Annotated in this window: 62 protein-coding genes and 1 tRNA gene (2 of these 63 running past the window's edge); 39 read left to right on the top strand and 24 right to left on the bottom strand. The window is 52.4% G+C overall.

The window, feature by feature from the left end:
* Positions 1-662: the start of an aldehyde dehydrogenase gene (gene adh, locus C0081_RS02510; protein ID WP_101532203.1), read on the bottom strand. The gene continues 886 nt to the left of window position 1, outside the view; 662 of the gene's 1,548 nt are visible here — the first part of the coding sequence; its start codon is at positions 660-662; its stop codon lies beyond the left edge, outside the window.
* A gap of 284 nt (positions 663-946) precedes the next feature.
* Between adh and C0081_RS02505 the strand changes: the two genes are divergently transcribed.
* On the top strand, positions 947-2,923 hold the full coding sequence (locus tag C0081_RS02505; RefSeq protein ID WP_180966726.1) for a sigma-54-dependent Fis family transcriptional regulator: 1,977 nt from the start codon (positions 947-949) through the stop codon (positions 2,921-2,923).
* 363 nt (positions 2,924-3,286) lie between these two features.
* Here the strand turns inward: C0081_RS02505 and C0081_RS02500 are convergent, their stop codons facing one another.
* The 3 genes from C0081_RS02500 to C0081_RS02490 form a co-directional block, all read right to left on the bottom strand.
* A complete protein-coding gene (locus C0081_RS02500; RefSeq protein WP_210200370.1) occupies positions 3,287-4,189 on the bottom strand; it encodes a LysR family transcriptional regulator in 903 nt (300 codons plus the stop codon).
* A 179-nt stretch (positions 4,190-4,368) separates the two neighbouring features.
* Positions 4,369-5,313, bottom strand: a complete 945-nt coding sequence (trxB, locus tag C0081_RS02495; RefSeq protein ID WP_101532200.1) for a thioredoxin-disulfide reductase — start codon at positions 5,311-5,313, stop codon at positions 4,369-4,371.
* 75 nt (positions 5,314-5,388) lie between these two features.
* On the bottom strand, positions 5,389-6,348 hold the full coding sequence (locus C0081_RS02490) for a mitochondrial fission ELM1 family protein (RefSeq protein ID WP_180966725.1): 960 nt from the start codon (positions 6,346-6,348) through the stop codon (positions 5,389-5,391).
* A gap of 202 nt (positions 6,349-6,550) precedes the next feature.
* On the opposite strand from C0081_RS02490, the gene C0081_RS02485 reads away from it, so the two are divergent.
* Positions 6,551-7,027, top strand: a complete 477-nt coding sequence (locus C0081_RS02485) for an Lrp/AsnC family transcriptional regulator (RefSeq protein ID WP_101532198.1) — start codon at positions 6,551-6,553, stop codon at positions 7,025-7,027.
* Positions 7,028-7,156: 129 nt separating this feature from the next.
* Here C0081_RS02485 and greA read toward each other — a convergent pair whose 3' ends face one another.
* From greA to C0081_RS02470, 3 genes are all read right to left on the bottom strand, one after another.
* The gene (gene greA / locus C0081_RS02480; protein ID WP_101532197.1) at positions 7,157-7,630 is read right to left on the bottom strand and encodes a transcription elongation factor GreA; all 474 of its coding nucleotides are present in this window, start codon (positions 7,628-7,630) and stop codon (positions 7,157-7,159) included.
* Positions 7,631-7,754: 124 nt separating this feature from the next.
* Positions 7,755-11,063 carry a carbamoyl-phosphate synthase large subunit gene (gene carB / locus C0081_RS02475; protein ID WP_101532196.1) on the bottom strand — a complete coding sequence of 1,103 codons (3,309 nt, stop codon included), beginning with the start codon at positions 11,061-11,063 and terminating at the stop codon, positions 7,755-7,757.
* 335 nt (positions 11,064-11,398) lie between these two features.
* Positions 11,399-11,692 carry a helix-turn-helix domain-containing protein gene (locus C0081_RS02470; RefSeq protein WP_245417843.1) on the bottom strand — a complete coding sequence of 98 codons (294 nt, stop codon included), beginning with the start codon at positions 11,690-11,692 and terminating at the stop codon, positions 11,399-11,401.
* 596 nt (positions 11,693-12,288) lie between these two features.
* Here C0081_RS02470 and ypfJ point away from each other — a divergent pair.
* Positions 12,289-13,197 (top strand): KPN_02809 family neutral zinc metallopeptidase, encoded by a 909-nt coding sequence (ypfJ, locus tag C0081_RS02465; protein ID WP_101532195.1) that lies wholly within the window; start codon positions 12,289-12,291, stop codon positions 13,195-13,197.
* Between the two features lie 114 nt (positions 13,198-13,311).
* Here ypfJ and carA read toward each other — a convergent pair whose 3' ends face one another.
* Entirely contained in the window at positions 13,312-14,532 is a 1,221-nt protein-coding gene (carA, locus tag C0081_RS02460; RefSeq protein ID WP_101532194.1) for a glutamine-hydrolyzing carbamoyl-phosphate synthase small subunit, read from the bottom strand.
* Positions 14,533-15,229: 697 nt separating this feature from the next.
* On the opposite strand from carA, the gene C0081_RS02450 reads away from it, so the two are divergent.
* From C0081_RS02450 to rpoD, 3 genes are all read left to right on the top strand, one after another.
* Positions 15,230-15,679, top strand: a complete 450-nt coding sequence (locus C0081_RS02450) for a GatB/YqeY domain-containing protein (RefSeq protein WP_101532192.1) — start codon at positions 15,230-15,232, stop codon at positions 15,677-15,679.
* A gap of 200 nt (positions 15,680-15,879) precedes the next feature.
* The gene (gene dnaG / locus C0081_RS02445; protein ID WP_101532191.1) at positions 15,880-17,889 is read left to right on the top strand and encodes a DNA primase; all 2,010 of its coding nucleotides are present in this window, start codon (positions 15,880-15,882) and stop codon (positions 17,887-17,889) included.
* A 480-nt stretch (positions 17,890-18,369) separates the two neighbouring features.
* The gene (gene rpoD / locus C0081_RS02440; protein WP_101532190.1) at positions 18,370-20,457 is read left to right on the top strand and encodes an RNA polymerase sigma factor RpoD; all 2,088 of its coding nucleotides are present in this window, start codon (positions 18,370-18,372) and stop codon (positions 20,455-20,457) included.
* A gap of 116 nt (positions 20,458-20,573) precedes the next feature.
* Here rpoD and C0081_RS02435 read toward each other — a convergent pair whose 3' ends face one another.
* Together C0081_RS02435 and C0081_RS02430 are read right to left on the bottom strand one after the other, a co-directional pair.
* Positions 20,574-21,383, bottom strand: a complete 810-nt coding sequence (locus tag C0081_RS02435) for an SIMPL domain-containing protein (protein ID WP_101532189.1) — start codon at positions 21,381-21,383, stop codon at positions 20,574-20,576.
* A 62-nt stretch (positions 21,384-21,445) separates the two neighbouring features.
* Positions 21,446-22,150, bottom strand: coding sequence for an SIMPL domain-containing protein (locus C0081_RS02430; protein WP_180966724.1), 705 nt, complete (start codon positions 22,148-22,150; stop codon positions 21,446-21,448).
* Between the two features lie 279 nt (positions 22,151-22,429).
* Here C0081_RS02430 and C0081_RS02425 point away from each other — a divergent pair.
* Positions 22,430-22,506, top strand: a tRNA-Ile gene (locus C0081_RS02425).
* Positions 22,507-22,582: 76 nt separating this feature from the next.
* On the opposite strand, the gene C0081_RS02420 is transcribed toward C0081_RS02425, so the two are convergent.
* From C0081_RS02420 to C0081_RS02360, 13 genes are all read right to left on the bottom strand, one after another.
* Entirely contained in the window at positions 22,583-23,653 is a 1,071-nt protein-coding gene (locus tag C0081_RS02420; protein WP_101532187.1) for a site-specific integrase, read from the bottom strand.
* A gap of 6 nt (positions 23,654-23,659) precedes the next feature.
* The gene (locus C0081_RS02415) at positions 23,660-23,872 is read right to left on the bottom strand and encodes a hypothetical protein (RefSeq protein WP_101532186.1); all 213 of its coding nucleotides are present in this window, start codon (positions 23,870-23,872) and stop codon (positions 23,660-23,662) included.
* Positions 23,869-24,342, bottom strand: coding sequence for a hypothetical protein (locus tag C0081_RS02410; protein ID WP_180966723.1), 474 nt, complete (start codon positions 24,340-24,342; stop codon positions 23,869-23,871). The genes C0081_RS02415 and C0081_RS02410 overlap by 4 nt, the downstream gene beginning before the upstream one ends.
* A complete protein-coding gene (locus tag C0081_RS02405) occupies positions 24,339-24,626 on the bottom strand; it encodes a hypothetical protein (protein ID WP_101532185.1) in 288 nt (95 codons plus the stop codon). Before C0081_RS02405 ends, C0081_RS02410 begins: the two co-directional genes overlap by 4 nt.
* Positions 24,619-25,095, bottom strand: coding sequence for a hypothetical protein (locus C0081_RS02400; RefSeq protein WP_101532184.1), 477 nt, complete (start codon positions 25,093-25,095; stop codon positions 24,619-24,621). Before C0081_RS02400 ends, C0081_RS02405 begins: the two co-directional genes overlap by 8 nt.
* Before the next feature lie 10 nt (positions 25,096-25,105).
* Complete coding sequence (locus tag C0081_RS02395; protein WP_101532183.1) at positions 25,106-25,645, bottom strand: hypothetical protein; 540 nt, start codon at positions 25,643-25,645, stop codon at positions 25,106-25,108.
* Positions 25,642-25,866 (bottom strand): hypothetical protein, encoded by a 225-nt coding sequence (locus C0081_RS02390; RefSeq protein ID WP_101532182.1) that lies wholly within the window; start codon positions 25,864-25,866, stop codon positions 25,642-25,644. Before C0081_RS02390 ends, C0081_RS02395 begins: the two co-directional genes overlap by 4 nt.
* Positions 25,867-25,952: 86 nt before the next feature.
* Entirely contained in the window at positions 25,953-26,672 is a 720-nt protein-coding gene (locus C0081_RS02385) for a hypothetical protein (protein WP_101532181.1), read from the bottom strand.
* Between the two features lie 105 nt (positions 26,673-26,777).
* A complete protein-coding gene (locus C0081_RS23160; RefSeq protein WP_180966742.1) occupies positions 26,778-27,230 on the bottom strand; it encodes a hypothetical protein in 453 nt (150 codons plus the stop codon).
* 164 nt (positions 27,231-27,394) lie between these two features.
* Positions 27,395-28,426 (bottom strand): DUF2303 family protein, encoded by a 1,032-nt coding sequence (locus C0081_RS02375; protein ID WP_101532180.1) that lies wholly within the window; start codon positions 28,424-28,426, stop codon positions 27,395-27,397.
* Positions 28,427-28,490: 64 nt separating this feature from the next.
* A complete protein-coding gene (locus tag C0081_RS02370) occupies positions 28,491-28,853 on the bottom strand; it encodes a hypothetical protein (protein WP_101532179.1) in 363 nt (120 codons plus the stop codon).
* Positions 28,854-28,958: 105 nt separating this feature from the next.
* Complete coding sequence (locus tag C0081_RS02365) at positions 28,959-29,237, bottom strand: hypothetical protein (protein WP_101532178.1); 279 nt, start codon at positions 29,235-29,237, stop codon at positions 28,959-28,961.
* Between the two features lie 214 nt (positions 29,238-29,451).
* Complete coding sequence (locus C0081_RS02360) at positions 29,452-29,709, bottom strand: hypothetical protein (RefSeq protein ID WP_146006392.1); 258 nt, start codon at positions 29,707-29,709, stop codon at positions 29,452-29,454.
* Between the two features lie 241 nt (positions 29,710-29,950).
* Here C0081_RS02360 and C0081_RS02355 point away from each other — a divergent pair, with 241 nt between their 5' ends.
* Positions 29,951-30,721, top strand: coding sequence for a hypothetical protein (locus C0081_RS02355; RefSeq protein ID WP_146006391.1), 771 nt, complete (start codon positions 29,951-29,953; stop codon positions 30,719-30,721).
* Positions 30,722-30,773: 52 nt separating this feature from the next.
* Here C0081_RS02355 and C0081_RS02350 read toward each other — a convergent pair whose 3' ends face one another.
* Complete coding sequence (locus tag C0081_RS02350; RefSeq protein WP_180966721.1) at positions 30,774-31,565, bottom strand: S24 family peptidase; 792 nt, start codon at positions 31,563-31,565, stop codon at positions 30,774-30,776.
* Between the two features lie 134 nt (positions 31,566-31,699).
* Here C0081_RS02350 and C0081_RS23805 point away from each other — a divergent pair, with 134 nt between their 5' ends.
* From C0081_RS23805 to C0081_RS02200, 31 genes are all read left to right on the top strand, one after another.
* Complete coding sequence (locus C0081_RS23805; RefSeq protein WP_146006390.1) at positions 31,700-31,924, top strand: helix-turn-helix domain-containing protein; 225 nt, start codon at positions 31,700-31,702, stop codon at positions 31,922-31,924.
* A gap of 4 nt (positions 31,925-31,928) precedes the next feature.
* Positions 31,929-32,177, top strand: a complete 249-nt coding sequence (locus C0081_RS23040; RefSeq protein WP_146006389.1) for a hypothetical protein — start codon at positions 31,929-31,931, stop codon at positions 32,175-32,177.
* The gene (locus C0081_RS02340; RefSeq protein ID WP_146006388.1) at positions 32,174-32,659 is read left to right on the top strand and encodes a phage regulatory CII family protein; all 486 of its coding nucleotides are present in this window, start codon (positions 32,174-32,176) and stop codon (positions 32,657-32,659) included. The genes C0081_RS23040 and C0081_RS02340 overlap by 4 nt, the downstream gene beginning before the upstream one ends.
* Positions 32,656-33,495 carry a hypothetical protein gene (locus tag C0081_RS02335; protein ID WP_101532172.1) on the top strand — a complete coding sequence of 280 codons (840 nt, stop codon included), beginning with the start codon at positions 32,656-32,658 and terminating at the stop codon, positions 33,493-33,495. Before C0081_RS02340 ends, C0081_RS02335 begins: the two co-directional genes overlap by 4 nt.
* Positions 33,488-33,706, top strand: a complete 219-nt coding sequence (locus C0081_RS02330) for a hypothetical protein (RefSeq protein ID WP_101532171.1) — start codon at positions 33,488-33,490, stop codon at positions 33,704-33,706. The genes C0081_RS02335 and C0081_RS02330 overlap by 8 nt, the downstream gene beginning before the upstream one ends.
* Positions 33,706-33,957: a hypothetical protein gene (locus tag C0081_RS02325; RefSeq protein WP_101532170.1), complete on the top strand. Its 252-nt coding sequence runs from the start codon at positions 33,706-33,708 to the stop codon at positions 33,955-33,957. Before C0081_RS02330 ends, C0081_RS02325 begins: the two co-directional genes overlap by 1 nt.
* A complete protein-coding gene (locus C0081_RS02320; RefSeq protein ID WP_101532169.1) occupies positions 33,954-34,589 on the top strand; it encodes an HNH endonuclease in 636 nt (211 codons plus the stop codon). Before C0081_RS02325 ends, C0081_RS02320 begins: the two co-directional genes overlap by 4 nt.
* A gap of 86 nt (positions 34,590-34,675) precedes the next feature.
* Entirely contained in the window at positions 34,676-34,936 is a 261-nt protein-coding gene (locus tag C0081_RS02315; RefSeq protein WP_101532168.1) for a hypothetical protein, read from the top strand.
* Positions 34,933-35,757 carry an adenine nucleotide alpha hydrolase family protein gene (locus tag C0081_RS02310; RefSeq protein WP_101532167.1) on the top strand — a complete coding sequence of 275 codons (825 nt, stop codon included), beginning with the start codon at positions 34,933-34,935 and terminating at the stop codon, positions 35,755-35,757. Before C0081_RS02315 ends, C0081_RS02310 begins: the two co-directional genes overlap by 4 nt.
* The gene (locus tag C0081_RS02305; RefSeq protein ID WP_101532166.1) at positions 35,757-36,446 is read left to right on the top strand and encodes a DNA-methyltransferase; all 690 of its coding nucleotides are present in this window, start codon (positions 35,757-35,759) and stop codon (positions 36,444-36,446) included. Before C0081_RS02310 ends, C0081_RS02305 begins: the two co-directional genes overlap by 1 nt.
* Positions 36,443-36,730 carry a hypothetical protein gene (locus tag C0081_RS23155; RefSeq protein WP_180966720.1) on the top strand — a complete coding sequence of 96 codons (288 nt, stop codon included), beginning with the start codon at positions 36,443-36,445 and terminating at the stop codon, positions 36,728-36,730. Before C0081_RS02305 ends, C0081_RS23155 begins: the two co-directional genes overlap by 4 nt.
* Positions 36,730-37,998 carry a DUF7146 domain-containing protein gene (locus tag C0081_RS02295; RefSeq protein WP_101532165.1) on the top strand — a complete coding sequence of 423 codons (1,269 nt, stop codon included), beginning with the start codon at positions 36,730-36,732 and terminating at the stop codon, positions 37,996-37,998. The genes C0081_RS23155 and C0081_RS02295 overlap by 1 nt, the downstream gene beginning before the upstream one ends.
* On the top strand, positions 37,991-39,655 hold the full coding sequence (locus C0081_RS02290) for a DNA primase family protein (RefSeq protein WP_101532164.1): 1,665 nt from the start codon (positions 37,991-37,993) through the stop codon (positions 39,653-39,655). The genes C0081_RS02295 and C0081_RS02290 overlap by 8 nt, the downstream gene beginning before the upstream one ends.
* Before the next feature lie 402 nt (positions 39,656-40,057).
* Positions 40,058-40,798, top strand: a complete 741-nt coding sequence (locus C0081_RS02285) for a hypothetical protein (RefSeq protein ID WP_101532163.1) — start codon at positions 40,058-40,060, stop codon at positions 40,796-40,798.
* 219 nt (positions 40,799-41,017) lie between these two features.
* Complete coding sequence (locus C0081_RS02280; protein WP_101532162.1) at positions 41,018-41,629, top strand: terminase small subunit; 612 nt, start codon at positions 41,018-41,020, stop codon at positions 41,627-41,629.
* The gene (locus tag C0081_RS02275) at positions 41,595-43,751 is read left to right on the top strand and encodes a phage terminase large subunit family protein (RefSeq protein ID WP_180966719.1); all 2,157 of its coding nucleotides are present in this window, start codon (positions 41,595-41,597) and stop codon (positions 43,749-43,751) included. The genes C0081_RS02280 and C0081_RS02275 overlap by 35 nt, the downstream gene beginning before the upstream one ends.
* 40 nt (positions 43,752-43,791) lie before the next feature.
* Positions 43,792-43,998, top strand: a complete 207-nt coding sequence (locus C0081_RS02270; protein ID WP_101532160.1) for a phage head-tail joining protein — start codon at positions 43,792-43,794, stop codon at positions 43,996-43,998.
* A gap of 3 nt (positions 43,999-44,001) precedes the next feature.
* Complete coding sequence (locus tag C0081_RS02265; RefSeq protein ID WP_101532159.1) at positions 44,002-45,513, top strand: phage portal protein; 1,512 nt, start codon at positions 44,002-44,004, stop codon at positions 45,511-45,513.
* Between the two features lie 2 nt (positions 45,514-45,515).
* A complete protein-coding gene (locus tag C0081_RS02260) occupies positions 45,516-47,555 on the top strand; it encodes a prohead protease/major capsid protein fusion protein (protein WP_101532158.1) in 2,040 nt (679 codons plus the stop codon).
* Between the two features lie 80 nt (positions 47,556-47,635).
* On the top strand, positions 47,636-47,977 hold the full coding sequence (locus C0081_RS02255; RefSeq protein WP_101532157.1) for a DUF2190 family protein: 342 nt from the start codon (positions 47,636-47,638) through the stop codon (positions 47,975-47,977).
* A gap of 44 nt (positions 47,978-48,021) precedes the next feature.
* Positions 48,022-48,321, top strand: coding sequence for a head-tail joining protein (locus tag C0081_RS02250; RefSeq protein ID WP_101532156.1), 300 nt, complete (start codon positions 48,022-48,024; stop codon positions 48,319-48,321).
* Positions 48,318-49,010, top strand: coding sequence for a DUF6441 family protein (locus C0081_RS02245; RefSeq protein WP_101532155.1), 693 nt, complete (start codon positions 48,318-48,320; stop codon positions 49,008-49,010). Before C0081_RS02250 ends, C0081_RS02245 begins: the two co-directional genes overlap by 4 nt.
* Positions 49,000-49,476: a hypothetical protein gene (locus C0081_RS02240; RefSeq protein WP_146006387.1), complete on the top strand. Its 477-nt coding sequence runs from the start codon at positions 49,000-49,002 to the stop codon at positions 49,474-49,476. The genes C0081_RS02245 and C0081_RS02240 overlap by 11 nt, the downstream gene beginning before the upstream one ends.
* A gap of 38 nt (positions 49,477-49,514) precedes the next feature.
* Positions 49,515-50,489, top strand: a complete 975-nt coding sequence (locus C0081_RS02235) for a phage tail tube protein (RefSeq protein WP_101532153.1) — start codon at positions 49,515-49,517, stop codon at positions 50,487-50,489.
* Complete coding sequence (locus C0081_RS02230) at positions 50,486-50,923, top strand: hypothetical protein (RefSeq protein ID WP_101532152.1); 438 nt, start codon at positions 50,486-50,488, stop codon at positions 50,921-50,923. The genes C0081_RS02235 and C0081_RS02230 overlap by 4 nt, the downstream gene beginning before the upstream one ends.
* Positions 50,924-51,242: 319 nt before the next feature.
* Positions 51,243-53,630: a phage tail tape measure C-terminal domain-containing protein gene (locus C0081_RS02225; RefSeq protein ID WP_101532151.1), complete on the top strand. Its 2,388-nt coding sequence runs from the start codon at positions 51,243-51,245 to the stop codon at positions 53,628-53,630.
* 13 nt (positions 53,631-53,643) lie between these two features.
* Entirely contained in the window at positions 53,644-54,144 is a 501-nt protein-coding gene (locus C0081_RS02220) for a hypothetical protein (RefSeq protein WP_101532150.1), read from the top strand.
* Between the two features lie 12 nt (positions 54,145-54,156).
* On the top strand, positions 54,157-54,813 hold the full coding sequence (locus C0081_RS02215) for a hypothetical protein (RefSeq protein WP_101532149.1): 657 nt from the start codon (positions 54,157-54,159) through the stop codon (positions 54,811-54,813).
* A 9-nt stretch (positions 54,814-54,822) separates the two neighbouring features.
* Positions 54,823-55,431 carry a DUF1833 family protein gene (locus C0081_RS02210; protein ID WP_101532148.1) on the top strand — a complete coding sequence of 203 codons (609 nt, stop codon included), beginning with the start codon at positions 54,823-54,825 and terminating at the stop codon, positions 55,429-55,431.
* 18 nt (positions 55,432-55,449) lie between these two features.
* Complete coding sequence (locus C0081_RS02205; RefSeq protein ID WP_101532147.1) at positions 55,450-55,854, top strand: NlpC/P60 family protein; 405 nt, start codon at positions 55,450-55,452, stop codon at positions 55,852-55,854.
* Positions 55,851-55,942 carry the 5' end (the start) of a host specificity factor TipJ family phage tail protein gene (locus C0081_RS02200; RefSeq protein ID WP_101532146.1) on the top strand. 2,245 nt of this gene lie beyond the right edge of the window, so the window shows 92 of its 2,337 coding nt (coding positions 1-92); it begins with the start codon at positions 55,851-55,853; the stop codon falls past the right edge of the window. Before C0081_RS02205 ends, C0081_RS02200 begins: the two co-directional genes overlap by 4 nt.

Below are 55,942 nucleotides of genomic sequence, written 5' to 3'. Positions count from 1 at the left end.
ACACCCGGTGGCAGCATGTCGCCGATCAGTTCCATTAGCACCATGATGGAGGCAGGGGTTTGTTCCGCAGGTTTGAGGACAACACAGTTACCGGCTGCCAGTGCGGGCGCAATTTTCCAGATCGCCATCAGAAGCGGGAAGTTCCATGGGATGATCTGGCCAACCACCCCCAGAGGCTCCTTGATGTGATAGGCAAATGTTTTGGAATCAATTTCACTAATCGACCCTTCTTCAGCGCGTAGCACGCCGCCAAAATAACGGACATGGTCAATGGCCAATGCCACATCTGCAGCAATGGACTCGCGGATCGGTTTGCCATTGTCCATGGTTTCAGCCACTGCTAAAAGCTTGGAATTGGCTTCCATGACATCAGCGATTTTCAGCAACATGTTCGAACGCTCGGTGAGCGATGTGTGCCCCCAAGCAGGAAATGCTGCATGCGCAGCATCTAACGCGGCTTCGATGTCGTCGGCGTTGGAGCGTGCGATCTCGCATAGGATCTCGCCCGAAATAGGTGTTGGATTGGCAAAATACTGGCCCGATTTTGGCTCTACAAATTGTCCATTGATGAAGTTGCCATAACGGCTTTTGAAGGGGAATGGAACATCCAGATGCGATGTGTCCAGTGCAGCGCTGCGGGTATTTGAATTGACTATGTTCATATGTATCCTCCCAGATCGAACATTATGTGGATAGTGTTATGCTCTCTACATAGGAAGTTTCGTGCCAACTCATTAAGTGATTGAAATATATAAATTGATACGACTTTGGTGTGTCACGAAAACGGGACAGTTTGTGCTGCGCTTGGTAGGGCAAGTGACAATTTGTCGCAGTTTGCGTGATCTCTCTGCACTGCGACATTTGTGCATGAAGGTTGGCCATGTTAGGCTTTTGGGGTTCGGAAAATCCGCTCAATAAGCATGGATGCCGGGCATGGGAGGAAAATTTGGCAAGCAATCAATTGAACCGCGCAGGGGTGACCGTGCGCGATCAAAAAACCATTTCTGCATCTTGGGATCGCTGTCGCGATGATTATGGTCTGGATCAGTGGCGCAAGCGTTCTGAAACGGTGGTTCGACGCGAGCAGGTTCGGGACTCAATTGAAACTCTGGGACCTCTGTTCTCGGCCTGCCGCTCTCAAGTGGAGCATATCTTTCAGAATATTGTTGGTTCAGGTCATGCGGTTATCCTGACCGACCGCAGCGGCACCATCATCGAATTTGCGGTGCAATCGGCATTGGAAGATCTGTTTCGGCAATCAGGCTTGCGGCGGGGTGCCGATTGGAGCGAGGCTTGCGAGGGTACCAATGGGATCGGGACTGCCATCCGTGAAAAAACGTCTTTGACCATTTATCGTGATCAGCATTTTCATAACGATCACGCCAGCCTGACCTGCACGGGGGCACCCGTGTTTGATGTCGAAGGAGATGTCTTGGCTTTGTTTGACGTCTCCAGCATTGGCCGAACCGACGATCTGGAGATTTTGGCACATACACGTGCGCTGCTAGAGATGTCTGCACGCTTGATCACGCGCCGTAATTTTCAAGACCATTTTGCCGACCAGTGGATCTTGCGGTTCCATCGCGATGTGGAGCGGGTCGGATTGCTAGAAGAGGGGCTTTTAGCACTGGATCAGAATGGGCGTATTATTGGTGCTGATGAACAGGCCATCAAGCATTTGTCCGCGCCTGATCGGTCAGGGGTCGTCGGGGCTGACATTGGGCATCTGTTCGAGGTGGAACCGGGCCAATTGGCGGACCGCTTGGCCGAGGAGGGGCATGCACCCACCCGCCTGCAAGTGCATACTGACTATGCCAGTAACCATCGCAATATCCACGCCAGCCTGATTGGCCCCAGGGCAGGGCGGGTTAAAGTGGGTAGCTTTGTTTCTCGCCCCAATCGTAAAGGCAAGGGTCCTCGCTCCAAATCGCACACCAAACCTCATAGCAGCGACGCTCTGGAGCGTTTGGTGGGGCAGGACAGTCAATTGCTGTCTTTGGCCAAGAAGGCTGGTAAATTATTAGAGCATGATGTGCCTTTGTTGATTGTTGGAGAGACTGGGGTGGGGAAAGACAGTTTTGCCCGCGCCCTGCACCAATCAAGCGGTCGCGCTGATGCTCCTTTCATTGCGGTTAATTGTGGTGCATTGCCTGAAAATCTCATCGAAGGTGAACTGTTTGGTTACAAGGCGGGGGCGTTTACGGGGGCGCAAGCCAGCGGGTTTAAGGGCCAAGTTCTGGCGGCCAACGGTGGAACGCTGTTGCTTGATGAAATCGGTGATATGCCTTTGTCTGCGCAAACCCGTTTATTGCAGGTGCTGGAACGCCGTCAGGTTACGCCTCTTGGCAGTTCGGTGGGTGTGGACCTTGATATCAGGCTGTTGGCTGCGACCCATCAGCCGTTGGAAAAGCTTTGTAAAGAAGGGCTGTTCAGAGAAGATCTCTATTATCGTATTTGTGGGTTTACGGTAAGCCTGCCGCCTCTACGTGACCGGAGCGACTTGGCCTATTTGATTGGCCGCTTGCTTCCGGAAATGGATTTTGCCAATCAGGCCCATTTCTCGATCGCGGCGCAAGCGATGATCCGCTCTTATGACTGGCCCGGCAATATTCGACAGTTGAAACATGTTCTGAAGACGGCTTCCATTTTGGCCGATGGAGAACCTGTCGCGCCGGAGCATTTGCAGATGATTGAGAAGGACGAAACATGTCCTACGGCTGGTCAAGCTGATCATTCTGAGGCTCAGCCTGTGTTGGACAGTAGATCTTCGGCCTTGGACTTTTCCAATTATGAAAAATACGCGATTGAGCAGGCTTTATCGCAATCCAAATGGAATGTCAGTCTGTGCGCTTCCGCTTTGGGGCTGTCGCGCAATACGCTTTATAGAAAAATGAAACAGCATAATATTCGGCGAAAAAATTGATCAGAAATTAGACAGAAAAATTAGTGCATAATTTTTAATCATTCAAGGGAAGGTGCTGGGTCAGGATTCAAAGCAAAAAAAAAGCCGGACATTAGTCCGGCTTTGAAGTAAATCCGCGCAATTTGCACGGAGCAATCACCTTCCAGAGGGGAACAGCTGGCTACAAATATCGTCGCTGGGAGGAGTTAGCAACGATGATTGCCTTCAGCTGATGCGTATATGCCTATTATTTAGTCTATATGCAACATTTTATGGCGCAAGTCTGCTATGCGTCGAGATCATAGCTTTACGTGCAAATGCGTACTGTACGTGCAAAAAAATTCTGCAACGCGAGAATTCATCTAAAAATGCGATAGAAACGAATTAATAGTGCCAGCTGGCTGCTTTTGAGAGCAAAAAGTCGCGAACGGCATTGATGCGCATTGAGTTCCTAAGTTCGGCTGCGTAGACAAAATAGGTCTCAAAACTTGGCATTTCCACACTTGGGAGCAACTGAACCAGATTGTCCCGTGGGTGCACGACGTAATCGGGAAGAATTGCTATCCCTGCTCCGCGCATCACTGCGCTGCGAATCCCAAGAATATTATTGACCTTTAAGGCCATCGTGCGCCGCTGCCCGGGAGGCAGCCCTGCGGTTTCCAGCCAGTTCATGTCCTTGAGGTAACCTGGGTGGCTATCCCCAAAGCTAATCAGGCGATGATCATTGAGATCATTCATGGACTTTGGTTGACTGAATTTCTTGAGATATTCCGGTGATGCGTACATATGGAAATGCACGGTGAAGAGTTTGCGCTGAATAAGATCGGGTTGGGTGGGTTGATGCAGCCTGATTGCGACGTCAGCCTCACGCATGCCCAGATCGAGATCTTCGTTTTCCAAGCGCAAGTTCAAAGAAATGCCGGGATACAGTTCGAGAAATTCCGGCAAATGCTGCGTTACCCATGCCGACCCAAGTCCAACAGTCGTTGTTAGACGCAATTCTCCTGTTGGCTTCTCTTTGGAGTCTGAAAGATGGGTTCTCACGGTTTCCAGCTTCATGAGAACCTCATGAGCTGTACGATAGAGCAATTCACCCTGTTCTGTCAGGATGAGACCGCGTGCGTGTCGATGGAACAGAGTGACGCCTAGATCCGCTTCAAGAGCGCTCACCTGTCGAGAGATAGCGGATTGGCTCATATGGAGCTTGTCGCCAGCATGCGTAAAGCTGCCTGCGTCGGCTGCCGCGTGAAAAATCCGCAGTTTGTCCCAATCCATCTCACCCTCCAAAGGGATTGCCCAGCGGGCAACCTTCAAGATTTATCACTTTAGAATCCATAACGCGTGCTATGCGTTTGGGCTACTCCAGATATGCAGTTTCTGGCGTAGCCCTTAGTCTAATAAGTTTGTTTGGCAAATCAAAGGGCAAAGGAGAGCTTACACGCTGATTTGTTGGGCAAAATCCGTTATTATTCAGAGTCTTCCAGCTCTGCGAGGTAACGTTCGGCTTCCAAAGCCGCCATACAGCCCATACCGGCGGCGGTTACGGCCTGGCGATACTTATCGTCTGTGACGTCACCTGCGGCATAAACCCCGGGTATGGAGGTGGCTGTCGAATCAGCCGCGGTCCAAACGTAGCCATTGTCTTTCATCTGCAATTGCTCTTTGAACAGATCAACAGCGGGCGCATGGCCGATTGCGACGAAGATGCCGTCTGTGGTCTTTTCTGTCACTTCACCGGTTTTTACATTGCGCAATTTTGCCCCTGTGACACTGGGAGGGAAGCCCTCTTTACCGACAAACTCTTCCACGACGGTATCCCAGATCACATCAATTTTGGGGTTTTTCTCCAGCCGGTTGATCAGAATTTTTTCGGCACGGAATTCGTCTCGGCGGTGGATCACCGTCACCTTGTCGGCGTGGTGGGTCAGATATAGCGCCTCTTCCACTGCAGTATTGCCACCGCCAATGACCAACACTTCTTTGCCGCGATAAAAGAAACCATCGCAGGTGGCACAGGCCGAAATACCAAAGCCTTGGAATTTCGTCTCTGACTCCAACCCCAGCCAACGTGCCTGAGCACCCGTTGCGATGATGATGCTGTCTGCGGTGTATTGGGTACCGGAGTCACCATTGGCCTTGAAGGGGCGCGATGACAGGTCAACGTCGGTGATGATGTCTGATACGAGCTTGGTGCCGACATGGGCAGCCTGTGCTTTCATCTGTTCCATCAACCAAGGGCCCTGTATTTCCTCTGCAAAGCCGGGATAATTTTCGATCTCGGTGGTGATAGTCAACTGACCGCCTTCCTGCATTCCTGCAACAAGGGTTGGTTCCAGCATGGCGCGTGCGGCGTAAATCGCGGCTGTGTATCCTGCTGGACCGGAGCCAATGATCAAGACTTTGCTGTGCATCGGTGTTTCTTTCTCTATCGGAATGTTTGTGATCGGTCGATGTCTGGGTGTTTTCCAATTAGCGGCTAGGATAGGTCAAGTGTCTTTTAGCAGATGCCGAATTTCGTCTGCAATCAATTCTGTTGCATCAATAGGCGCACGGTCTCCGGTTTCTAGCGGACCGTCAAGGCGTTGCACCCAAGGCTGCTGAACAAGTTGATCAATTGTTCGTTTGAGTTTTTCTGGATAGGCATCTGGTTCAAAAATATAGACTGGCACTGACGTGGCAAGCACGTCTGACAACATGGAGTGCGAATCTGCGGTGACGATAATCGCGTCCGCAAGTGCCATCATTGTAAAGTAGGGGTTTTCTCCTTCTCCGTCCCAAATCCAGTGCGGTCGTCCTTGCAAGGCTTGCCGAACGGCCGCCATCAGGTGATCCGGCGTGCGACGGGATGGGGTGACCATAACCGAGAAATGGGATGGTAGAACGTCCGACAAATAGCGCGCCAATCGACGTGATGCGGCTTTGCCGAACTGTTCTTTTGCTGTGTCACCACCCAGAATGAGGCTCACACTTGGCCCTGGTAAATGATGCAAAGCTTGTGGACCGGTCGTGCGTGCGTGGCGCAAAACTTCCGTCGTCACTCTGTGTGGTCCGGTGAGTGTCGCCATGACATTTTTGCCGCGCCTAGCATCATGAAAGGGTACCCAAATGAGGTCGGCATTGAGTGAGTTCGTGCGCGGATCTTTGAGAAAGACAGTGAGTGTTTGAGGGCTGGCTTTTTTCAGAGTCCGCAAATAGGAAACTGCGCGCCTGCCTGACGCGATCGCAACATCGGGGAAGTGCCCGTGCAACGGCGATGTTTCACGGTCTGGATGATCGGCAAATGGGATGGGTCCCCACGGCATGGCCATAGCCCAGAATTTACTCGGATTTACATGGCGGATTTCGATGTCGCCACCCAAGCGTTCAGCCACACCAAGGCACTGGTTTTCATCACCTGCTTTGCCGTCGCTCAATAGCCAGATCTTACGCTCGCCGTCAGCCGTCACGCTGTTCTCCTTCAGGTTGTATTATTCCGAATCATTCACAAAAATGTTGATCTATGTCAGAAATGAGAACAAAAATGTGTCAAAACTTCCCATCTTGGTCCGTTTATGTCTATGATAAGAAACCATAGAGCGTTATACCAATTGCCACTGCCTGTGATATTCCCCCCCTTCTGGGTTCACCAAAAATAAGAGACCTATTGCATTGAAAGCAAGACTAGACCCAATTGACTGGAAAATCCTGAAAGAGTTGCAGGATGATGGTCGTATTACCAATGTGGAGCTAGCGCGCCGTGTTGGTATATCGGCACCGCCGTGCCTGCGCCGGGTGCGTGCTTTGGAAGAAGCTGGCATCATCAAAGGCTACCGGGCCATTGTTGACGAAAAGCAAATTGGCTTTGACGTCACTGCCATTGCCATGGTCGGTTTGCACAGCCAGTCCGAGGCTGATCTGGTGGCGTTTGAAAAGCTTGTCGGGTCTTGGACGCAGGTGCGCGAATGCTACATGTTATCGGGCGATATTGATTTTGTGTTGCGCTGTGTGGCTCCCGATCTGCAGGCCTTTCAGTCCTTTGTCATCAACGAACTGACGTCAGCACCCAATGTTGACAGCGTGCGGACATCTTTGACTATTCGTCAGAGCAAAAACGATCCCAATGTGCCCATCGATTTGGGTGATTGATTTCGTAAAATGGACGGCGTTGCAGTCGTGGTGTTTCGCCCCTGAGCGATAGCAGACTAAAAAGCGCGTTGATTTATTAACGCGCTTTTTATTTGTCAGGTACCTGCTGAATTTCTCATGAAATGACGATCAAATGTATTTGACCGAGAGAATTTCGTAAGAGCGCGCACCACCAGGAGCGGCCACTTCAACAGAATCTTCCACTTGTTTACCGATCAGGGCCCTAGCAATGGGGGAGGAGAGCGAGATTTTTCCTTGTGTCAGATCTGCTTCCACGTCTCCGACAATCTGGTAGGTCTTCTCTTCATCCGTATCTTCGTCAACGATTGTGACCGTGGCGCCAAATTTAATGGTGTCGCCGCTCATTTTTGAGACGTCGATAATGTCGGCAAGCGAAAGATTGGCTTCCAGTTCGGCAATGCGGCCCTCGTTATGGCTCTGTTGTTCCTTGGCTGCGTGATATTCCGCATTTTCGGACAAATCGCCATGTGCGCGTGCTTCCGAGATCGCTGCGATGATGCTAGGGCGATCATGACTGCTGCGTTGTTTAAGTTCTTTTTCTAGCGCCTGATAGCCCGCAGGCGTCATAGGGATTTTTTCCATGTTATTCGGAAAGCCTCCTAAAATTTGGGGCGGTTCCCCACAAAAAAGTTTAGCGCTCCGAGGGTTTTTGCCCTCGAAACGCACATGAATCAGCTCTTATAGGCGTTTCTTCAACGCCTCGATATTAGGAGAAGTAGTCCTGCAAAGGCCGAACTTCAAGCTTCCCTGTTTTATAAGCTTCAATACCCTGTGCTGCAGCAAGCGCTCCAGCGACAGTGGTGTAGTAAGGTACCTTATGCAAAAGTGCAGCTCTGCGCAAATCCCTACTGTCGGAAAGCGCTTTTGCTCCCTCGGTTGTGTTGAAGACCAGTTGCACTTCGCTGTTTTTGATGGCGTCAACAATATGAGGGCGTCCCTCTAGCATTTTGTTGATCTTCTCGCACTCGATGCCATTTTCAGACAAATAGCGCTGGGTGCCTCCGGTGGCGATGATTCGGAAACCAGCGCTTTTGAGGCGTCTTACCGCAGCAAGAATGCGTGGCTTGTCGTCTTTCTTTACGGAGATGAAGGCTGTTCCTTCGGTTGGAACCAGTACACCAGCACCCAGTTGAGATTTTGCAAAGGCAATGGCAAAGTCTTTGTCCAGCCCCATAACCTCACCGGTCGAACGCATTTCGGGGCCGAGCAGTGTGTCGACATTCTGGAACCGTGCAAAGGGGAATACCGCTTCTTTGACAGCAATATGTTCGACATTTTGCGGTTTTAAGTCGAAGGCTGAAAGTTTTTCGCCAGTCATGATGCGCGAGGCCACTTTTGCCACCGGTTTGCCAATCGCTTTGGCGACGAAAGGCACTGTGCGTGAGGCGCGTGGATTGACCTCGATGACATAGATGTCTTTGTCTTTGACGGCGAACTGCACATTCATCAGGCCGACAACATTGAGCGCAATCGCCATGGCTTTGGTCTGGCGTGCCAACTCTTTCTGAATGTCTTCGGACAGCGAATAAGGCGGCAGAGAGCAAGCCGAGTCACCGGAGTGAATGCCCGCTTCTTCAATATGTTCCATGATGCCGCAGATGACGACATCGTCACCGTCACACAAACAGTCCACATCCACCTCGATGGCGCTGGACAGGTAGCTGTCAAACAACAGGGCATTCTGCGCCAGAACTGCGTTGATCTGGCCCGTCTTGTCGTTTGGATATTTCATCCGGACGTCCGGTGGCACCAATTCTGCCAAAGTCATCTGGATGTATTTTTCAAAGGCGTCTGGTGTGCGGACAATTTCCATGGCGCGCCCACCCAACACATAGGATGGACGAACAACAACAGGAAAGCCGATCTGCTCGGCAACGATGCGCGCCTGTTCAATGGAATAGGCGATGCCATTGCGCGGCTGTTTCAACTCAAGGCGATGCAGGAGTTTTTGGAACCGGTCACGGTCTTCTGCCAGATCAATGGCGTCAGGCGACGTGCCAAGGATCGGGATGTGCGCATCCTGCAGGGCTTGTGCCAGTTTCAGCGGGGTTTGACCACCAAACTGAACGATCACGCCTTCCAGCGTTCCGTTTTCCTGTTCTTTACGCAGAATCTCGATTACGTCTTCTTCGGTCAGCGGTTCGAAATACAGCCGGTCTGAGGTGTCATAGTCCGTAGAAACGGTTTCCGGGTTGCAGTTGATCATGATGGTTTCATAACCGGCTTCACCCATGGCAAAGCAGGCGTGGCAACAACAATAATCAAACTCGATACCTTGACCTATCCGGTTTGGCCCACCGCCGAGAATGGCGACTTTTTTGCGGTCAGATGGCCGTGCCTCGCAAACCATTTCGCCATTGAACGGGACTTCATAGGTCGAATACATATAAGCGGTTGGTGAGGCAAATTCAGCGGCACAGGTGTCAATGCGCTTATAGACCGGATGCACATTGAGGCTGTTGCGTAGAGCCAACACGTCTTTGGCAGAGATGCCCGCCAATTCAGCGATTCGTTGATCGCTGAAGCCCATGCTTTTGAGCTTCCGCAGATTCTGCTCATCCTGCGGTACGCCGTGGCTGCGCACGCGTTCTTCCATGTCGACGATGCCCTGAAGCTGATCAATGAACCAAGGATCAAATTTACAGGTCTCAAAGATCTGTTCATGGCTGACACCCAGACGAATGGCTTGGGCAACTTTGAGCAGGCGGTCCGGTGTGGCTTTGGCCAAGGCGGCACGGATGGCGTTTTTGTCGTCATCCTGTCCAAGACCTTCGATTTCCACTTCGTTGACGCCGGTCAGGCCGGTCTCTAGGCCGCGCAAGGCTTTTTGCAGCGATTCCTGGAAAGTGCGGCCAATGGCCATGACCTCGCCTACGGATTTCATGGCCGTGGACAGGATCGGCTCAGCACCGGGGAATTTCTCGAAGGCAAACCGAGGGATTTTGGTGACGACATAGTCGATGGAGGGCTCGAACGAAGCCGGCGTTGCTCCACCGGTAATGTCATTTGCCAATTCATCGAGAGTGTAACCGACAGCCAATTTCGCGGCGACCTTGGCAATCGGGAAGCCCGTTGCCTTGGATGCCAGAGCGGAGGAACGCGATACACGCGGGTTCATCTCGATGACGATCAGGCGGCCGGTTTCCGGATTGACCGAGAACTGGACGTTCGATCCACCGGTTTCAACGCCGATTTCGCGCAGAACTGCCAGTGAAGCGTCGCGCATGACCTGATATTCTTTGTCGGTCAGGGTGAGGGCAGGGGCAACTGTGATGGAGTCGCCTGTGTGCACACCCATTGGATCGAGGTTTTCGATCGAACAAATAATGATGCAGTTGTCGTTTTTGTCCCGAACGACTTCCATCTCATATTCTTTCCAACCAATGATGCTGACTTCCACCAGCACTTCTGTGGTTGGCGAGGCATCGAGGCCTCGTTCGATGATCTCGAGATATTCTTCGCGGTTGTAGGCTACGCCACCGCCGGTGCCACCCATGGTGAAGGACGGGCGAATGATAGCGGGCAATCCTACGGCTTCCAGAGCTTCCAGCGCTTCTGGAATGTTGTGGGCCAAGCGCGATGTTGGTGTGTCCAGACCGATCTTGTTCATTGCTTCGCGGAACAGCTCGCGGTCTTCGGCTTTGTCGATGGCCTCAGCGGTCGCACCGATCATTTCGACATTGTATTTTTCCAACACACCCATTTTGCGCAGCGATAGCGCGCAGTTGAGTGCCGTCTGGCCGCCCATGGTCGGCAAAAGCGCATCGGGACGCTCTTTCTCGATGATTTTTGCGACGATTTCCGGTGTGATCGGTTCAACATAGGTTGCGTCCGCCATGTCGGGATCGGTCATGATGGTCGCTGGATTGGAGTTGACCAGAATGATCCGGTAACCTTCTTCCCTCAAGGCCTTGCAGGCTTGAGTTCCGGAATAGTCAAACTCGCATGCCTGACCAATAATGATTGGTCCTGCTCCGATGATGAGGATGGATTTAATGTCGGTCCGCTTTGGCATAGTGTTTCGCGCTCACGTCAGGGCACCACTCTCCCATTTTATGGGAGACCTGGCCGTTGCAGGTTGGTGTATGCAGATGAGATTTGGATCGCTATAGCGAAATATCGACCGCATTGCCAGTGGGGGGTGCCGTTTTTTTACCTAAAAGGCGAAGTTTTTCGGGTGATTGTCTGGTTTTGGGGGGCAAAGCCAAAAACAGTGGATGAACCGGGCCGAGAAACGAAAAATACGAATTTCGTTTCAAACAAGTCCAATGGCTAAATCCTTTGCCTTTGGTTTGCTTGGCTATTGCCGATTTGGATGCAATCGGCTTGTTAGAAAAGGGCAACTTAAACTTATTCGTCTTCAGTTAAACCGGTTAAATCCAGCTTGCTCGAGTGTTCACCATCATAATCGCCGACACCCGTTTTGAGTGCGTAACAGGCCAGGCGAACCGATTTTGGAATGGTTACGCTCTTTCCGTCACGCGCCCCTTTTTCATAATATTGGATCATGCGTTTTTTTAAGCCCAACAAGTCTGCAGCATCTTTTTGCTTCAGGCCCATAGCGCGTCGCCAATCCCGAAACCGGGTAGCTGACATGGGATCTTTGCTGTTTTTATCTTCTGATTTTGACACGATTTTTATCATCCAGCGCAAAAAGTGCGCTTTTCTATTGACTTGTGTGCACAGTGTGCGCATATTCACTGACATAAGCGCACTTTGTGCAGGTGGCTCGCCCTATTTAAAGCTCAGGCTTGGATGTAGGTCAATGGGTTTTACCGGCAAATTTGGTGCGATGTGAACGGGATCGTTAAAATCCCTTAAAAACTGGAGAAACCCAATGTTGGCCAATCTTGTAGCTAGCCGCGAAACTTTGGGCGTCAATCGTCGGTGTGATGTGCATGAAGTTGCTGTTTTTCGTTGCCTCGTTGCTCGCGTCTGGCGTAGCCTTGTTGCGTAAGCACGCCCAATAAGCCTGCGGACTTTGTCCGCAGCTAATAAAATATTGTATCCCTAAGAAAAGGTCTGCGCCAAGTGCGGGCCTTTTCTTGTTTGTAGACGGGTTTCCATGAGCCAGTCATTCGCTGTTTGGTAGGATGGCGTCAGTATTATCCCCGTATGGCTGCCCTTCTCCCAATTTAGCATTTGCAATCGCATCTTGCCTTCGTCCATTCTGTCGGTGACTGATGGGCGGGGGCGTTCCCCGGTCAAAGACTGACAATTTTAAATAGGCAGGGTCAAACATGCGTTGGCGTGGACGTAGAGAAAGCAGCAATGTCGAGGATCGTCGTGGTCAGTCATCGGGAGGCCTTTCCCGAGGTGGCTTGAAGTTGCCGATTGGGCGTGGTGGCGGCAAACCCAGCCTGATCATGCTGGTTGTTATTGGTGGTGTGCTTTGGATGTTGGGTGTGAGCCCTAGCACCATTATCTCAATGCTGATGGGCGGTGGTGGTTCAATCGTGCCGCAAACCCAGAGCCAACAACAAACGACCCCACAGCAATCGGCTGCCAATGATGAAATGGCGTCCTTTGTCAAAGTGGTGCTGGCCGAAACCGAAGATGTATGGGGTACGATTTTCCAACAAGCCGGACAAAAATATCCAGAACCCAATTTGGTCTTGTTTTCAAATCGTGTCAGTTCCGCATGTGGTGCGGCATCCTCGGCGACAGGGCCTTTCTATTGCCCCGGAGACAAGAAAGTTTATATCGATCTTGGATTCTATCGTGAGCTTAAAACCAAGTTCGAGGCACCGGGCGATTTTGCGCAAGCCTATGTGGTGGCCCATGAAGTTGGCCATCATATCCAAAATATTACCGGCGTTTTACCCAAATTTAATCAGATGCGCCGCTCGATGAGCAAGCTGGAAGCCAATCAGATGTCGATTCGAGTCGAGCTACAGGCCGATTGTTATGCGGGTGTTTGGGCGCACTTTACCAACCAGAAGGGTCTGTTGGAACGAGGCGATCTGGAAGAAGCCTTGAATGCAGCGACGCAGATCGGCGATGATGCGCTGCAGAAACGCACGCAGGGTTATGTGGTGCCAGATAGCTTCAATCATGGCACCTCGGTGCAGCGCAAACGCTGGTTCACTCGGGGATTTGAAAGCGGGAAAGTCAGTTCCTGCGACACTTTCCAAGTGGCTAATCCATAAATTGGGGTAGGCATTTCAGCTGCCCTGAAATACCAACCCTGCATTCAGTATTTTATAAAAAAGCCGCCGGAAACTTGGTTTCCGACGGCTTTTTGTATGAGTCGTTTGCCTGCCTTATTCGGCAATCTGTTCCATGCCTTTTTTCGCGCGGATCAGATTGGTAAAGCGGGTGAACAGATAGTGGCTGTCCTGTGGGCCGGGGGAGGCTTCTGGATGGTATTGAACCGAGAAGATCGGCTTGCTATCCACCGCCAGACCGCAGTTGGATCCATCGAACAAAGAAACATGAGTCTCTGTCACACCTTCGGGCAGGGTGTCTCCATCAACGGCAAACCCGTGATTCATGGAGGTGATCTCCACTTTGTTGGTGGTTTTGTCTTGTACCGGATGGTTGGCACCGTGGTGGCCCTGATGCATCTTGGTGGTTTTAGCTCCGAGCGCCAAGGCCAGCATTTGGTGTCCAAGGCAAATGCCGAACAGCGGAACACCAGACGCAATCACTGTCTTGATCGCACCAACTGCATAGTCACCGGTTGCCGCAGGATCACCGGGACCATTGGACAGGAATACACCATCTGGATTGAGCGCCAGAATTTCTTCGCCTGTCGCGGTTGCTGGCAGAACGGTTAGTTTGCAGCCTTGAGCGGCTAACAGGCGCAGAATATTGCGCTTGATGCCAAAATCAATGGCAACCACATGGAAATCGGGGTTGGCCTGTTTGCCAAAGCCTTCGGGCCAGCTCCAAGGGGTTTCATCCCACTCGAAGGACTTTTCTGTGGTGACATCTTTGGCAAGATCTGCCCCAACCAGACCATTCCAACCTGCGGCTTCTCTCTTGAGGGCCTCAATGTCAAAATTGCCGTCCGGCGTATGGGCGATGACTGCGTTTGCCAGCCCTTTTTCACGAATGTGGGCAGTTAAGGCGCGGGTGTCGATGCCTGCGATGCCAATGATGCCGCGTGCCTTCAACCAAGCGTCGAAATGGCGTGACGACCGGTAATTGGAGGGCTCGGTGATGTCGGTTTTGATCACCGCGCCACGAACGCCGGATGCTTTCTCCAGATCGATTGTTTCGACATCTTGATCGTTGGTGCCGATGTTGCCGATGTGGGGGAAAGTGAAAGTCACGATCTGGCCCGCATAAGAAGGATCGGTGAGGATCTCTTGATAGCCGGTGATCGCAGTGTTGAAGCAAACTTCCGCTACGGCAGTACCGGTGGTGCCGATGCCCTGTCCCTTGATGACAGTGCCGTCAGCCAAAACCAGAAGTGCGGTCGGTTTGAAGTCTTCCCATGGGGCCGGAGTGGGGGCCAGGGTGGAATCGGGTTGAGCCATGCCGAATGCGTCCTGAAAATATGTGTGCTCGTTTGCCGTGGTCGTCGCTTGAACGTCTGGGTGGTAAGGAACCCAAGCAAACAAGGAAACGGGATGAATACGGGAAACGCCTGTTCTCAGAGGTGATGAATTAAGTCAAAAGCATGCCAGCGTCAATGTATCGAGCGTCATTGAACGAGAAATAGTTTCAAGTTGGTTCAGCCTGATGCAATTTTGCGCCGTGTTTGACGGCTTTTGTCAGTGAAAAAGGCTTTGGTTTTGGATGGTAACCAAATAGCCAGCAAATGCGATCCTTGGGTTGTTCTCTTGATTTGACCGATTCTGTTGAGATTTGGTGGGTGATTTTATGGAGCTGAGTGCGTATATATCGGCGCTGTCCAATCTCATATAGTTCAATTATGATTTCGATTTTCACGGGTATGCACGGTTTTGTGGCTTGTCAAAATGAAGATCAATAAGCTGTGAGAGGCCCTGTTGAGATTGGACTTTTGGTCTTCTTTTGGTTTGAAAGCTTGCTTTGTGGTTAGTCTTAAGTAGAATGTTGGCTTGCCTCTTCTGTGCGTTGGCTGTATCTAGCCTAAAGTTTTTGTGAAGGCAGACGGGCTTTCATCGATTGAAGTTGTGACCATATCTATATTTATCGGGCCCGCTATAGCACCCGAATTTGGCCCACTATAAAGCTTGATAAGAGGCAAATATGCGTGAACAGATTACGGAAAACTTGACGCAGGCGATCAAGGCTCAGGACAAACGTCGTATGGCGACTCTTCGGCTGGTGAGTGCTGCTATCAAGGACCGCGATGTTGAAGCACGTGGGAACGGCAAAGAACGTGTGTCTGATGACGAGTTGCTGGAAATTCTGGCAAAAATGGTCAAGCAGCGCAATGAGTCGATAAAGGTCTATGAGGAAGCTGGGCGCCTGGAGCTTGCTGAGCAAGAACGCGAAGAAAAGGCAATTATCAATGAGTTTTTGCCACAGCAAATGGCCGAAGATGAGGTGAGTGCGACCTGCGCCAAGGCCATCGCTGAGCTTGAAGCGGAAGGCTTGAGGGATATGGGTAAAGTGATGTCGCATCTCAAGTCTACCTATCCGGGCCAGATGGACTTTGGCAAAGCCAGTTGTGTTGTGAAGAGTCTGTTACTCTAACTCCCTTCTGAATTGGTTGTTCCCCATTCTTTCTGGCTTGATGTCCGAAACTGCATTTTCTATTTGGGTGACAGACACTTTGAGCTTATCTATATAGCATCTAATCGTGTGTGACCGCGAACCGGCGAGGGGGCAGATCGTTCCTCTTCGGTGGTATCGTTGTTTTTGTCAGTCCCAGTGGTGGTATTCGAGTTTCATTGATGAAGTTTCCGCAAAACCTCTTGGAAGAGATCCGGGAACGGATACCGGTTTCCGATGTGGTTGGTCGCAAAGTGAAATTGCGGCGACAGGGGCGGGAATATGCCGGGTTGTCGCCTTTTAACAAGGAAAAGACACCCAGTTTCTTCGTCAATGACCAAAAGCAGTTTTATCATTGTTTTTCGTCTGGCAAACACGGTGATATTTTTAAATTTCTCATGGAAACCGAGGGGCTTAGCTTTCCCGAGGCCGTGGAAGCGCTGGCCCAACAGGCTGGCGTTGTTATGCCTTCGCCTGACCCGCAAATGCAAAAGCGGGAGCGGGAGCGGGCAAGCCTTTATGATGTTATGGAAATGGCTGCAAAATATTTCCAGCTTCAGTTCAGCGCTGATTTGGGGCGCGAAGCTCGACGATATGTGCAGGGGCGTGGCTTAACGGCGGAAACGCTGAAAACCTTCCGGTTTGGTTATTCGGTCAACAGTCGTGATCACCTCAAGAGCTATTTGCTCGAGCGAGGCATCAGCGAACAGGACATGCTGGAGACAGGGTTGATCATCAAACCGGATGAGGGCCGCAGCACTTATGATCGGTTCCGCAATCGTTTGATGATCCCCATCGAAGATGAAAAAGGTCGGGTTGTGGCTTTTGGTGGCCGCTCCCTTGACCCTGATGGCAAACCGAAATATCTCAATTCGCCGGAAACCAAGCTGTTTTTCAAAGGCACAATGGTTTTCAATGCTCATCGGGCGCGGCAGGCAGCCTATGAGGCTGGGGCGGCCATTGTAGTGGAAGGGTACATGGATGCCATTGCCCTGCATCAGGCCGGTATCCGTCATGTCGTGGCATCGCTCGGTACGGCCTTTACCGAGCAGCAAATTGCCCGCATGTGGCGCTTTTCGAATGAGCCTTATATTTGCTTTGATGGCGATAGGGCAGGTCGTCAAGCCGCACATCGTTCGATTGAACGCATTTTGCCCAGCCTGAAAGCCGGTTATTCTTTTCAGTTTGTTTTCCTGCCCAATGGCAAAGATCCTGATGATCTGGTTCGCGAGGGCGGCACAGATGCATTTCGCACGGTGCTTGGCAAGGCGCGGCCACTGTCTGACGTGATCTGGGAACGGGAGCTTGAGGCGCAGCCGGTTGATACACCCGAACGCAAGGCAGCACTGGAAAAGCGCATCGAGGAATTGCTCAAGACCATCAAGGATGAGCGGGTCCAAAGACAATATCAAATGAGTTTCAAGTCCGCCCTGTCCAACCTGTTCTGGCAACAAGAGCGCCAAAAGCGCGACACGAACCGAGAGCGACGCTATACTGGCGGAGGGGGTAAAGCGGGGCAAGGGGCTGGGCCATCGTCGGCGTTGCAGGCCTCAGCCAATATCTCGCGTGCGCCTGAGGATGGGCGATCAACCGAATATGAAAACTGTCTCATCGGTTTGGCTATTCATATGCCCTATCTGTTTGAGCAATTTGCCGAACAAATTCTCAACTTGCCGTTTCAGAAAAGCAGTCTGGAAGCGTTTAAATTTGTGCTTTCCCATATTATTTTTGACAAAAAGGCCACAACCTACGCCGATATCTATGCGCTATGCCCCAATGACCTGAAAGGGTTGCTGGATGATATGCATGGCATGGAAGTGCGCAACGAGGACGGCACGCTCGTGCGGCCATGGGGCTGGCGTTTGGCTGGCCGGCAGCGGGTTCATCAATTGGCCTATGGTCCCAGTCGTCTGTTTCTGGAGCGTCTGTTCCAGTCCTATTTGAATGTGCTGGAAGTGCGAGAAGTTGAAAATGACCTGCAAAGGGAAATGAGTCAGTTGCAAGGTGCGGTGGATGAAGGGCTGTTTGCGCGAATCCAAAGCCTCACCAACGAGCTGCATCGCCGAAGAGAAGAAAATCTGCGTGAAGAGCAGGAACTTTCTGAACTCTATAATCAAATGAAATCCGCCGGAATCGGCATGACGCTGGAAGATGTGCTGGCCCAATTGGCTTTGCCGCCAGCTTCCTCTTAACGTCTGTTCAAGCGTATTATCATTGCGATTGCTTTGATTTTGGTCCGTTCGGGGCGCTCGAATCAATTAAAGCGTTGAAAATGATTCGAAAAATTGAATTATTTGTCGCTTTTGCCTCTGGTAGGGGTTGCCGAATCGAATCGCTGCGCTAAATATCAGTGTTCGGCAGCCATATGCGCCAATGTCAAGCTGGCGAAGGAATGATTGTTTGCTGCACTACTTCAACGAGATTGGAAACCGGAGACTTTATGGTCTAACCGGCCCGTTTTTATGTGGATATGGTTTGCTTTTTGTATGGCCACGACATTTGATTGGTTTCGGTTAAGAGGCGTTTAACGCCCGCAGCGGTATGAAGGTCATTAGAATCCTGAAAATTCATGTTTTCTTTTGTCTAGAACAAAGCAAATGCATGAAACGGCGTCCGTGTGAATGGATGTAAACTCAGGCACATGTCTGAACGGAGCATCCTTGGAGACAGGAATGGCAACAAAGGCAACACCTAAAGACGATAAATCAAACGCTGAAGGTGCGAGCTCAGACGCGCCTCTTTTGGACATGACTGCATCTGCTGTTAAGTTGATGATCAAGACTGCCAAAAAGCGCGGCTATGTAACCTATGACGAGCTGAATCAGGTTTTACCGTCAGAAGAAGTTTCCTCTGAACAGATCGAAGACACCATGTCCATGCTTTCGGATATGGGTATCAATGTAATCGAGGCTGAAGAAGCCGAAGACAACGAAGCGGCTCCTAACACGACCGAACTGGTTGAGGCCAAGGGATCAACCGCCGTTGCCAAAACGACCACTGGCAAAGAACCCACGGATCGGACCGACGATCCTGTGCGCATGTATTTGCGCGAAATGGGATCGGTCGAACTGTTGTCGCGTGAGGGCGAAATCGCCATCGCGAAACGCATCGAGGCTGGCCGTGAGGCTATGATCGCCGGATTGTGTGAGAGTCCTCTGACCTTTCAGGCAATTATCATTTGGCGCGACGAACTGGTTGAAGGCAACATCCTGCTGCGTGATATTATTGACCTTGAAGCGACCTATGCTGGTCCTGGCAACGAGGAAGATGAAAACGCCGATACAGATGGTGCTGCAGAAGATGGCTCCACAGAAGACGGTGCCGCAAAAGGTGGTGAGGGCGGCGCATCTGCTGTTGCTGCTGTCTCTGGTGCTGCCGGGGCTGCGCCTGTGGCTGGCTCCGCGCCTGCTGCTGGTGCAACAACGGCTGAAGGTGGCGCTGAAACGTCAGAAAATCCGGATGATGATGACGACGATGACGACATGGAAAACAACATGTCTCTTGCCGCCATGGAAGCCGAGCTGAAGCCAAAAGTTCTGGTGATTTTTGACCAGATTGCTGATGATTACAAAAAATTGCGCCGCTTGCAGGACCAGCTGGTTGAAAACCGGATGGCCAACAAGACCCTGTCACCCAGTCAGGAGCGTCGCCATAACAAACTCAAAGATGACATCATCATTGAGGTTAAAAGCCTGTCTTTGAACCAGAATCGTATTGATGCTCTGGTTTCCCAGCTTTATGACATCAACAAGCAGTTGGTTGGCCGTGAAGGCCGTCTATTGCGCTTGGCCGAGGCCTATGGTGTTAACCGGTCTGAATTTTTGAACCAGTATCAAAGTCATGAGCTGGACCCCAACTGGATCCGTCGCGTTGCCAATCTGACCTCGCGCGGCTGGAAAGATTTTATCCAGCACGAAAAAGACCGGATCAAAGAACTGCGTGAAGACATCCAGATGCTGGCGACTGAAACCGGTTTGGAAATTGGTGAATTCCGCCGCATTGTTTCCTCTGTGCAGAAAGGCGAGCGTGAAGCCCGTCAGGCCAAGAAGGAAATGGTGGAAGCCAACCTGCGTCTGGTTATCTCGATTGCGAAAAAATACACCAACCGCGGATTGCAATTCCTCGATCTCATTCAGGAAGGCAACATCGGCCTGATGAAGGCCGTTGATAAATTTGAATATCGCCGTGGTTACAAATTCTCGACCTATGCCACTTGGTGGATTCGTCAGGCCATCACCCGCTCGATTGCGGATCAGGCGCGGACCATCCGTATTCCGGTGCATATGATCGAGACGATCAACAAGATCGTGCGGACATCACGCCAGATGCTGCATGAGATTGGTCGCGAACCAACACCGGAAGAGCTGTCTGAAAAGCTGCAGATGCCGCTTGAAAAGGTGCGTAAAGTTCTCAAGATCGCCAAAGAGCCGATCTCCCTTGAAACCCCGATCGGGGATGAGGAAGATTCACACTTGGGTGATTTCATCGAGGATAAAAACGCCATCCTGCCAATCGATGCAGCCATTCAGGCCAACTTGCGCGAAACAACGACCCGCGTTTTGGCTTCGCTCACCCCGCGTGAAGAGCGCGTGTTGCGCATGCGCTTTGGTATCGGTATGAACACCGACCATACGCTGGAAGAAGTGGGACAGCAGTTCTCTGTGACCCGCGAGCGTATTCGTCAGATTGAAGCCAAAGCCTTGCGTAAGCTCAAGCATCCAAGCCGCTCGCGCAAACTGCGCAGCTTCCTTGATAGCTAGAGTCTATTTGATCTCATCGTGAATCAAAAAGGCCGGACAAGCAATTGTCCGGCCTTTGTTTTTTGGGAGTGTAATTTCCCAGTTTAGATAAGCTTTCGAGTGTAGGTTTGTTGCTTTTAAAAGGAGTGGTTTTCTGTGATGACTATGTCGTTGGTCGTTGTGCCAAAGGCATTGTAGTCAAACTTGTAAGCGATTGATGGTGATTTAAAGTTTTTCAATTCCCAAATTACGCCTACTGACTGAGAGACTGTGACTATGGCACTATCGTTGACCGCCTCAGCAATGGGCATATCAGCAACACCATCATTCTCATCGTAAACTTTGAATGAAACGCGATGATCAACGCTATAGTCTGCACCTTCATTGATCTTTATGACGTTCCCAAGTTTTAGGCCTGCTTTTGCCGCAAACAGTTGTGCCTTTTTGTAAGCATTGTCGAACGCGTTTTCTCTTGCCTGATTTCCCAGAGTGTTCTTTTCGAGACCAAAACTCAGATTGGAGACATCATTAGCTCCAGCTTCGACCAACGACGTCATGATCTGTCCGATTTTCCCAATTGCCCGTATTTTGATTCTGATTCTATTTTTTGCTACAAAACCGGGTTTGCGTTTTTCACCATCCGAGACCCAAAGACTTTCAGAGTCCAGTTTAACAGTATCGGTTACAAAGTCTTTTGGATTGACGCCAGCTTTTATCACAGCATCAAAGATGGATCTCGATTTGCGTGCATTCTCTACAAAAGCCTCTTTGGCACTTGGTGATTTTGTCGTCACGCCTGCCGTTAGGGACGCATAGTCGGCTGGCTTCTCAGCGTAACCAGATCCGTTGACGGCGATGGTTCTATATTGCGTGTCTGCCGCAATTGCGATGGAGCTATGTGTCCATATCAGCAACGGTATCGCGGCAAAAAGATTCCGAAGTTTCATATCACCGTCCAGATTGATGTAGTTTAAGAGCTTTTAAAACTAGCTTCATTCGAGATACGGGCCTAATTTGCCAATTCCCAGCTGGTGTTGACCGAGATAGAGATTTGCATGGAGCCTTCTGCGACGGGGACATCGGCAGACATCATTTCCATTTTGGCGGCCCGCATCATCATTGGCTGAGGGCGATATCCCCCCGATTCAGATAGGCTGGTCAGGCGTTTTATTTTCACACCCAGCTCTGTGGCATACAGCTGGGCTTTTTGGCGGGCGTCTGCAATGGCAGCTTTGCGGGCCTGCGCCAGCAATTCGGTTTTGTTGGAAACATCAAACTGCAGGCCGGACATGTTGTTAGAGCCTGCATCCACCAAAGCAGTGAGAACTGAACCGACATTTTCAAGCTTGCGGATATTCACCGAAACCTGATTGTTGACGATATAGCCAACGATCTGGGGCGCTTGTTTATTGGTTTTTGGATAGACAATTTCTGGATTGATGTTGAAATTGGCGGTCTGAATGTCTTTTTTCTCAATGCCTGCCTTTTCCAGCTCATCGAACAGGGCCTTCATGCTGGCGTTGTTAGCCGCCAGAGCGGCCTGTGCTGTCTCTGATCGGGATTGTACGCCAGCGGACACGATAGCCATGTCAGGGGCCATCTCTACGATCCCCATGCCAACAACCGAAATGCTCCCGCCTTTGGTTTCGTCTGCCATCGCGGGCGTCATTATCATTGGGACGAGGGCGGCAAGTATCAGCAGATGTTTTCTCATAAAATGGATCTCCGGATTTGTCGGTGTATTCTGTTTCAAAAAAAGAGGCGCCATATTGGGCAGAGTTGATCGCTCGCGGCTTTGCCGTTGGAATGGGGGTGGAATAGGTCAAGTCGCGGCAACTGTCTTAGGACTTTATGGCCGGATTAGGGAGGTGTGCTGAAAAGTCGGGGACAATTGTTGAAATGGGCAGGCCAAACGGTGGGTCGCTATCCACTATAGGCTCGCTGGGGCTTGCCTGTTGGTGCAATTCAGTATAGACGGGTTACACCTTTTTAAAGGCCTGTAGCTCAACTGGTTAGAGCCGACCGCTCATAACGGTCTGGTTGGGGGTTCAAGTCCCTCCGGGCCTACCATAATAAAGAAATAAGCCTTTTAAACCAGCGGCTTATAGTAAATGTGGACCAGATATAATATAAGTCTGGTCCACATTTACCATTTCATGCCCTCAAGCTTGCTCAGAGCACTCATTGCCAGGCGGCGTCGTTCTGCGCCTTTTGTGTAAACTTCGGACGTCTTTGATTCGCTGTGGCCAAGGATCGCCATCACCTCATATGTGGTGCAGCCTTCATGTACCAGAAGCTCACCTGCTGCCTTGCGCACCCCGTGACTTGACAAATGATGCAATCCTGCTTGCTCACACCATTTGCGCATCCGGTTGCCGAGGGCTTTTTCAGACCGGAACGATTGGCCGTGTTCTGTCAGGATATAGGACATCCCCAATATCTTTGCTGCGCGTGTGGCTTTGAGCAGAGGGGGGAGCATCGGGACTTCGACATAGGGAGAGTTTTTCTTTTTGGGCTGCCACCCAAGCCATTTCTGGCCCTCATGGTCAAACTCTTGCTGCCGCCCAAGCCATGTGGCGTCGCTGATGCGGCAGGCTGTAAACATGAGTAGCGTGAGATATAGATGGGCAGTGGTGCCAGCTTGGTGCGTGGCGCGGAAGGTTTTGAGGTCGTCAACCGTCCATGGTTTTGCCCCGCCCTTTGAATTCTTGTTGATTTTTGCAACGCCGATCGCTGGATTGTCGGTGCAATGCCCGGTCTCAATTCCCCAATTGTACATCGTGCGGATTGTCTTGACCATGTTGTCCGCAGCGCCTGGGGTTTTCATCATGCCGTCGCGGATTTTGATCACCTGAGACTTTGGCATTTCCATCACATAATCGGGGTAAGCTGTTCTAAGCCGAATGAGAAATGATCTTTGTTGAACCAGCGTATATTGGGATTTAAGGCCTGCTTCGACTTGTTTTTCGATATGGTCTAGATAGAGATAGGTAAGCCATGCAAGGGATCCGCGTGTGGCGCGTTCCTCTGCCGGTGTTGTTGTTTTTAACTGAATGCCTCTGCGAGCCGCATGATAAAGCTCTGAGAATTCCTTATGGTCTGGCCCTGCAAGCAGTGTGATTTTTCGATTGGCATCGCCTTGCACCCGCACGCGATGGCGTATTTCGCCAGTTGGCAAATTTTCTCTGGTCAGACCGGGGTATTTGAGCTTTATCATAGCGACCTAGTCCCAGCTTTTAAGCGGTGGTGTTGCTGTTTCCTGTTGGTTTGAAACATCATGTGCCTGCCCGCCGGTAAAAACAAGCCGGACTTTTTTATGCTCGATCAGCATTTCTGAAATGTCGAGTCCTCGGCACTGGGCAGCTTTAATTGCCCTTTCGATCTGAGGCTGGGTGACTGATCCTGTTTTTGGAGAGTTTGATGCCTTCATGTTCATACCCTCTCGCCTTCTTGCTGGTTTGTTAGGGGGCGCTTAGGCGTTAACGTGCGGACTGAAACAATCCGCTGAATAACTTCGTTAAATGGATCGTCGGAGTCGCACCCGATGAGCCATTGATATTTCGCGCCGGAACGGGTTTTCGCGACCTGCTCACTTGGATAAACTTGGCCGTCATAGTCCTTTACCATCACCTCATACAGGCGGTGTTGATCTCCTATTTCGGTCAGATGATCGTCCAGTGCTTTGCGGCCCGCCTCATTTACATAAAACGAAGTCATGTCGCCCATTCCCCGCCCTTCTTCCCAATAAGGAGAGGCGCGGAACTGATCAGCCATTTCGCATTTTGCGCCGATAGCAAAGTAATTGCGGTGGCTGTCTTTTAGCGGCTGGATCGGACGGCCTAGCGCATGATCTATGTGATCAAAGGTCTTGTTTTTAAGGTAGCGGTTTACTGAAGGGTTACTCATGACGTCGCCTTGTCGGTTAGTTTGCCGCCTTGGGAGAGGTGAGCGTTGACAAATACTTGCGCTTCTTTCTGAGTGAATGGCATTTCGGTGTCGGCCTGCCAAAGGTGTGTCGGATTATCCAGAATGTCTTGATAGGTTGGGCTGCAGTTTCGACACATCATATCGCCATCGATGCAAGACAGATAATCATCGCCATCCCTGATGGTAGTCCCGCAAGCGACACAGGATCCGATTTGTTCAGGTAAGTCATCTTCGTGGATGTTGTCGTTTGCCATGTCAGTCATTCGCTTGGGCCTCCAATTCGATCTGCCGTTTGCGCGCGCACAAAGCCTCAAGCCAAGGCTCCTCCTCATCAATGACATCTTGGGCGCGATTGATCTCTTGGTCGATCTCCTCGATCTTCATGCCTTCGAGTTCGGTTGCAAACTCTGAGATGCATGCCGGATCGATTTCAGAAATTTCAGATTGTTTGCTGTGTTCTGTTTCTGATGAGGGTGAAATAGCAATGGCATCAACAACTGATATTTCAGCGACATCCGCATAAATTCCCGTGCCCGCAAACAATTCATCATTGTTCAAATCCAAGCTATCAATCAGAGATTCGGGAGATAGCTCTTCCAAAAGTCCTTCAGGGGTTACTTCAACCTGCTCGCCTTCGAAATCATCGAGTTCGTTATGATAGTCAGCAAAATCCGCCTGATCACTGTATGGCTCAAGCACAAGCTTTACGGTTAGCAAATATTCTCTTTTCATCCCATCCTCCTCACACTGCCTGCGCCATGGGGCGCTGGGTTAGGTGTTCCATTGCTTCAGCCCATTGCCATGCAGCGTCTTCTGGCGGAAGGGGCTTGATTTTGCGCTTGAGGGGTAGGGTGGGAAGGTTCGGACTGCCGTGGATGCTGAGTTGATTGAGCAGGCTGTTTGTGGTGGCTTCGGCCCATGTCTGCACTTTGTCCATGGCCATGTGCCAATTGTCAGGCAACAGGTGGAGGTGCTGCGGGTGGCTGGTCTCGGGTGCATCATGCAAAACCGCCCCATCTTCGGACAGGAAACCATGCAGAGGGTCATAGATGGTTTCTGCGGCGCGATGCATCAGGCATGCTTGTTTGATGGCCTGTGGTGCGTGTTGGGCCATCAGGCAATTGAATTGTGCCAGCGAAATCGGCTGGTCGGTGATGTTGGCCAGAATGAACCGGCGAGACATCAGCTGGGCCATGCTGCGCAGCGGGATAGTGGGGCGTTTGCGTCCGTCCATGACAAGCGCCTGTGCTGATGGCAGCGGGAAGATCAGGGTGCCGGTCATTGCTCTGTCTCCCGCTCTTCCTTGTTGATAGGCGCACGGAGCGTGTCGCAGAAGGCCCATAGAGTTTTGGGCTCGCCGTCGTTGTTTAGATATTCAATAAAGGCCTTTGGCCCGCAGTTCTCGCATTTTTGAAGGCCGATCACATTGCCTGCTTTACCAAGGCGCTGGCTGAAGACGCGGTCACCAATGGAGCAGGGGAAAGATAGGGTGCATGGGGTCATGGGGCGATTCCTTTGTTCTTGTGTGAAGGCTCTCGTTCATCGCTTACGATGAACTGGCGCGCTTTGCTTGCTGACGGCGTCAACGCCTAGCGTTGAGCGCCTAAATCTACGTAAAGCGACAAGCGATCGAGGTATTCCTCATAGGAATCCTGCCAACGATGATGGGGCAGGATGGCGACGTCGAAAGGCATGAGTGCGGGGTCGATATTCAGCGGCCAGTCCGGCGCGAAATTGAGCTGGTGCATTTCGGTCAACAGGGCGCGATGGTCTATGACTTTCATGATGCGTCCTTGCTCTATGGACGGGAGTGACTTCTTGGCTCTAACAAATATTTTCAGCAACACGTCGTGTTCTGGGCGTTCCAATTCTTCGAGCAAATCGAACATCAATTGGCGGAGGATGCGAGCGTGCGCATCGGCTGGCATCAGTGATCCTGCCCTCGCAAAATGCTCTGCGATCAATCGCTTGTCATAGGCCTTTTGCGGCTGGACCTTGTCGCCAAATGCCCCTTCGGGCAGGTCATGGACCAAGGCAAAAAACTTGATTTCATCCGGTGCCTGGTCGTGGCACAGAACGCTGTGCTGAGCGACCGACCAGATGGTGCCGGTGTTGCCGTTGTATCGTGGCTGCTTGGCGATGCTGGATGCCAGCCCGCGCCAGCTCCAACGGCTGTTTTCCGGATTTTCAAAATCCCACCAGCCATCATCGCCCAGCTTGAGCCACTCGCGGCTTGGGCTATAGTCTGCCGGCAGGTTCATCGGGCGATGGGGTGGAGCATAACTGCTGTGTTTTTGTGCGAGGGTCATAGTGATCTCCGGTGGCGATGTTTGCCTTGCTTATGCACCCCGCGACGGGCTGTGTATTGGTTTGAAACGGGCCAGTTTCAGAGGTGCCCGACGCGGGGAATTGGGTTACTTGGCGACAACGGCGCGGACTGCCGCGTCTTTTGCTTCCAGCAATTTCCGAAGAGCGACAGTGCGCTCAGGATTGCGCGGGATGTTCACCTGAATAAATTCGGCCAATTTGCAGAATGGCTCGCTCGCTTCCTGCAAAAACTCAGGCAAATGGGTGAATGTGAAAAACTGCATAATATTATCGCGAGGTGGCGAGGCAGGTTTGGCGGTGGCAGTTTTTTCATACGCTTCCTCGAAGGCCTTTGTTGCCCACCAAGAAATGTAACCATCAGGGTAGCGAACAAAATATCCGAGATCTTCTTCAGTGACCTTGAACCGCTTTGCTTCATCGATAGTGGTTGTCTCGACCACGTCTCCATCAAGCATGAGATGCCAGCGGCCATCTTCTTGGTGTTCGGCTTTCGTGATCTTGGCTGCTTCAACAACTTTGTGTGATTGATAGGCTTTCATATCGATTTCCTCTCAATAAAATCAGGTGTCGGTACTCTCCCGACTGTCACGCCTGATAGGAGGTGGCGTTCCCCCTGCATGGTCCGCCCCATGCGGCCTACTACCCACGCTCCACGGTCACCCTTTGGGTTTGCGCTTCACTGCGTGGGGTTCGCTACGGGATTCTATGTCTCTGGTTGACCAAAGAAGAGCGGTAGGCCGGTGAAGCCTGCTGCGTCGGCGCATGCTTCGGTGAATGCGTCTTTGATGTAGCGATCCAGCTGGTAGGGTTCGATCAGCCAGACAAGGTCGCCGCGATTTTTGCGATAGCGCAGCCGCACTGGAATGCGATAGACGGCGCCGCCTTCAAAAATCGGGATGGCAATCAGGAACATGTTTGGCACTTCGAGCTTGTTGCCTTCGGCATCCTCGTGCTCGCTCTCAAAGCCAATCTGTTGTTCGCCGGTGTCTTTGTTTATGAAGGTTTGAGACTTGCTGCCTTCATTGATCTGGATGCCTTTGGACAGCTCCATTAGCTTACGATAGCCGCATGGCTTGCCATCCAATTTGTAGACCAGCTCTTTGAGGTTTTTGTCGGAATTGGACTCTGGTTCTGTTTCGCTGCTGAGAAAATCGGGCAGCGGGAGCACATCCAGAATGTTGTCTTCAAGAAACAAAGCAAAGCTGAGAAGGTCCAGCGGGTTTTTGGCGACTTTCGTCCATGCCTTGATTTCATCGGACAGGGGGAATTCATGCGTTACCCGATGTTTGCAATGCTGGGGATTGGCGTCTGGATGCATTGGCAGATCGTCCGGACATTTATCCTCTTCCGGTTTGTTGACGCGATCATGATAGTCAATCACCCCGGTGATTTTCAGGACTTCATTGTTACCCACACGCTCGCCAAACAAGGCGCTTTCAGGGGTTTTGAAGCGGTTGACGTGGGCGATCAGGCTGTCGAGGTTGCCCATCACCGCTGTTCCTTCGCGGCGCAACGGGTGATCATCGAACCGTTCCAGATCCTTGGTGACGTCTTTGGTCACCATGCCGCCTTGAGCGTCACGGGTGATCACAAAAGAGAGTTTGTCTTCGCCGTTGCTGTGCGGAATAGTCAGAATTTCGGGGTCGCTGAATTGGCCGGACATTTCAGAAATTCGGTTGATGGCTGCGGTTAGATCCATTGTCTTGCCTGTGTGGTTGGGGTTGGTCGCTCTCATTGATTGCCTATGGCTATCAACTGGCGCTGGCTTGCGGCGTCGGGCGCGGTGCGCCCTTGCTTTGTTAAAGGACTTTGACTTCGGTGTTTTCGGTGATGGTTCTTGGTTTGCCGTTGAACATTTCCATCTGTTTCGGGTTCAGCGGTGTGAGGCCTTTTTCAGTCATCCAGAGGGTGGATGTGCTGCGCGGCTTTTTGGGCACCGTTGCATCAAGCGATGGGCGAATAGACAGGATGCCTTTTTCGACTTTCAGCTTGAGCTTGATGGTCAGTGTGCCCGATGGCTCACCGCCAAAGTCCAGCATGTGTTCGACCAGAGTGCTGCGGACCCTTTCCAGCTCGTCTGAGCAATCTTGATGAAAGTCGCCGTCTGAAATGCTCTGCAGCACCTGGCTGAATTGTCGTAAAATTGGGGTGTCTTCGCTCATTGTTTTGGCTTTCTCTTGGTGCGGTTAGGTCTCTCGTTCTTCGCTTGCGCGAGGAACTGGCGCGCGCTATGCGCTTGCGTTCGGCGGCGGCGCTCCGCGCCTTGCCTAGGTTCCGATTGCGATGATGAAAAAGGTGAAAGTGGTTGTGCCGGCGAGCGTGAAGCCCAGCGCAGGCAAATGTTTGAGGCATGTGACCCATTCATTAGCCCGTGGTGCTCTCGTCATTTGCTTTGCAATTGACTGGCGCTGGTTGTCGGCGTCGGCGGCGCATCCGCCTTGCCTGACATCAAACAACGTGTGCAGCGCTGTGCTGGCCAATGCAGAAGCCAAAGCAAGGCGCCGATGCTCAAAGCGGGGCTGGCTGGTGGGGAGGTAGCAGGTCATGACTGGACTCCGGTTTAAGAGGCTCTCGTTCATCACTTGCGATGAACTGGCGCGCGCTATGCGCTTGCGATCGGCGTCGGCCAATGGCCTTGCCTGAAGTGCGGGCACGCAATACAAAGCCCGCGAGTGGTGAACGTTGAATTGGAGCGAGGTGAGGTGGGAGGAACAGGCCTCATCTCGCTCCTGTCTGCCCGTCTTGGTGGGCAAGGGAGGATCAAGCGTTTGCGCGTTTTAGAAAGGCCAATGCGGCCCGTTCAGAATCTTGCATAAAGACTGGAGGCTCCGCTCCGGAAAACCATCGGCTTAGAATGATACGGATGGTTGTCGCGTCAGCCGTGCTGCTGAGCTGCTTCCACGAATAGCGCGAAGGCCAGCGATAGCGTTTGCCGTTGATGACGGCTGTGTCTGCTGGGCTGGGGACGCGGCGACTGGGAAGGTGTGGTGCATGGCTGAGTTGTGGTTCAGGGGACATGATACGCTCCAATTCGGCTCTAATGCAGAACATTAAGTTGCAATTATGCAGAATTGTCAAGTCAAAATATCGGCATTAATGCAGGCAATGCATAACGCGTTGTTCCGACTCGCTTTTTTGCTTGTCTGGTTGTGAAGCTGCGTGTAGGCTCGCGTTGTGGTTGGGTGTCTCAGTGTTCGCGGGGCTTGTCGTGTTTATTTTTAATCCATCGGAAAAGGTAAATAATGCCAGAGCGAGCCGGGTGCATATTGTTAACCCAGAGGCATTTTGTGATGGCTGGGCGTTTTTTGTTCCGTTGCCGGCGTTTAACGATGCGCTGGATTTGTCTGTGTCGACGTGGAAGGTGCGCCGACAAGACCGGAATACAGGGCGTGATGTCATTGATCCAAAAACCAATAAACCCATCACCGATACTATTGAGCTTATGACGCAAGGAAAGAGGCCTGATTGGGCGTTTTCGGTGGGGGATCTTGTCCACTCTAGCCGGTCGCTGGCGTGCGAGCCGTGGCCTAAAAACCCTAAGGGTCACTCATTGGTTGTTGAGGCTGTTGATGGTGGGGAGTTGATAATAAAACACCATGACTGGTCTTCTGGGGTGGTCGAGCGTCTTCGTTTCACGCAAGAAGGCTTTGTTGGTGTGTTGCGAAATGGATTGGGGGAGGTCAAGAATATGGACGAAATCACATTTGAGGTCGAGGGGTCGAAGGGTGATTCTTATTTCGTTACCGTCGAGATGAGTGAGGGGAAGTTTTCGATGCGCTGCACCTGTGCTGCTGGTGCGTATGGTGGCATGTGTCGGCATAGGCTGGATTTGCTTAGTGGGGAGGTTGGCAATGTGCTGTCAAGTAACGAGAGTGATCTGGATGTGGTCCTTGGCGCATTTTCCAAAACCAAATTTCCGAAACATATTGAAGAGATAGCAAAGGCTGCGACAGAAAAGGCCCGGTGGGCAAAGAGGGAGCGTGACCTTAAAAAACAGTTGGGCCGTGAGATGGATAAGGGGATGTATTGATGATGCCATGTTGCGACAAATAAAAGCCCGCTTATTGCGGGCTTTTATTTGTCTAAAAACCGTGTAGTTCGTTGACGGTCAAAACCTTGTGCACCTTGAGCACATAGGTTTGTTTGCCGTTGTTTTTCTCTGGGTCGCCGTTTGGCTGGATATAGGTTATTTCCATGGGGGGATTGTGTTGGCGGCACTTCACCTCTTTGCCGTTGGCTTTGACCAATATCTTTATAAAAGCTTCTCGTGTGTCTGTCGCTGCATTGTAGGTCTGTATCACCACGCTATCGCCGGGCTGAGGTGGTCTTCCTGGATGGATAATGCGTAGGTCGCCTGGCTTGTGCTCGGGCACCATGCTTTCTCCGACAACAACAATACCATAAATCCCCTTGATTCCGACCAGATTTGGCGGACAGCGCACCCTGTCTATGATGTCCGAGCCGATCTCGAATGAGCCGAGGGCAGACCCTGCTGCTGTGCCCATCACGGGAATTGTGCGCGGATCTGTTTGAAAATCGGACATATGATTTCGCTCGATTTGAGCTGGCACAACACTTTGTGTTTGCGGTTCTGTGTATGGAGTGCTTCGTACTCCTTGGAGTGGCAAATACTCCTTTTCATAGATGGCGACTTGTTCTTCTGTCGCATCGCCGCTGGCGATGTGTTTGTGTACGGCTAAGTCAATGCCTTCTACTGTTGAAACGCGAGGCTCGGGCGGGTTGTCTGATTTTTCTAAACGAGACAAGGTGGTGTCAGCTACTCCTGTTTGCTTGGAAAGAGCGTTCGAGCTTAGGCCTGTTATTTTCAATGCAAGAATGAGTTGTTGACGGGCTTTTTGGGTTGCTGGTTTCATCGGATTTCCCATCGTTGGTTTTTATTCTGCAATTATGCAGTATTTTTCATCAACATGCATTCTGCTTATAAGGCTTGACAATCTGCATTAGTGCAGGCAGTCTAGTCTGCATAAAGGCAGAATGGAGTTATGTGATGATATCCGCTAAACAGCACCCTCTCGCTAGTTATCTAGCCCGTGAAAATATTACGCTCACGGAAGCTGGACACCGGTTCGGATGTGCAGACACAACAATATCCCGCATCATTAATGATAACCGTCCGCCAAGCTCCGAGTTGATGCAGCGCATTATCGACAAAACCAATGGGGCTCTTTTGCCTAATCAGTTTTATCGCCTCCCTCATTCTGCTGCGGAGTAGGCGGATGATCCTCTCTAATGTTCAAACCGGCCAAAACGGCTCCGGTGATGTGAGCTCGCGCGATCAGGCTGAGCTGTTCATCGATCCGCTTGCCCCTCAATTTAGTGCTTTTGTTAACCGGTTTCTGGCTGAAGCTGAGGGTGTGGTTGAGTTTCCTTACCATGATCTAGCTCCTGTCTGGATGTGTTTTGCGGGCAGTCTGAAGGACTGCCCGACGCCTGTCATCGATAGAGTTTCGGGGGATTTATCATGAAATCTATGGGTCGTCAGTTTTCTAACGAGCTTTATTTGCGCTTGCGCCGCCGGTGTCGTGACATCGTCAAAAAGGCGGGCGGCATTGAATGTGCTTCTGAAATCACGCGGGTCAATCAGGCGCAATTGGCCCGTTATGGCCAGCCACACGGTGCTGACTGGATGCCTGCTGATGTGATCGCCGATCTGGAAAAAGACATTGGCGAGCCGATTGTCAGCCGCGCACTTGTCCAGCTTCAGGGCTATGAAATCGTCAAGCTGCCCGATGGACGCTGGGAAGGCGACATCAACCAGCAGCTGGCGCAGATGTTCAAAGAGATCGGCGAAATCAGTCAAAAAATAGGTGTTTGCCTCGCTGATGACGGCTGTGTCTCGCGCGATGAGGCCCGCCAGCACCAGCTGCGCAAGGAAATTGCCGATGCGTTGAGCGTGTTGGTCGGTATGGACCAATCCATCAAACTGATTGAGGAGAGCGAGCAATGATCAACCCGCAAGAAGCAGCCCGCATTCGCCAGCGGCTGACCCGTGGCAACAGTCCGCGCCGCATTGCTCTGGATTATCCTGACAGCCCGAATATCTTGGCTGATATATATGCGATACAGGGCGGACGACCACGCGGAGCCACGGATTCGGACGAAACAGAAATCCCGTCATCAGATCCGGTTTGGTTCAAGCTGCTTGATGGGCGTATCAAACATCTGGTGCGCGAATGTTGTGCCTACCACGATCTTTCCCTATCTGATTTGATGGCCTATCACAAAGGCTCTGCTGCTCGGTCACAGCTTTGTTATGCGCTGCGCCACCGTTGGGCTATGGGCTATGAGGAAATGTCTGAACTCCTCGGGCTTAGGCCCCAGGTCGTTTGCAAGCTGGCCAACCGATGGACTGGCAAGGTTCCGGCGCTGGCACCAGAGCCACCCAAAATGCCAACGCCTATCGCGCCATTGGTGCGGGCCTTGGCGGGCGAATATGGCACCACCGAGTGGGCTATTGTTAAAGGCATTGGTCAGCAGAATGTGGCTACTGCGGCCCGCAATCATCTGTCTTACAAGCTCTATACAGAGCGTGGCGAATTTATCTCAAAAATTGCGCGCTGGCTGAAATGCTCGCATGCAACCGTGCGCGACCAGATCGACGGGCATGCCCGATCAATCGGGCTGACAGCGCAGCAAGCTGATGCTCTTAATGCCGACGCAAAAACACTCGGCAAGACAGGCAAGGCTGTGAAACAGCCGACGCCGATAACGCAGCGACAGCATTTCGCGCCAGCGACTTTCAAGAGAGTCCTGCGTCACGGTGAGGTAGCGCGTCATGGGTAATCGCCGCAAGAAACAAACCTTCACACCAACGCGCCGGATCGCGGTTTATGAGGTGCCTGATCAGGTGTCCGGTAACGTCTTTTATCGCGCGGCCGGTCCATTCCAGAACCGCGATATCCGCGACAGTTTGCTCACGTTTGGTGAGCTTATCGAGTTGCGCGATCGGGTGAATGATCTGGTCAAGGCCAAACAACAAAGTGAGGTGGCGTGATGCAAAACAAACTTTCAGATTTGAATAATCACCTTTTCATGCAGCTTGAGCGCCTTGGCGATGAGGAGCTTGATCAAGAGGGCATTGAAAAAGAAGTTGCCCGAACAGGAGCTTTGGTTTCGGTCACTGATCAGATCATCAAAAATGCAGCTCTTCAGGTGAAGGGCGTTGAGTTGATGGTCAACCACGGTGCCTTTGTGAAGCGTCACCTCAAGTCATTCCCACTGATCGAAGACGGGAGCGACAAATGAAGGGCGTACGCATCATTTATAGCAAAGCTGAGCTGGCTTGGGTCGAGGCGCATAAGACCGATGTGCGCAAGGAATCTCATGCGGTATTTGTTGAATTGTTCAACCGGCCTGACGTGTCTTTTGAAAATTACAAATCACTTTGCAGTCGCAATGGCTGGAAAACAGGACGGACAGGCCTGATTGAAAAGGGAAACATCCCTTTGAACAAGGGCAAGAAAATGCCCTTCAATCCCAACTCTGCTCGCACCCAGTTCAAGAAAGGCCAGACGCCGCATAATGCCAACTATCTGGGCCATGAACGTGTGTCAAAAGATGGTTATGTGGAAATCAGTGTGGATGAGACCAACCCGCATACCGGCTTTGAACGGCGCTATGTGTTGAAGCATCGTTGGCTCTGGGAACAAAAAAACGGGCCAATAAAAGAGGGTCATTGCCTCAAGTGCCTTGATGGCAATCTGGCCAATACAGACCCTGATAACTGGGTCGAGATCCCTCGCGCCATGTTGCCTCGTCTGTGTGGCCGGTACGGACGTGGGTTTGATCATGCGGATCCAGACCTGAAGCCGGTCATTATGGCAGTTACCAAGCTGGAGCATAAAGCAAGAACCGTGGGAAAAGAGGCCGACAAATGACCTCACACCACTCTGAGCGCGGCGCGGAGTCCATTTGTCCTTGCTGTCATGGCAAAGGGAAGGTGAGCGGGCTGGAGGCAATCCGGATGCGTTGGCCGTCTGCCAATTCTAACGCCGAGAAAATTATCGTTGCTTTGCTTGATCGCCCTTTGGGGATGACGTCTGAGCAGCTGATCAATCACATATGGGATGGACCGGACGGCGGGCCGCTGGACGCCAACAATGCATTGCAAACGCACAAGTGCTTTGCGCGCAATCTGCTGCGGCCTTTCGGCTGGACGGTCAGTCGAAAACAACGGGGTGTGCCTGTTTATCGGCTGGAATGTCTGGAAGAGGTGGCGCAATGACCCTTCACCACGCCGACGCGCGATATTTGTTGCCTGCGGGTAATGTCCAGATAGCCTTTTCAGGTGGCCGTACATCGGCATTTATGTTGCATGAGATCCTTTCGGCCAATGGCGATTTGCCAGACCGGGTGGAAGTGACCTTCCAGAACACCGGTCGCGAAATGCCTCAAACACTAGATTTTGTTGCTGAAGTCGGGCGGCGTTGGGGTGTCATGGTCACTTGGCTAGAATATCGGCCGATGATGCCTTTGTTTGAGATCGTTGGATATCAAGGTGCGGCGCGGAATGGTGAGCCATTCGATGCTCTGATTGCGAAAAAAAAGGCGCTGCCAAATCAATTTAGAAAATGGTGTTCTGCCGAATTGAAAACTAAGACGGCTAAGCGATATTTGGTTTCAAAAGGCTGGCGGCGTTGGGTCTCGGCGGTTGGGTTTCGTGCAGATGAAAGCCATCGTACTCCCTACGCAGATAACAGAACATCTACATGGCTGCCGTTACGTGAAGCTGGTGTCACGCGCCACAAGGTGCTTAGCTTTTGGCGGTCGCAATCGTTTGATCTTGATTTGCCTGTGTTTGGCGGAAAAACTATCGGCGGAAATTGCGACGGGTGTTTTCTAAAATCAGAAGCATTTCTGGCATCAATTGCGAGGGATCAACCGAGCCGTCACGCATGGTGGGAAGCGCATGAAAGAGGTGTAGGAAGACAATTCTCAGACCGCTTTAGCCGTCGCCAACTTCGTGAGTTCATGGATAGGCAGGGTGATCTCGTGCTGTCGCAAGAAGATGCTCTGTGCCAGAAAAATGGCGGGGAGTGTTTCTAATGACCCTCTTTCATGCCGATGCGCGGGATATTGTTGTTCGGGATGCGGCCTGTGCTGTGTCTGACGTGCCTTATCGTCTGACTATGGGTGGCAAGTCGCCTCATCCGGACGCGCCGCGCGGTGGCTGGCTGAAGGATTATAACAACAAAGGCCAGCCTGTTACCTGCGATATCAGCTGGGATGAGATCATGGATTTGTTGTTCCGGTCTCTTGCTGCTCGATCGCACGCCTATGTTTTCACCAATGACAAGAATTTGCGTGAGGCGATGAATGCCGCCGATCGCGCGGGGTTCCGGCTGCATAATGTGCTGCTGTGGAACAAGCGCAGCGCCATGCCGAACCGCTGGTATATGAAGCCGGTCGAATTTGTTCTGTTTTTGGGCAAGGGCAAGGCCTTCACCATCAATCAGCCCGGCTCGATGTCTTTGGTTGAAATGCCGTGGCCGGATGAAACCAATCACCCGACCGAGAAGCCTTGGCCGCTGCTGCAACGTTATATCCGCAATTCGACAGACGAAGGCGCGAGTGTGTTTGACCCTTTCATGGGGTCCGGCTCCACCGGCGTGGCCGCTGCCAAGTTGGGGCGGGAGTTTATCGGCGTCGAGATCGAGCGCGAGTGGTTCGACGTGGCTGAGAAGCGTATTGCCAAGGCAGATAATGAGTTTCAGAAACTGGGGGTGGCGTCATGACTGACTCCAGCACTCTCAAAATTGATCCTTCCAAAGCGCCAAAGGACGATGGGTCCAGCCCGCATGTGGAACATTGGTGCATGGCGCAGGGCTGCTCAAGCTGGGGTGATTTTGGTTTCATGCCCGCGTCTGGCAAAGGTGCGCTCAGTCAACTGTGGTTCTGTTCCACCCATCGCGCTCAATATTTGCAATTACGAGATCGGGCCCGTGAGCAGGCAAAGGCCAAAGATGCGGCTGAGCGCCCTGTGCTCGTTGAAAACCCAGAGCAGGGAGGGCTGTTCTGATGACGTCCCCTCGCATGCGCTACCCCGATGAAGTTGTCACCCGCGCCAAGGCAGAGTTTGATCTGGTTGGCGCGATTGGTGCCCATACGCGGCTCAAGAAGGCTGGGGCGTTGATGTCTGGCCGCTGTCCGAACCCTGCGCACCGCGATCGAGGCGCAAGCTTTGTGATGAATCCGTCCAGCAATCTTTATCACTGCTATTCGACCGGCTGCGAACTGAACGAGCGTTGGTTTAGCCCTGTCGACTGGATGATGCATTTTTGTGGGGCGGCTGACTTTAACGAAGCTATGGAAATGCTGGGCGGCAAGCGCGAGTCTTTGTCGGCGCCGGTGCGCCAAAAGATGAGTGATGAGGCCAAGGCCCGCCAAGCGGCAAGGGATGAGGAAGCGAAGAAGAGTGCGGCCAAAAGCCAGCTTAAAGCCCGCCAAATCTTTGCTGCTGGTGTGAGCGCCAAGGGCACAATCGCCGAGACCTATATGGTCGAGGGGCGCGATCTGGCGGGTTTTAACGTCGATGTGCCTTGCCTGCGCTTCACCGCTGATTTGCCTTATTGGGAAGAAGTGGAAAAGGACGTCTTTCGCATTGTCCATTCCGGCCCTGCGATGCTGGCCGCGTTTCAAGACCGTTGCGGGCATTTCAGTGCTGTGCATATGACCTGGCTTTTGCCGGACGGATCGGGCAAGGCGGTGATTGAGGCGCTCATCGATGGCAAGGCTGAGAAGCTGCCAGCCAAAAAGATCCGCGGGCCTTTCCTTGGTTGCTCGATCAGGCTGACGCCGCCAGCACCCACGATGTATGTGGGTGAGGGCATCGAGACGGTTGGTGAAATCACCCGATTGGGCAAGGCGGGCTGGGTGGCCGGTACGTTGGGCAATCTGACCGGACGCTTCCACCCCGATGCTCCCCGCACCCCACATCCCGATGACGCGTTGCGCCTGTTGCCTGCCTTGGTGCCAGATTGGTCCAGCCTGCGGATGCATGTGCCGGCAGAGTGCAGCAAAGAGATTTTGATCGCCGATGGCGACACAAAGGATCTGGCCAGCCTTCGGGCGTATCTGGACATGACCACACGACGCATCCGGTATGAGGGCCGTTCTGCTGGTCAGCTGTGGCCGGACGGCAGGCAAGATTTGAATGATTACGGCAGGCAAGTCCGCAAGGCGGACACCGCCGAGCATTGCAAGGCAATGAACGAGAGCGTCCATCGGCCCGCTGAAGCGTCGAGTTCGAACGGTGAATCAATTCAAGGAGGTGCGGGGAATGACTGACAACAAGAAGCCTCTGCCTGATGATCAAATTCGAGACAGCCTTGATGCTGCCGAGCGTGAGGCCCAGCCACCGCTGGCCTCCAACGACAACAAGATCGCCCATTGCGCCACGCTGGATCAGAACGACATAGGCAACGCCTTGCGGCTTATCTGTCACTTTGGCGACGGCATTTTGAACGTGCGTGAGCACGGCTTTCATCAATGGTCTGGTACCCACTGGCAACTGACCGGCGGCGAGGAACAGGTGGCGATATTTGCGCAGAAGACCGCCAAGCTGATCGAGCAGGAAGCCAACTTCATTGCAATCGAACCATGGGAACAATTGGCGCTCGATGAGGCGCGCAAGGTGACCGTTAGTGACGACATGAGTGAGGAAGACAAGCTCAAGATCAAAGAGGCAGAAGCGGTCCGCTCCAAGGTGCAAAGCAGACGGGCGGGGCGGCGCAAATATGCCCTTAGTTCGGGCAACAATGGCAAGCTGATGGGCATGGTGAAGCAAGCCGCACCGCACATAACTGTGGGGCCAGAGGCGCTGGATGCGGACCCGATGGTGTTCAATTGCCTGAATGGCACGCTGGTTTTCAAGCGCATCAAAGACCCGATGGAAGGGCCGGTGCTGGATATGAAACTGGTCGAGCATGATCGCGATATGCGCATCAGTAAATGCGCGCCCGTGGTCTATGACCCCAGTGCAGATTGCCCGAAGTGGAAAGCCTTTCTCGAAAGATTTCAGCCCGATGAAGACAGGCGGACATTCTTGCAGGTGTATTTTGGCTATGGCCTGACTGGTCTGACCGATGAGCAGAAGCTGATTTACAACTATGGCAAGGGGGCCAACGGCAAATCGACATTGACCGAGGCTATCTGCCGGTTGATGGGGGCCTATGCCGGTCAGCTCAACCCCGAGTCTGTTTCTGGCACCGGCCAGCGCCGTGGTGACCAGGCAACGCCGGATCTCGCCACCTTGGTGGGCATCCGGTTGGTGCGTGTGTCCGAGCTGCCCAAGGGGCAATCGGTGAAAGAGGATCTCATCAAGGGTCTGACGGGTGGCGAGCCGATGAAAGTGCGGCTGTTGCATCAGGGCTTCTTTGATCTGGTTCCAATCTTCAAGGCGGTGATGAGCGGCAACGACATGCCTTACATCACCGGCACCGACTGGGGCATATGGCGGCGGTTGCTGATCGTGCCGTGGGACGTGACCATATCAGAGGCGGAAAAGCGCCCTATGGCCGAGGTGTTGGCCGAATTTGACGCCGAGCGATCGGGCATCCTCAACTGGTTGCTGGAGGGGTTGTCCATCTATGTCAATGAAGGTTTGCAGGTGCCAAGCAGCATCTCGGATTTGACCAATAGCTATAAATCCGAAATGGACCCGATACAGAATTTTATCGACGCCTGTGTGGTCCATGTGCCGCCTGATGACGAGGGAAAGCCTCTGAGCGAGGTGACCGGCTCAGCCATGTACAAAGCCTATGAGACGTGGTGTCGGGCCTCTGGGGTGAAGATATTCTCCTCCACCCTGTTCGGGCGCGAGCTGCCCAAGAAGGGCATCGAGAAGGTCAATGGACGCATCCGCAAATATATCAATGTCAAAATCCAACTGCCCGAGGAGATTTCCTATGAAGACGAATTTCCGCACCACAACAAGGACCACTAACCCGCCCACACCCACCCATGGGATGCCAGTGTGCGCCAAATGTGAACGGGTGCAGGCTGGATCGGGGCCAATTATGCGAGGGTTGCGCGAGGGTCATGCGAGGGTTTGGCGTAAACTATCGCATAGGAAAAGGTGCGCATTTCCAATGCTTTACGCCGATGCTGCGAGGGTTGCGATAGTTCACGCGCGCATATGCATATGAGGGGTGCGGGGAATGGAATTAGAAAAGATTTCTCATGCGTTTATAGAGACTATAACTATCGCTACCCTCGCAAGGGTTAGATAACTATCTGAATTAATTAATAAAATACCCGCGAGGGTTTGGCTTAGACCCTCGCAGAACTATCGCAACCCTCGCAAGAGGGCGGGTCACCACCAACAGACATTCGAAAGGGCAGGACAATGGCAATCGGACTGGCACAGAGCGCAACCTACAATCTCAACATCCGCTATGATCAGGCTGACAAGCGGGAAGTGCGGGCCATCGGCCTATTGGCGTTGCTTGAGTGGGCCTATCGTGACCAGCGGGTCTATCAGGATGGCGATACGGTGGATGATCGGCGCTATCTGGCGGGTGGCAACAGCTTGGCAGGGCTTGAGCGATTGAACGAGCTGGGCACTCATGTCGACGGTGGTGGGCATTCGATCACCGAGCCACATCAGGACGCGCTGGCCGTGCATGGTGTGGTGTGTCGTTTGGCCAAGCTTGGGCTGGATGGGCAAGTCGCGGCTGGTTTGATCGTCGAACATGCGCAAGCCGGTCGCACGCCTGAGCGGCCAACGCTGGATGCTGGCACGATCCAGCCTATGCGGGGCAGAGGCGGCGCGGTGATGATGAGTTATTGGGATTGGGATACGGGTGAAAGATTGGCCGAGCGGTCAAGGCGCAAGGTTCGTCATCCAGACGGTCGGGTGTGCCATCACGGGCAAGCCTGCGAAGTGATCTTTGATCAAACCGCCGAGCTGGATCTGCATTTACTCGAGCATTATGACCTCTGGAAGGTTGGCATCGGGTTTATTTCACAGGAAATGCCAAAACTCAAAAGCTGGAAAGTCCAGATATTTCAACGCGCTTTCGCTCCTGCCCACACAAAACCGGCCATGCGATTGAAAAAGGTAATTGACTTGGAGCTGAGCATTTGACACGATGACAGCGAACAAAAAACCAGCAAAAGCCGCCCTGAGAGTTAATCCTCTTAAGGGCGGTTTTCTTTTGGGTGGGCGTTCCCCAAAGTCATGTGAAAACTTGGGTCCTTCCTGGCTAACCAAAAGCAATAGGGGGCGGCGTAGCGTGTTGTGTTCGTTGATACGGTCTATTGGTGGTCTTAGGATGTTGTTTTTGTTTATGATTTAGGTTTTAGAATGGTTGACATAGCAAAGTATCCACTGCCTGACGGTGTTGATGATGTTGTGCTCAACCGAGAAATGTTGGCCGACGCGCTGCAGGTTTCGCCTCCAACCATCGACACATATCGCAAGTCTGGAATGCCCGTTATTACCGAGGGCAGTAACGGTCGCTCTTACGAATTTCAGTTGTCAGCTTGCTTTGCTTGGATCTCCGAGCGCAAAGATATCGAGCGTTCGGAAGATGAACAACGGAAGGCTGCCGTTCGGCAAATGAGCCTTGCCTTGCTTGGCAAGGATGAATCAGATCCTCATGCCGGTCTCACTGAAAAACAGAAGAAAGACCTGTTTGCCGCCGAGCGCGAATATATGGCGCTGGCGCGTGAACGCGGCGAAATGATGATGCGGTCCAGCGTCGTCAATATGATGATTGAAGTTTTGCAAGTTTACCGAGACGGTTTGGGTATTTTGCCTGACCGACTTGCCCGCGAATGCGGATTGAAACCAGACCAGGTGGAGAAGGCTGCTGCGGCATGTGATGCCATGTTGCAGGAATCGGCAGACAAGGTCGAGAAAAGTTTGGGAGCCAAGCTCAATGCCAGATCGGGGGATCCCAAACTACCATCGTAGTAAGGGGGCAGTCCCTCCTTATGTCCAGCCCTATGAGATCATCGCCGATGTGATCGATGCAGCACGTCCACCGATGCGGATGAGTGTTGCTGATGCTGCTGTCGAATTTCGGCGCGTCTCTGGCGGTGCCTATAACGGACCATGGCGGCATGAAGATGCGCCATATTTGGTCGAGCCCATGAATATGATGGGTAGCCGTCGCTTTACCGCGATGATTTTTATCGGCCCAGCCAGAACCATCAAAACAGAAGGATTGATTTTGAATGCCGTGGCGCATCGGATTATATGCAGCCCTCTGCCAATGAAACTCATCCACATGACCGAGACTACGGCAGATGAGTTTTCAGAAAAAAAACTTGATGTGATGATCGAAGCATCACCGGAGATCAAGCGCCGTCTTGGAACAAGTCGCCGAGATAGCACGCTCAAACACAAAAGATTTAACAACGGCGCGTCGGTCACGATGGGGTGGCCCACGGTTCCTCACTTGTCTGGATCGGATTGGCCCTTTATCGCGGCGATCGATTACGACCGCATGCCGATGGATGTGGGAAAAGAGGGCTCGCCATTTGCGATGATGCGCAAGCGTACCCAGACATTCGGGTCGCAGGGCATGGCCGCGCTGGAGTGTTCACCAGGCAAACCCATTCTTGATGAGACATGGAGACCGCAAACCGCGCATGAAGCACCTCCGTGTGAGGGTGGGCTGGCTGAATATAACACCGGCACACGGGCGAGGTATTATTGGACTTGTCCGCATGAGGATTGCCAGCAGGCATTCGAGCCAGACTTTGACGATCTGAAATATCCGCAGGACGTTTCTCCGGAAGAAGCGAGAGCTAATGTGGTCATGCAGTGCCCTTGTTGCGGCGAGATAATTGATCCGTCCCTTAAGTATGATCTCAACCTCAAAGGCCAATGGCTACATGAGGCGAGTGACGGGACGCTTGTTACGATCGATGATCCGAAAATCAAAGACACTGATGCGGTGTCTTATTGGTTAAAAGGGCCATGTGCAACATTTCAGAACTGGTCAGAGCTGGTCTATCGCTATCTGATTGCAAAGGCGCATTTGGAAAAAACAGGTGACGATTCATCGCTCAAGGCGACGGTTACTGTTGATCAGGGTAAGCCGTATTTGCCGGGTGGGTTGTCCGATGAAGATGAACTGACCGTCGAAAAATTGAAAGCTTTGGCCGAGGATTATCCGCTTAAGATTGCGCCAAAAGACACGCGCTTTATCACCATCCAGCTTGATGTGCAGAAGGGTGCTTTTGTTGGTCAGGCCGATGCATGGGGTCCGAACCTTGAGCGCTGGTGTATCGACCGATTTGATATCGTCAACCCGCCATCCAGTGCGCCTGGGGATGATGACCGATCGATCAAGCCTCCTCTTTATGCAGAGGATTGGGATGCTTTGCTGCCGCTGTTTGATCGTCAATATGAGGTCGATGGCACTGGCTTTGCTTTGAAGCCAATTCGCATCGCATGTGATTCCGGTGGTGAAGCCGGTGTCGCGGACAACGCGTACAAGTTTTGGCGCAAATTGAAGGCGGGCAAAGATCCGTTACCAACTGGATTGCATAAGCGGTTTCAGTTGGTCAAGGGGGCCTCCAATGACCGCGCAAAACGGGCGGAGATATCATACCCTGAAAGTGCGGCTAAAGGCCGAAAGGTAGCCAGCGATATTCCGTTGTTGTTTGTCTCGCGAGGATCCTTGAAGGATGCCGTGTCTGCATCCCTGTTGCGTGAAGATGCAGGGCCCAACAAATATCATTTGTCGGTGCATCTGCCCGATGCTGTGTTTGAAGAACTGAGCGCAGAGAAAAAAACCGCCAAGAAGGGGTGGGAAAAGAAGGCTGGGTCTCGAGCCAACGAGGCGCTTGATCTGGCTTGCTACGGTCGCGCAGAGACAATCGTTTTGGGTGCTGAAAAAATCGACTGGAGCAACCCGCCATCATGGGCGCAGACAGCGCCTTTCAATCTGTTGGCGGTGAGAATTGAGCCGGTTGAAAAGCCTGAAGCGGAAGCGAAGCCAGCGCCAGCTCAAGCAACGGCTGGAAGCCAAAGACCCGCTCGCATGAAGCTGCAGCGCAACCCCAACTTTTTGAGAAATCGCTAATTGTTTTGCCTTTCATGATCGCGAAACACAGGAGAATGGAATGGCCTATACAACCGATGATCTGGCGCGGCTGCAAAAGGCCATCGCAAGCGGGGTGAAGTCCGTCACTTTCAGCGATGGCCGCGTGACAACCTATCAATCTGCGGCTGAGATGATGAAGGTCGAAGACCGTATCAAAGGCGACATTGCTGCCTCTCAGGGGCAGAAGAAGAGTGTTATCTATTTATCTGGGGTGCGGCGGGGTTGATTTATGAAAATGAATATCATTGATCGCACGGTGTCATATTTCAGTCCATTGGCAGGCGTCAACCGAGTGCGAGCGCGACTGGCTCTTGACGGGGTCAGAAGTTATGACGGCGCAAAGCATGGCCGCAATACGGCTGGATGGGATGCGCGACAAACCGGAGCCAACACGGAAATTGGTCGAGACCTTGCCACCTTGAGAGCGCGGTCTCGTGATCTTATTCGCAACAATCCGTTTGCTGAAAAAGCGCAGCGGGTTTGGGTGAATAATACGGTTGGGCCTGATGGCATCATGCCGCGTGTGGTTGATGATGCCTATGACGATCTGATGAACTGGTCAGATGAATGCGATCCCGAGCGTGTGAGTGATCTGGCTGGTCTGGAAACGCTTATATCCAGTGCGATCTTTGAGAGTGGTTCGGCGCTGGTGCGCCAGATTGCTGTCCATCCGCGCGAAGGTCTGCATATTCCTTTGCAGCTCCAAGTCATAGAGCCGGACTATCTTGACCACGGCAAGAATGATGACATCAAAAATGGTCGCATCGTCAATGGGGTTGAATATGATCTCTCCGGTCGGCGGGTTGCTTATTGGTTGTTTCAGGATCACCCCGGAGAGCGGGTGAATTTTGGTCGCTATGGGGTGCAAAGCATTCGCGTCCCTGCAGATCAATTCATGCATATTTATGAGCGCACCCGCCCAGGTCAGGTGCATGGGGTGCCTGCCTTGGCATCGTCTCTGACACGCTGGCGCGATACAGACAATTATGAGACAGCAGTCGATCAACGCAAGGCGATCGAGGCTTGCATGGCGGCGTTTGTGACCGGTGGCGATAGCGACGATGTGGCCGCTGTCGCGAAGGCAATGGGAACGGAAGCCAACGAAGAAGTCATCTTGCAGAAGCTGCTTGGCTCTGACCTTGTTGGCTTGTTGGAACCCGGGGCCATTTTTGGTTTGCCTGGCAACTTGAAGGTTGAAAGTTTCACCCCTCCAGCGTCTGAGGACTCTGGCTATCTCAAGCATAAATATCGTGGTCTTGCAGCCGGTGGCAACATTACAGAAATGCAGCTCACCGGCGATATGAGCCAAGCTAACTATTCCTCCATGCGCGGAGGTCTGATCGAGGCGCGGCTTGATTTCAGGCGCTTTCAAAAGCAAGTGCTTGCGCATCAGTTTGTGCGCCCTTGCTGGCGGTCTGTTCTGGCCACGGGCAAGTTGGTTGGACGGTTTGCTGGTATCAAGCCGGGGTATCGTCCAGAGATCACATGGCCGGTGTTTGAAAGCATCGACCCGTTGAAGGATGTGATGGCGGACTTGATCGAAGTCCGATCCGGCTTTGCAACGCCACAACAAAAAATGGCGGAGCGCGGCAACGACCATGCCCGAACGCTGCAAGCTTTCTTGGACCACTACAAGGCCGCTGACAAAGAGGGATTAATCTTTGATAGCGACCCTCGCAAGGTGACCAAGACCGGTGTCGCCAATGATTTCGGGGCGCTGGACCCCTCAAAAGAGGATTGATCATGCCAAAGAAAAAGACTTTTGACCTGCCCCTGCAGTCGCGTGGGGCAGCTGATGACGCATGTCTGATTATCCGATCAGACAGCCTTAACGCAGATGACCGCACGGTCGAAATCGTTTTTACGACCGGAGCGCAAGTCACACGGCGCGGCTATATGCCGGACGGTGAATATGGGCGTTGGATTGAAGAGCTTGAGGTTAGTGAAAAGGCGATAGACCTCTCGCGGCTCAACGCCGGTGCGCCGCTGCTAAAGAGCCATATGGCCTATGATTTGACGAGTCAGCTTGGGGCTGTTGTTGAAGGATCGGCAAGGATTGAGGGTGATCAGGGTATTGCCTCTGTGCGCTTTTCCGAGCGCGATGATGTCGAGCCGCATTGGCGCGATGTTCAAACCAAGATCCTTTCCAAAATCTCGGTCGGTTATTCCATTCAGGAATATGAGGCCATTCGTGAGGAAGGCCAGTTGCCGGTATTCCGCGCGACCCGTTGGACGCCAATGGAGGTGTCCTTTGTATTGATCCCTGCGGACAATGCAGCACAAACAAGATCAGATCAGGAGCGGACAAGCCCCTGTGTTATTTTCAACAGCAAAGAGGAAGAGGCAGATATGCCACGCAAAACCCAAACTAACCAGGGGCAAGGCACTGCCCCAGACACCCGCGCAAATCCAGACGGCGCACCAGCTGTTATCGAGCCGCAAGCCCCTGCCGCGCCAACTGGTCAGCAAGCGGCCCAGCCAGACGCAGATGCCATCCGCCGAGAAGCGCTGGCTTACGCAAAAGAAGTGCGCTCGCTTTGCGCGCAGCATGGGCTAAACGAACGAGCTGATGCTTTTATCGAACAGGATGTTTCGATTGACGTTGTTCGCAGTGCCATTCTTGAGCATTTGGCCGAAAAGTCTGCCGCTGTGGAAATCACTGGCCAGCGTACAGAGCAGGGTTTTTCAAATGACGATCCTGCTGTCATTCATGAACGCATGGCCAAGGCGATCGCTGGCCGTTGTGTCCAGATCAAGAATGAAGCGTCTGAAATTGATGCGGATCCACACGGGTGGCAGAAATATCGCGGCTTGTCCATGTTGGGCATGATGGTCGAGCTTGGTGCCAAGGGTGTCTCTTTCCGAGACCTCGGCAGTGTGGCGGGCAAACAGCGGATTCTACGGGCCGCGACGTCAATGTCTGACTTCCCGATTTTGCTCGGCGAGGCGGGCAATCGGGTGTTGGCGGCTGCTTATCAGGCGCATCCTGGCACGTTCCGTATGCTTGGCGCACAGCGCAACATGAAGGATTTTCGTGATACAAGTCTGATCAGCTTTGGTGATGTGCCAGAGTTGAAGCCAAAAAAAGAGAACGGCGAGTACGAAAGCTTCTCTTTGTCTGAGGGCAAAGAAGCGATGAAGCTTGGCACTTATGGCTTGGAATTTGCCATGAGTGAAGAGATGATCATCAATGATGATCTCGGTGCCTTCACCGATTTTGAGCGAACCATGGCAGAGCGTGCAGCTCGTTTTGAGAACAAGCTTTTCTGGACGGCTGTGTTTACGGCAAAGATGGCGGACGGGAAAGTCATGTTCCATGCCGACCATAAAAACAAAGCGACGACGGGCGCTGCCCCATCCAGCGACACGCTGGGCAAGGGCATTACGGCGATACGCACGCAAGCGAACAAAGATGGTGAATCTATCGGGGTTTCTCCTGCTTACATTGTTAGTGGCTCCGCTCTTTCCGACACCATCGAGCGCCTGCTTTTGCCGGTTAATCTGGTGGACAACAGCACCACGGTCGTGACACCAACGCAGCGGTCTATCAAACCGGTTTATGAGCCCATGTTTGATAGCTTGGCTGCTAAAGGCTGGTCACTCTTTGCTGACCCTGCCGTGATGGCTGCTATGGCCTTTGGTTGGCTGGATGGTCAGGAAGGGCCGCAATCCTTCTCCAACCAAAGCTGGTCGGCAGACGGTGTGAAGATCCGCGTTAAGGATCACTTTGCAGCAGCTCCTCTTGATGCCAAGGGCGCTTATCACAACGCTGGCGCATCCTAATCCTGATCGTGCTTTGATCTGAAATTTGAACCTTCACGAGGGCTGCCTACTGGGTGGCCCTTTTATTTGAGGAAATTGAAATGGCTCAAAATAAAATTCGCAACGGTGTTGCGCTGGATCTCGCTGCTCCGGTTGGAGGCGTTGTATCTGGTGCCGCCGTTTTGATCGGTGCTTTCTTTGGTGTTGCTGGTGACACAGTCGAGGCGACAGAGACCTTTGTTTTGCATACGGAAGGTGTCTGGGAACTGCCGTGCAAATCTGCTGATGTGGTCTCGGTTGGTGACGTTCTTTATTGGGATGACACCGCCAAAGAATTGACCAAGACTTCAACCGCCAACACAAAGGTTGGCATCGCTTACACATCTGCTGCGGATACGGTTGTCGCCGTGCAAATCAAGCTTATTCCCGGTCTCGGGGCTTAACGGCCCATAGTCGGCGGACCTGAAAATACCAATAGGAGGCGGTAATGTCAGAGGCTCATTTTCTGATTGAGGGCGTTGCCGCCTCTTATCAGCCGGTATCTGGAGATGCGGTGGATTGCACTGTGATTTTATATTCGGATGATGCCGAGTTTGGAGAATTTGAAAGCAGGCCCTTGCTGGACAAGATTGCACTTGAAGTGCAAAGCGGCGCATTGACGCCAACAAAAGGCGGGGTCTTTACCATTGATCCAGACGGCGCTGCGACCCAATACAAGGTTGAGAGCAAGCCGCGCCACACCGGCATCGAGCGTGACGTCTGGCGCATGGTGGTGGATGAATTATGAGTGAATTATTCGAAATCGCCATCAAAGAAGATATTTCAGAATATCTTGAAAAGATACCTGACAGGATGGCGGGTGCTATCTATGACGGAATGCGAGAGGCATCCAACGATGTAAAATATGCCTATCGCGATCACATTGCATCCATCTTCAGCCGGAGGCTGGCGAACACTGTCCGTGATGCTGTTTTCCCGAAGCGGGGTGCCAAAAGTCTAGAGCCTGCGGCGATGATCTACACCAAGGCACCGCATATAGTCGGGGCGTTTGAACATGGTGCGACCATCAAGCCAACCACCCAGTGGTCCGGTGCGCGGCTAACGATACCGACAAAAGATGTGCCGCGATCGCGCATTAAGCGCCGACGTCCTATGTCGGTTGAAGAATTCACAGATACATTTGGCGGCGAAAGCTTGCAGCCGGTTCCGGGCGATAGCGCTGGCCGCGTTCTCTATCTGGTTGCGAAACAGGGTTTCCGCCACACCAAATCAAGAAAACCGAGCAAGCGGGTCAAGCGTGCGCGGAGGATCAAGCAAGGCTCTAAAGCCAAATCCGAGCCGATCTTGATGTTTATCGCAATCAAACAAGTCCGCTTGGACAAGAGGCTTAATCTGGAAAGTGTCAGCCGGTCAGCTGTTCAGTTGTTGCCGGTTAAAATCGCGCACCATGTCGCACGGGAGTTGAATGATGACTGATAGCTTGAAGTCAGATCAAATGCTCGATGTGCTGGCTGGCGTTGTTAGTACGGGTGAAGGACTGCCAACGCTCAACAGAAACCAAACCCTTGATGATGGGCTTGAGGCGCTGGAAGATGGTGGTAAGGCTTGGCTCAATATGGTCGACGGAGACACTGACGTTAATGAGGAAGCGTTGGGCGTCAGCGATTCCTTCGAGCTTGAGCAGCTTGCCTCTTTTGAGTTGATTGTCAAATGTGCCGATGAACCAAGCTGCCGTGCAGCCATTTCGGATCTGGTTACTAAAATTTCTAATCAGATCGATCTGGCAAATGACCACGATATGATTGGGGGGCTCGCCGCTGTTGGCTGCTACGCTCGCATAACAAGGTTCCAACGCGACAATCTGGTGACGGCAGGTGTGCCAAATACAAAGGGTGCGATTGTAACTGTCGCGCTGACCTTCATATCAGATCAGCCGTTTTAGGTTGTTTCAAAAATCCAACACAAAGAAAGGGTTAGGCCATGCCAACCATTGTGCGGCCGCACGGTCGGGCGACGAACCTGCTTGTTAAAAAACAGGCGGATTTTGATACGCCAGCGACTGGTGATTATGTATCGACGCTGTTTTATAGCGAAAGTCTCGCTGAAACAGAGGGAAAGGTTGATGATCCTGTGCTTGGTGTAGCCCGGATCAACAATCGCGACCAAAGCGAAAAAGCCCCTGATTTGCGCAAGCATGAAGGCGGGTTGACTGTGCCAATGGATGTGAACCATCTGGGCTTGTGGTTGACGGGTCTCTTTGGTGATCCAACCAGTACGGGGGCAGGGCCTTATTCTCATGTGTTCAAATCCGGCGCGGAGTCTTTGCCCTATCTGACACTGGAGTTCGAGAAACGGGCTGGGGCAGTCTTTTTCCAGCATGTTGGTGTTTTGCTTTCTCAACTGTCTTTGAGTGCCTCCCGCGAGGGTGGATATAAGCAAGTTGAATTGCAGGCGATGGGCCGGAACGAGAATAAGCTTGCTGCATCAGGCGGGGGCTCGCCAGCCACGCAAATGGACCGCGTGCCTATGCCAAACTTTAATGGCGCGCTGAAAGTTGACACTGTCGAGGTCGGTTCTGTTACTGCCGTGTCGTTTAATTATAACAACAATCCCACGGCAAATGATGAGATCAACGGCACCAAATACAGCAGCGGTTATGATTTGACTGAAACGGCCACTTGCGATGGTGATCTAACCGTTCGTTATGTTGATGAATCTTTCTATGACAAAGCAGAGGCCGGTACGGCGCATTCGATGGAATTGATTTTCCAAATCAGTGCGACTTCTTCGTTGTCCTTTTTGATGCCTGCCGTGCGGTTTGAAAAGGGCCCTATCGCGCCGATTGCAGGCCCGGGGGGCATGCAGGCCAGCGTAAGCTGGTATGCGGAGCAAACTGGCAGCGATCCGATGGTCACGGCCACGCTTAAAAACGAAATCGAAAGTTATGCATTGTGATCCGGCTGAATAAAACCCGTCTCGATCTCAAAGAAGGGTCGAAGGATTTAGGGCGCGGGGTCAGTTTGATTATGCGACCTGTCTCTGCTGTGGAGCATGCTGCCGCAAAGGAGCGGGCAAGCGATATGGTTTCCGGCTTTCTTGACGGTAGTGGTGCCCTTTCACTTGTTGGCCTGCCTGAAATCTCGGTGGGAAACGGGAGCAATGAGGATCATCGATACATGCTCAATGGGCTGTCTCGTATTTTGATTGCGGTCTATGTGGCTGAAATGGTGGTGAGTGGCTGGGAAGGCGTAGGCGATGAGGATGGCAAACCCATAGATCCATCGCTCTCCGCTTTTGGCATGCTGTTTCAGGATACGGGTTTTCTGGCCAATTTCGAGAGCCACGCTTATGTCTCGATCTTTCTGGAGGCCCGCGAGGGGGAGCAATAGGCCACCTTGCTGAATGGTTTGGTCAGGGTGGCCTTGGCTATTGTGCTGCGTGTGAAACCCAATGTGCAGCCTGTCCACAAAAAATACACAAAGTAGAAAGCCACGAAGGCCTGACGGCTATCCGTGTGCTTAAGCGGGCGTCCGTATGGCGTCGCAATGACTTTGATGGTCGGGTCATTGGACTTGAAATGCGTGAGGCTTTATCGCGCTGTCCCAGTGATCTGGACCATGATTTTCTGGCTCGCCTCCTTGAGTATGGGGAGTCTGGATATTTGGTGGGGCAGAGTAAAGCCCATCAGCAAGATGGAGGCTGAAATCTATGGCCAGTAACCGCGATGCAGGATCTGTCTCCATTCGGCTGTCAGTCAAAGACAAGGCTGTGGTTGAGAAGGCGCTGAAGGATTTTGGCAAAGAGGGTGAGCTTGCCCTCAAAAAAATCAACACGGCAGGGCAACCTGCAAGCGCGGCCTTGAAAGGCGTGAGTGCCGCCTCTGGTGAATTGAGATCAACGGCAGATGGTTTGACCAGCCGACTTGGTGCCACGGGTGGTGTGTTGCGGAGCATCGGACCGGCTGGATTGGTGGCCGGAGCCGCAATCGGTGCTGCTGTTGTTGCTTTCGAGGCTATGCGCAGAGCGGCTATCAACGCGGCTGAATCTCTGGCGGAGCTGAAGGGAGAGGCCGCGATTGCCGGTCTTGATGTTGAAGCCTTCCAAGAATTTGAGTTTATGGCCAATAAACTCGGGGTTTCGAAAGATGCTCTTGTCGACGGCTTCAAGGAATTGCAGTTGCGTGGGCAGGAATTTGCGCAGCGTGGTGCGGGCCCTGCTGTGGAGGCCTTTCAAGAGCTTGGTTACACGCAAGATGATGTCGCCAAAAAGCTGAAAGATGCGCCGGTCTTTTTTAATGAGATCATTAAAAAGATTGGTGAGTTGGACAAAGCAGCCCAGCTCATTGCTCTTGATGAGGTATTTGGCGGTGCTGGTGGTGAGCAGCTGGTAAAATTTGTCAATGCTGGTACTGATGCAATGGCGGATATGGCGCGCGAGGGGCGTGAGTTGGGTGTGGTGATCGATCGCCATATTGTCGAAAAAGGAGCCGAGGCATCCAAACAGCTCAAGACTTTGGCTCTGGTAATTGACCGCAATCTTGACAGCGCTCTGATTGATCTGGCTCCGCTGGCGATAACGGCGGCAGAAGGGTTCGCATATCTGGCTCAACAAGTTGGCGCGGCTATCGATAAAATGCGCGAGCTGGAAGATCGGACAAGCGCCGGTCTGCAAACGCAAATGAGCGGTAACAGCGCAAGAATAAACGAGCTCACCAGCCAGATCGAGCGTGACCAGGCTCAGAACTGGACGGGGCAGAATGCCAAACGGTCCAACGCAAGGATAGCAAGGCTGGAAGCCGAGAGGCGGGCGTTAATCGCAGAGAATGACGAGATTGTTAATATTTTCAAAAGTCGTCAAACGCCAGAAAGCTCCAGTGCCAGCCCCAGCGCGGTGCCTGATGAATTGCAAGAAACGCTGTCCAAGCGAAAACAGTATCTCGATAATATCTATCGTGCGCATTTGGCTGCGACCAACCAGCGTGTGGAGCTGATCAATTGGGAGCGCGACCAACAGATTGCCGCTTTGGATGCGCAAGGGTTTTCCGCTGAAGAAAAGGCGGACGCCAGAGCCAAGATCGAGGAAACGGCCTCGGCTAAAATTTCCGCACTGAAGGGAAAAGAGGCCAAATCGACGGCCAAGGTTTCTGATGCGCAGCGGGAAGGCGAGAGCATTATGCGGTCATTGATGACCGCCAGCGAGACCTATTCGGATCGCATTGCCGAGCTTAACAAGTATCTTGAAGCGGGGGCGATTTCTCAAGAAACCTACAATCGCGGCGTTGAAGAGGCTTCCCGCGTTTTTGCGCAAGCGGAGAAACAGAAGCTTGCTGAAAGCAGAATGGCATCTGACGGTATGCAGCGGGCGCTTGAGGCTTATGCCGATGGCGCAACCAACAGTGCCGCCCAGATCGAGGGTGTTATGGGGGGTGCGCTGGACGGGCTCGAAAGCAAGCTCGTTGATTTTGTCAGCACCGGAAAGCTTGAATTTGGTGATTTGGTCGATTCCATTGTTGCGGACATCGCCCGAATGACCATCCAGCAGAATATCACCGGACCATTGTCGCAAGGTTTGGGTGGATTGCTGGGGGCGTTCAACTTTTCTAATTTGTTTGGTGGATCTGCGGCTGGCTCAAGTTTGTCGATCGGGCATCTGTTCCACTCTGGTGGCGCTGTTGGTCGTGGCTCTGGTGTCAGCCGGTCTGTTGATTCTGCGGTGTTTTCAGATGCGCCGCGGTTTCACGCTGGCGGCAATGTAAGTGATGGTTTGCGCCCAGGCGAGCGGGCCATCGTTGCGCTGGAGAATGAGCGTATTTTGACAGCGGCGCAGCAAACAAAGACGGCGGATACCATTCGCGGTCTTGCGTCGTTAGCAAGTCGTCCTCAAGGCGGCAGCGTGACAATCACCATTCACAACAATGCTTCTGGCTCTGAGGCGAGTGCAGAGGCAACGCCGAATGGAAATGGCGGCTTTGATGTCACTGTCATGATTGAACAGGTGGAGAGTCAAATGGGTCAAAATATCGCCAAAGGCAAGGGGCTTGCCCCTGTCATTGAAAGTCAATACGGGCTGAACCGTTCGGCGGGGGCTTTCCGGTAATGGGGTTTGGTAAATGACTGATATCGTTGTCTACCCAGACAAGCTGCCGCTTCCAACCTATAAAAATTACAGCATGTCCCCGCTGGATCGTATTCAACGGACGGAAATGGAATCCGGATATGCGCGGCAGAGATTAAAATTCACCAACGCGCCGGAGCTCTTGTCGGTGCGTTGGGTTTTTTCCGAGTGGCAGTTTGCTCTCTTTCAATCGTGGTATCGGGATCGCGCTAAATCCGGTGCTGCGTGGATCTCGATTACATTGCAAGGCAGCTTGGGGCTGACCCCTCACGAAGTGCGGTTCAAGGGCCAAGGCCAGACAGCGTTTACAGCCAATCTTTCCAGCACAAATCGTTGGGAAGTTACCGCCATGGTGGAGGCCCGAGAGCCTCCGGTGTTGTCGTCTGACGTCTTGGATCTGCTTTTGACGCGCGATGACTTTGCTGCCTTTGAGGCGATGTCTATTTCGGTCGATACATTCATAAATGACAGATGGCCCAATATGGCTGGATGGTAACGAGGTGCAATAATGGCCACATTGGAAGAGCGTGCGCAGACGGCAATTTCAAATATTGAAGCGTCAGCGAGTATTGTTGAATCGGTCGTTGAAGGCCCTCCAGACGGTCCGGACAGTCTGATATCAACGAGCAATGGTAAGATCAAGTCTTTGCTGCGTGTGCAGGCGGAAATCAATCACGGTTTGGTCGTGATGTTCGTTGACGAAAGCTATTTTTTCCCGATCCCTGAAGACGTCGTCCGGTTGGAATATCTTGCCGTCATCGGGGCCTCTGGTGGTGGAGCTTCCTTGGGGGGTGGTGCTGCGGATGGCGGCGATGGCGGTGTAACGTCCTTTGGCAGCATTGTTTCTATCAGTGGCGGGAAAGGCGGAAAAACAGCAACCGCTCGGGATGAAACAGACCATACCGGCGTTGTCACAACCGCCGAACCGCATAGCACATTGCCTGGCAATATAGGCGGATTGGGCGGGGCTATCTTTGGGGCAAGCCCGCAAATAGCTGGCGACGGCGGGGCCGGTGTTATGGCTGAACTTACCAATGTCAATATCAGTGGTTTTGGTGGAATCCAAATAACAATCGGTGCCGGTGGCTCCGGTGCCGGTGGCGATAATCCTGGTCAGTCAGGCCAAGGCGGTTCTGTCATTCTGGCTTATCGCAAATCGGATTAAGGGGCTTCTATGTCTGACAATCAATTATCGGCGGCTATCGAGGAAGCGTATGCGAGTGCGCCAGCAGACCAGGTCATCTTGCATACGCTGGAAATATATCATCCGACCTTCGAGGATGGTCCTATTTATCTGGTGCAAAATCATACGGATGTCGAGACGTGGCGGGCGCAGGGCGATGGGGCTGCCCAGTCCTTTATTGATGGTCTTGATGACGATGTTCTGGATCAAGTCGGTTTTGTTGGCAAGATAGAGTCTGGCGCTGCACGTAATGCAGATCAATATGTTGCGTTTATTGCGCTGGCCTTCGAATTGGACTTGCCGGAAAAAGACACGTCTCCGAGTCCGGAGCTTTCGGTTCGGCTGGATAATGCCTCTTTATTGGTGACTGATGCGCTGAAGGATGCGGCAACCAGTCAGGTGGTGACAAAGATTATTTACCGTCCCTATCTGGCCAGCGACATGCTGGGGCCTCAAATGGATCCTCCTCTCACCATGGATCTGGTGCATGCCGCAGCGAGCGGCTCTTCTGTTGTTGCCAGAGCAACGGTTCTGAATATCAGCAATTTGTCTTTTCCTAACTGGCGATATGACGTCGACCGTTCGCCATCGCTGGCATAATCAATTTTGGAGAGTGTTATGCATTGGGCAACCGAGTATGTCGGGCGGCGCTGGTCTGCGACCGGAAACGGACCGGACTGTTTTCACTGCTGGTCGTTTGTACGCTGGGTGCAGCGCGTGAATTTTGGCCGTACGGTTTCCGAAATTCCAACTCCGGAAACTCTATTGGATATCGTGCGGCTGTTTCGAGGCCATCCAGAACTGCAGCGCTGGCGGGCGGTGGATACCGCTTGTGAAGGTGACTGCGTTCTGATGAGGCAGGCGCGGTATCCGGTCCATGTCGGCGTCTGGGTCGATGTGGACGGTGGTGGCGTTCTGCATTGTGTGCAGGGCCATGGGGTTATTTTCCAGTCTTTGTCTGATTTGCAACAGAGTGGCTGGAATATCCACGCTTACTATCGTTTTCAGGGTAGCGGATCATGAATGATTTTCCAGATCTTCACGGCTTGACCGGTGCGAATAATGCTCCGGCGCATGGTCCGGTTGTTGTGCATGTGCGGAACGCTTTCAG

It is taken from the genome of Cohaesibacter celericrescens, from assembly GCF_002866925.1.
GTDB classification, from domain to species: Bacteria; Pseudomonadota; Alphaproteobacteria; order Rhizobiales; family Cohaesibacteraceae; genus Cohaesibacter; species Cohaesibacter celericrescens.
The sequence above is the reverse complement of the archived record's forward strand: the minus strand, read 5'-3'. Positions and strand labels throughout refer to the sequence as shown.

Coding starts and splice junctions, on each gene's coding strand:
- ypfJ (WP_101532195.1), top strand. CDS start 12,289: ATGCGTTGGCGTGGACGTAGAGAAAGCAGCAATGTCGAGGATCGTCGT.
- C0081_RS02210 (WP_101532148.1), top strand. CDS start 54,823: ATGTCTGACAATCAATTATCGGCGGCTATCGAGGAAGCGTATGCGAGT.
- C0081_RS02390 (WP_101532182.1), bottom strand. CDS start 25,866: ATGACCCCATGCACCCTATCTTTCCCCTGCTCCATTGGTGACCGCGTC.
- carA (WP_101532194.1), bottom strand. CDS start 14,532: ATGGCTCAACCCGATTCCACCCTGGCCCCCACTCCGGCCCCATGGGAA.
- C0081_RS02370 (WP_101532179.1), bottom strand. CDS start 28,853: ATGAGCGAAGACACCCCAATTTTACGACAATTCAGCCAGGTGCTGCAG.
- C0081_RS02295 (WP_101532165.1), top strand. CDS start 36,730: ATGACGTCCCCTCGCATGCGCTACCCCGATGAAGTTGTCACCCGCGCC.
- C0081_RS02290 (WP_101532164.1), top strand. CDS start 37,991: ATGACTGACAACAAGAAGCCTCTGCCTGATGATCAAATTCGAGACAGC.
- C0081_RS02250 (WP_101532156.1), top strand. CDS start 48,022: ATGTCAGAGGCTCATTTTCTGATTGAGGGCGTTGCCGCCTCTTATCAG.
- C0081_RS02360 (WP_146006392.1), bottom strand. CDS start 29,709: ATGTCCCCTGAACCACAACTCAGCCATGCACCACACCTTCCCAGTCGC.
- C0081_RS23040 (WP_146006389.1), top strand. CDS start 31,929: ATGATCCTCTCTAATGTTCAAACCGGCCAAAACGGCTCCGGTGATGTG.
- C0081_RS02340 (WP_146006388.1), top strand. CDS start 32,174: ATGAAATCTATGGGTCGTCAGTTTTCTAACGAGCTTTATTTGCGCTTG.
- C0081_RS02375 (WP_101532180.1), bottom strand. CDS start 28,426: ATGAGAGCGACCAACCCCAACCACACAGGCAAGACAATGGATCTAACC.
- C0081_RS02325 (WP_101532170.1), top strand. CDS start 33,706: ATGCAAAACAAACTTTCAGATTTGAATAATCACCTTTTCATGCAGCTT.
- C0081_RS02430 (WP_180966724.1), bottom strand. CDS start 22,150: ATGAGAAAACATCTGCTGATACTTGCCGCCCTCGTCCCAATGATAATG.
- C0081_RS23160 (WP_180966742.1), bottom strand. CDS start 27,230: ATGAAAGCCTATCAATCACACAAAGTTGTTGAAGCAGCCAAGATCACG.
- C0081_RS02400 (WP_101532184.1), bottom strand. CDS start 25,095: ATGAAAAGAGAATATTTGCTAACCGTAAAGCTTGTGCTTGAGCCATAC.
- C0081_RS02415 (WP_101532186.1), bottom strand. CDS start 23,872: ATGAACATGAAGGCATCAAACTCTCCAAAAACAGGATCAGTCACCCAG.
- C0081_RS02410 (WP_180966723.1), bottom strand. CDS start 24,342: ATGAGTAACCCTTCAGTAAACCGCTACCTTAAAAACAAGACCTTTGAT.
- C0081_RS02260 (WP_101532158.1), top strand. CDS start 45,516: ATGCCAAAGAAAAAGACTTTTGACCTGCCCCTGCAGTCGCGTGGGGCA.
- C0081_RS02315 (WP_101532168.1), top strand. CDS start 34,676: ATGCGTTGGCCGTCTGCCAATTCTAACGCCGAGAAAATTATCGTTGCT.
- C0081_RS02215 (WP_101532149.1), top strand. CDS start 54,157: ATGGCCACATTGGAAGAGCGTGCGCAGACGGCAATTTCAAATATTGAA.
- trxB (WP_101532200.1), bottom strand. CDS start 5,313: ATGCACAGCAAAGTCTTGATCATTGGCTCCGGTCCAGCAGGATACACA.
- rpoD (WP_101532190.1), top strand. CDS start 18,370: ATGGCAACAAAGGCAACACCTAAAGACGATAAATCAAACGCTGAAGGT.
- C0081_RS02225 (WP_101532151.1), top strand. CDS start 51,243: ATGGCCAGTAACCGCGATGCAGGATCTGTCTCCATTCGGCTGTCAGTC.
- C0081_RS02470 (WP_245417843.1), bottom strand. CDS start 11,692: ATGATAAAAATCGTGTCAAAATCAGAAGATAAAAACAGCAAAGATCCC.
- C0081_RS02245 (WP_101532155.1), top strand. CDS start 48,318: ATGAGTGAATTATTCGAAATCGCCATCAAAGAAGATATTTCAGAATAT.
- C0081_RS02220 (WP_101532150.1), top strand. CDS start 53,644: ATGACTGATATCGTTGTCTACCCAGACAAGCTGCCGCTTCCAACCTAT.
- C0081_RS02365 (WP_101532178.1), bottom strand. CDS start 29,237: ATGACCTGCTACCTCCCCACCAGCCAGCCCCGCTTTGAGCATCGGCGC.
- C0081_RS02285 (WP_101532163.1), top strand. CDS start 40,058: ATGGCAATCGGACTGGCACAGAGCGCAACCTACAATCTCAACATCCGC.
- C0081_RS02330 (WP_101532171.1), top strand. CDS start 33,488: ATGGGTAATCGCCGCAAGAAACAAACCTTCACACCAACGCGCCGGATC.
- carB (WP_101532196.1), bottom strand. CDS start 11,063: ATGCCAAAGCGGACCGACATTAAATCCATCCTCATCATCGGAGCAGGA.
- C0081_RS02255 (WP_101532157.1), top strand. CDS start 47,636: ATGGCTCAAAATAAAATTCGCAACGGTGTTGCGCTGGATCTCGCTGCT.
- C0081_RS02450 (WP_101532192.1), top strand. CDS start 15,230: ATGCGTGAACAGATTACGGAAAACTTGACGCAGGCGATCAAGGCTCAG.
- greA (WP_101532197.1), bottom strand. CDS start 7,630: ATGGAAAAAATCCCTATGACGCCTGCGGGCTATCAGGCGCTAGAAAAA.
- C0081_RS02275 (WP_180966719.1), top strand. CDS start 41,595: ATGCCAGATCGGGGGATCCCAAACTACCATCGTAGTAAGGGGGCAGTC.
- C0081_RS02265 (WP_101532159.1), top strand. CDS start 44,002: ATGAAAATGAATATCATTGATCGCACGGTGTCATATTTCAGTCCATTG.
- C0081_RS02320 (WP_101532169.1), top strand. CDS start 33,954: ATGAAGGGCGTACGCATCATTTATAGCAAAGCTGAGCTGGCTTGGGTC.
- C0081_RS23155 (WP_180966720.1), top strand. CDS start 36,443: ATGACTGACTCCAGCACTCTCAAAATTGATCCTTCCAAAGCGCCAAAG.
- C0081_RS02235 (WP_101532153.1), top strand. CDS start 49,515: ATGCCAACCATTGTGCGGCCGCACGGTCGGGCGACGAACCTGCTTGTT.
- C0081_RS02280 (WP_101532162.1), top strand. CDS start 41,018: ATGGTTGACATAGCAAAGTATCCACTGCCTGACGGTGTTGATGATGTT.
- C0081_RS02310 (WP_101532167.1), top strand. CDS start 34,933: ATGACCCTTCACCACGCCGACGCGCGATATTTGTTGCCTGCGGGTAAT.
- C0081_RS02385 (WP_101532181.1), bottom strand. CDS start 26,672: ATGACCCTCGCACAAAAACACAGCAGTTATGCTCCACCCCATCGCCCG.
- C0081_RS02270 (WP_101532160.1), top strand. CDS start 43,792: ATGGCCTATACAACCGATGATCTGGCGCGGCTGCAAAAGGCCATCGCA.
- dnaG (WP_101532191.1), top strand. CDS start 15,880: ATGAAGTTTCCGCAAAACCTCTTGGAAGAGATCCGGGAACGGATACCG.
- C0081_RS02335 (WP_101532172.1), top strand. CDS start 32,656: ATGATCAACCCGCAAGAAGCAGCCCGCATTCGCCAGCGGCTGACCCGT.
- C0081_RS02350 (WP_180966721.1), bottom strand. CDS start 31,565: ATGAAACCAGCAACCCAAAAAGCCCGTCAACAACTCATTCTTGCATTG.
- C0081_RS02435 (WP_101532189.1), bottom strand. CDS start 21,383: ATGAAACTTCGGAATCTTTTTGCCGCGATACCGTTGCTGATATGGACA.
- C0081_RS02305 (WP_101532166.1), top strand. CDS start 35,757: ATGACCCTCTTTCATGCCGATGCGCGGGATATTGTTGTTCGGGATGCG.
- C0081_RS23805 (WP_146006390.1), top strand. CDS start 31,700: ATGATATCCGCTAAACAGCACCCTCTCGCTAGTTATCTAGCCCGTGAA.
- C0081_RS02395 (WP_101532183.1), bottom strand. CDS start 25,645: ATGACCGGCACCCTGATCTTCCCGCTGCCATCAGCACAGGCGCTTGTC.
- C0081_RS02405 (WP_101532185.1), bottom strand. CDS start 24,626: ATGACTGACATGGCAAACGACAACATCCACGAAGATGACTTACCTGAA.
- C0081_RS02240 (WP_146006387.1), top strand. CDS start 49,000: ATGATGACTGATAGCTTGAAGTCAGATCAAATGCTCGATGTGCTGGCT.
- C0081_RS02420 (WP_101532187.1), bottom strand. CDS start 23,653: ATGATAAAGCTCAAATACCCCGGTCTGACCAGAGAAAATTTGCCAACT.
- C0081_RS02205 (WP_101532147.1), top strand. CDS start 55,450: ATGCATTGGGCAACCGAGTATGTCGGGCGGCGCTGGTCTGCGACCGGA.